This window comes from Bacillus sp. X1(2014), from assembly GCF_007678255.1.
Genome location: NZ_VEED01000026.1, coordinates 1 through 49,322 on the forward strand (window position 1 = coordinate 1; position 49,322 = coordinate 49,322).

Annotated in this window: 42 protein-coding genes, 9 tRNA genes and 1 other annotated feature; of the genes, 43 read left to right on the top strand and 8 right to left on the bottom strand. The window is 39.6% G+C overall.

Features of this window, described 5'->3' with window-relative positions:
- The first annotated feature begins 488 nt into the window (after positions 1-488).
- The 15 genes from sigW (at position 489) to FS608_RS27110 (ending at position 19,420) form a co-directional block, all read left to right on the top strand.
- Positions 489-1,052 carry an RNA polymerase sigma factor SigW gene (gene sigW / locus FS608_RS27040; RefSeq protein ID WP_144555639.1) on the top strand — a complete coding sequence of 188 codons (564 nt, stop codon included), beginning with the start codon at positions 489-491 and terminating at the stop codon, positions 1,050-1,052.
- Between the two features lie 18 nt (positions 1,053-1,070).
- Positions 1,071-1,697, top strand: coding sequence for an anti-sigma factor family protein (locus FS608_RS27045; RefSeq protein WP_144555640.1), 627 nt, complete (start codon positions 1,071-1,073; stop codon positions 1,695-1,697).
- A 129-nt stretch (positions 1,698-1,826) separates the two neighbouring features.
- Entirely contained in the window at positions 1,827-2,654 is an 828-nt protein-coding gene (cdaA, locus tag FS608_RS27050) for a diadenylate cyclase CdaA (RefSeq protein ID WP_144555641.1), read from the top strand.
- On the top strand, positions 2,647-3,876 hold the full coding sequence (locus FS608_RS27055) for a CdaR family protein (protein ID WP_144555642.1): 1,230 nt from the start codon (positions 2,647-2,649) through the stop codon (positions 3,874-3,876). Before cdaA ends, FS608_RS27055 begins: the two co-directional genes overlap by 8 nt.
- A gap of 38 nt (positions 3,877-3,914) precedes the next feature.
- Positions 3,915-5,267, top strand: coding sequence for a phosphoglucosamine mutase (gene glmM / locus FS608_RS27060; RefSeq protein ID WP_144555643.1), 1,353 nt, complete (start codon positions 3,915-3,917; stop codon positions 5,265-5,267).
- Between the two features lie 468 nt (positions 5,268-5,735).
- Positions 5,736-7,538, top strand: coding sequence for a glutamine--fructose-6-phosphate transaminase (isomerizing) (gene glmS, locus FS608_RS27065; protein WP_144555644.1), 1,803 nt, complete (start codon positions 5,736-5,738; stop codon positions 7,536-7,538).
- 280 nt (positions 7,539-7,818) lie between these two features.
- On the top strand, positions 7,819-9,723 hold the full coding sequence (locus tag FS608_RS27070; RefSeq protein ID WP_144555645.1) for a PTS mannitol transporter subunit IICBA: 1,905 nt from the start codon (positions 7,819-7,821) through the stop codon (positions 9,721-9,723).
- Positions 9,724-9,818: 95 nt separating this feature from the next.
- The gene (locus FS608_RS27075) at positions 9,819-11,912 is read left to right on the top strand and encodes a BglG family transcription antiterminator (protein WP_144555646.1); all 2,094 of its coding nucleotides are present in this window, start codon (positions 9,819-9,821) and stop codon (positions 11,910-11,912) included.
- Between the two features lie 5 nt (positions 11,913-11,917).
- The gene (locus FS608_RS27080; protein ID WP_144555647.1) at positions 11,918-13,060 is read left to right on the top strand and encodes a mannitol-1-phosphate 5-dehydrogenase; all 1,143 of its coding nucleotides are present in this window, start codon (positions 11,918-11,920) and stop codon (positions 13,058-13,060) included.
- Between the two features lie 124 nt (positions 13,061-13,184).
- The gene (locus FS608_RS27085; protein WP_144555648.1) at positions 13,185-13,670 is read left to right on the top strand and encodes a CBO0543 family protein; all 486 of its coding nucleotides are present in this window, start codon (positions 13,185-13,187) and stop codon (positions 13,668-13,670) included.
- Positions 13,671-13,874: 204 nt separating this feature from the next.
- Positions 13,875-14,792 (top strand): class I SAM-dependent methyltransferase, encoded by a 918-nt coding sequence (locus tag FS608_RS27090; RefSeq protein ID WP_144555649.1) that lies wholly within the window; start codon positions 13,875-13,877, stop codon positions 14,790-14,792.
- A gap of 112 nt (positions 14,793-14,904) precedes the next feature.
- The gene (locus tag FS608_RS27095; RefSeq protein ID WP_144555650.1) at positions 14,905-15,603 is read left to right on the top strand and encodes a response regulator transcription factor; all 699 of its coding nucleotides are present in this window, start codon (positions 14,905-14,907) and stop codon (positions 15,601-15,603) included.
- Positions 15,603-16,574, top strand: a complete 972-nt coding sequence (locus tag FS608_RS27100) for a sensor histidine kinase (RefSeq protein WP_144555651.1) — start codon at positions 15,603-15,605, stop codon at positions 16,572-16,574. Before FS608_RS27095 ends, FS608_RS27100 begins: the two co-directional genes overlap by 1 nt.
- A gap of 196 nt (positions 16,575-16,770) precedes the next feature.
- On the top strand, positions 16,771-17,541 hold the full coding sequence (locus tag FS608_RS27105) for an ABC transporter ATP-binding protein (RefSeq protein WP_144555652.1): 771 nt from the start codon (positions 16,771-16,773) through the stop codon (positions 17,539-17,541).
- The gene (locus tag FS608_RS27110; RefSeq protein WP_144555653.1) at positions 17,516-19,420 is read left to right on the top strand and encodes an FtsX-like permease family protein; all 1,905 of its coding nucleotides are present in this window, start codon (positions 17,516-17,518) and stop codon (positions 19,418-19,420) included. Before FS608_RS27105 ends, FS608_RS27110 begins: the two co-directional genes overlap by 26 nt.
- Before the next feature lie 81 nt (positions 19,421-19,501).
- Here the strand turns inward: FS608_RS27110 and FS608_RS27115 are convergent, their stop codons facing one another.
- Positions 19,502-20,752: an ATP-binding protein gene (locus FS608_RS27115; RefSeq protein WP_144555654.1), complete on the bottom strand. Its 1,251-nt coding sequence runs from the start codon at positions 20,750-20,752 to the stop codon at positions 19,502-19,504.
- Positions 20,753-21,007: 255 nt separating this feature from the next.
- Here FS608_RS27115 and FS608_RS27120 point away from each other — a divergent pair, with 255 nt between their 5' ends.
- The 4 genes from FS608_RS27120 to FS608_RS27135 all read left to right on the top strand — a co-directional run bounded on the left by FS608_RS27120 (position 21,008) and on the right by FS608_RS27135 (position 24,253).
- Positions 21,008-21,985, top strand: a complete 978-nt coding sequence (locus FS608_RS27120; protein ID WP_186328913.1) for an ABC transporter ATP-binding protein — start codon at positions 21,008-21,010, stop codon at positions 21,983-21,985.
- A complete protein-coding gene (locus tag FS608_RS27125; RefSeq protein WP_144555655.1) occupies positions 21,982-22,785 on the top strand; it encodes an ABC transporter permease in 804 nt (267 codons plus the stop codon). Before FS608_RS27120 ends, FS608_RS27125 begins: the two co-directional genes overlap by 4 nt.
- A gap of 6 nt (positions 22,786-22,791) precedes the next feature.
- On the top strand, positions 22,792-23,574 hold the full coding sequence (locus FS608_RS27130; protein WP_186328914.1) for an ABC transporter permease: 783 nt from the start codon (positions 22,792-22,794) through the stop codon (positions 23,572-23,574).
- Positions 23,575-23,680: 106 nt separating this feature from the next.
- Positions 23,681-24,253, top strand: a complete 573-nt coding sequence (locus FS608_RS27135) for a TetR/AcrR family transcriptional regulator (RefSeq protein ID WP_144555656.1) — start codon at positions 23,681-23,683, stop codon at positions 24,251-24,253.
- A 514-nt stretch (positions 24,254-24,767) separates the two neighbouring features.
- Here FS608_RS27135 and FS608_RS27140 read toward each other — a convergent pair.
- The gene (locus tag FS608_RS27140; RefSeq protein WP_144555657.1) at positions 24,768-25,040 is read right to left on the bottom strand and encodes a hypothetical protein; all 273 of its coding nucleotides are present in this window, start codon (positions 25,038-25,040) and stop codon (positions 24,768-24,770) included.
- Positions 25,041-25,188: 148 nt separating this feature from the next.
- The gene (locus FS608_RS27145) at positions 25,189-25,443 is read right to left on the bottom strand and encodes an alpha/beta-type small acid-soluble spore protein (RefSeq protein ID WP_026563196.1); all 255 of its coding nucleotides are present in this window, start codon (positions 25,441-25,443) and stop codon (positions 25,189-25,191) included.
- 102 nt (positions 25,444-25,545) lie between these two features.
- Positions 25,546-25,762, top strand: a binding site (T-box leader).
- Positions 25,763-25,816: 54 nt separating this feature from the next.
- On the opposite strand from FS608_RS27145, the gene argS reads away from it, so the two are divergent.
- The 3 genes from argS (at position 25,817) to FS608_RS27160 (ending at position 30,082) form a co-directional block, all read left to right on the top strand.
- Positions 25,817-27,511 carry an arginine--tRNA ligase gene (gene argS / locus FS608_RS27150; protein WP_144555658.1) on the top strand — a complete coding sequence of 565 codons (1,695 nt, stop codon included), beginning with the start codon at positions 25,817-25,819 and terminating at the stop codon, positions 27,509-27,511.
- 47 nt (positions 27,512-27,558) lie between these two features.
- A complete protein-coding gene (locus tag FS608_RS27155; RefSeq protein ID WP_144555659.1) occupies positions 27,559-28,023 on the top strand; it encodes a DinB family protein in 465 nt (154 codons plus the stop codon).
- A 232-nt stretch (positions 28,024-28,255) separates the two neighbouring features.
- On the top strand, positions 28,256-30,082 hold the full coding sequence (locus FS608_RS27160) for an APC family permease (RefSeq protein WP_144555676.1): 1,827 nt from the start codon (positions 28,256-28,258) through the stop codon (positions 30,080-30,082).
- Positions 30,083-30,156: 74 nt separating this feature from the next.
- Here FS608_RS27160 and uptA read toward each other — a convergent pair whose 3' ends face one another.
- Entirely contained in the window at positions 30,157-30,750 is a 594-nt protein-coding gene (gene uptA / locus FS608_RS27165; protein ID WP_144555660.1) for an undecaprenyl phosphate transporter UptA, read from the bottom strand.
- A 134-nt stretch (positions 30,751-30,884) separates the two neighbouring features.
- A complete protein-coding gene (gene mgtE, locus FS608_RS27170; protein ID WP_144555677.1) occupies positions 30,885-32,243 on the bottom strand; it encodes a magnesium transporter in 1,359 nt (452 codons plus the stop codon).
- A gap of 231 nt (positions 32,244-32,474) precedes the next feature.
- Here mgtE and FS608_RS27175 point away from each other — a divergent pair, with 231 nt between their 5' ends.
- Positions 32,475-33,251, top strand: coding sequence for a hypothetical protein (locus FS608_RS27175; protein ID WP_144555661.1), 777 nt, complete (start codon positions 32,475-32,477; stop codon positions 33,249-33,251).
- Positions 33,252-33,301: 50 nt separating this feature from the next.
- Here the strand turns inward: FS608_RS27175 and FS608_RS27180 are convergent, their stop codons facing one another.
- Positions 33,302-33,967 carry a sulfite exporter TauE/SafE family protein gene (locus FS608_RS27180; RefSeq protein WP_144555662.1) on the bottom strand — a complete coding sequence of 222 codons (666 nt, stop codon included), beginning with the start codon at positions 33,965-33,967 and terminating at the stop codon, positions 33,302-33,304.
- Between the two features lie 217 nt (positions 33,968-34,184).
- Here FS608_RS27180 and FS608_RS27185 point away from each other — a divergent pair, with 217 nt between their 5' ends.
- The 4 genes from FS608_RS27185 to uvsE all read left to right on the top strand — a co-directional run bounded on the left by FS608_RS27185 (position 34,185) and on the right by uvsE (position 39,933).
- Entirely contained in the window at positions 34,185-35,258 is a 1,074-nt protein-coding gene (locus FS608_RS27185; RefSeq protein WP_144555663.1) for a D-alanine--D-alanine ligase, read from the top strand.
- A 120-nt stretch (positions 35,259-35,378) separates the two neighbouring features.
- A complete protein-coding gene (locus FS608_RS27190) occupies positions 35,379-36,758 on the top strand; it encodes a UDP-N-acetylmuramoyl-tripeptide--D-alanyl-D-alanine ligase (protein ID WP_144555664.1) in 1,380 nt (459 codons plus the stop codon).
- 578 nt (positions 36,759-37,336) lie between these two features.
- Positions 37,337-38,836 (top strand): degradosome RNA helicase CshA, encoded by a 1,500-nt coding sequence (cshA, locus tag FS608_RS27195; RefSeq protein ID WP_144555665.1) that lies wholly within the window; start codon positions 37,337-37,339, stop codon positions 38,834-38,836.
- Between the two features lie 92 nt (positions 38,837-38,928).
- A complete protein-coding gene (gene uvsE / locus FS608_RS27200; RefSeq protein ID WP_144555666.1) occupies positions 38,929-39,933 on the top strand; it encodes a UV DNA damage repair endonuclease UvsE in 1,005 nt (334 codons plus the stop codon).
- 25 nt (positions 39,934-39,958) lie between these two features.
- Here uvsE and FS608_RS27205 read toward each other — a convergent pair whose 3' ends face one another.
- Positions 39,959-40,687 (bottom strand): rhomboid family intramembrane serine protease, encoded by a 729-nt coding sequence (locus FS608_RS27205; RefSeq protein WP_144555667.1) that lies wholly within the window; start codon positions 40,685-40,687, stop codon positions 39,959-39,961.
- 100 nt (positions 40,688-40,787) lie between these two features.
- Here FS608_RS27205 and acpS point away from each other — a divergent pair, with 100 nt between their 5' ends.
- The 6 genes from acpS (at position 40,788) to FS608_RS27235 (ending at position 47,200) form a co-directional block, all read left to right on the top strand.
- Complete coding sequence (gene acpS, locus FS608_RS27210; RefSeq protein ID WP_144555668.1) at positions 40,788-41,138, top strand: holo-ACP synthase; 351 nt, start codon at positions 40,788-40,790, stop codon at positions 41,136-41,138.
- A gap of 264 nt (positions 41,139-41,402) precedes the next feature.
- A complete protein-coding gene (locus tag FS608_RS27215) occupies positions 41,403-42,416 on the top strand; it encodes a LolA family protein (RefSeq protein WP_144555669.1) in 1,014 nt (337 codons plus the stop codon).
- Positions 42,417-42,692: 276 nt separating this feature from the next.
- Entirely contained in the window at positions 42,693-43,856 is a 1,164-nt protein-coding gene (gene alr / locus FS608_RS27220; protein WP_144555670.1) for an alanine racemase, read from the top strand.
- 271 nt (positions 43,857-44,127) lie between these two features.
- The gene (locus FS608_RS27225; protein ID WP_007083557.1) at positions 44,128-44,409 is read left to right on the top strand and encodes a CopG family ribbon-helix-helix protein; all 282 of its coding nucleotides are present in this window, start codon (positions 44,128-44,130) and stop codon (positions 44,407-44,409) included.
- Positions 44,410-44,413: 4 nt separating this feature from the next.
- Positions 44,414-44,764 carry a type II toxin-antitoxin system endoribonuclease NdoA gene (gene ndoA, locus FS608_RS27230; protein WP_007083556.1) on the top strand — a complete coding sequence of 117 codons (351 nt, stop codon included), beginning with the start codon at positions 44,414-44,416 and terminating at the stop codon, positions 44,762-44,764.
- A 261-nt stretch (positions 44,765-45,025) separates the two neighbouring features.
- On the top strand, positions 45,026-47,200 hold the full coding sequence (locus FS608_RS27235) for a Tex family protein (protein ID WP_144555671.1): 2,175 nt from the start codon (positions 45,026-45,028) through the stop codon (positions 47,198-47,200).
- Between the two features lie 297 nt (positions 47,201-47,497).
- Here the strand turns inward: FS608_RS27235 and cmpA are convergent, their stop codons facing one another.
- Positions 47,498-47,611 (bottom strand): cortex morphogenetic protein CmpA, encoded by a 114-nt coding sequence (gene cmpA, locus FS608_RS27240; RefSeq protein ID WP_144555672.1) that lies wholly within the window; start codon positions 47,609-47,611, stop codon positions 47,498-47,500.
- A gap of 87 nt (positions 47,612-47,698) precedes the next feature.
- Here cmpA and FS608_RS27245 point away from each other — a divergent pair, with 87 nt between their 5' ends.
- The 10 genes from FS608_RS27245 (at position 47,699) to FS608_RS27290 (ending at position 49,234) form a co-directional block, all read left to right on the top strand.
- On the top strand, positions 47,699-48,172 hold the full coding sequence (locus FS608_RS27245; RefSeq protein WP_144555673.1) for a SprT family protein: 474 nt from the start codon (positions 47,699-47,701) through the stop codon (positions 48,170-48,172).
- 108 nt (positions 48,173-48,280) lie between these two features.
- Positions 48,281-48,355: transfer RNA gene (locus tag FS608_RS27250), tRNA-Asn, on the top strand.
- A 3-nt stretch (positions 48,356-48,358) separates the two neighbouring features.
- Positions 48,359-48,449 (top strand) — tRNA-Ser (locus FS608_RS27255).
- Positions 48,450-48,460: 11 nt separating this feature from the next.
- Positions 48,461-48,532 (top strand) — tRNA-Glu (locus tag FS608_RS27260).
- 60 nt (positions 48,533-48,592) lie between these two features.
- Positions 48,593-48,667, top strand: a tRNA-Gln gene (locus FS608_RS27265).
- A gap of 24 nt (positions 48,668-48,691) precedes the next feature.
- A tRNA-Leu gene (locus FS608_RS27270) sits at positions 48,692-48,776 on the top strand.
- A gap of 61 nt (positions 48,777-48,837) precedes the next feature.
- A tRNA-Leu gene (locus tag FS608_RS27275) sits at positions 48,838-48,923 on the top strand.
- Positions 48,924-48,986: 63 nt separating this feature from the next.
- Positions 48,987-49,063: transfer RNA gene (locus tag FS608_RS27280), tRNA-Arg, on the top strand.
- A 6-nt stretch (positions 49,064-49,069) separates the two neighbouring features.
- Positions 49,070-49,146, top strand: a tRNA-Pro gene (locus FS608_RS27285).
- Between the two features lie 14 nt (positions 49,147-49,160).
- A tRNA-Gly gene (locus FS608_RS27290) sits at positions 49,161-49,234 on the top strand.
- Positions 49,235-49,322 lie beyond the last annotated feature (88 nt).

A 49,322-nucleotide genomic window follows, 5' to 3' on the forward strand; every position in this document is an offset into this window, starting at 1 on the left:
AAAAAATAAATCAGCTGCTTAACATTGTTTTTCATCAGGAATGAATTTACACATAATAATGGGCTTGACTCGTTTCGGGTTAAATAAGGGAAGGTTTTCCGTTTACGCAAGGAAAAATATACCATTTTGGAATTTTTCGAGTGAATAGGCGGAATCTCTCCGTCTATTTAAGCCTTTTTAAATAATAATTACGAATTAAGGGGAATATCTCCGTCTATTTATCTGCTCGGGTGCTTGACCTGATCCACCAACCGTTAAGTGCGGACCTCTGATCCTAAATGTGGGAATCAGTTGAAATATGAAAGCATCCGAAATTGGGACCTTTACAACATCTGTGCGGCTGTTTTTTTATTTTCAGCTTATTATTAAACCTTTTAGGAGATTTTTGTTAATATAAAAGGTGTTGTAAAGTTTTTTCGTTTTTAAACGAAACTTTTCTGTGATCGATACGTATTATCGGTTAGCAGCAATGGAGCTGAGGTAACTTAATGGATGCAATAGTAAAAAAGAGAATAAAACAAGTCATCAAGGGAGATCAGGATGCCTTTGGTGAAATTGTTGAATTATATAAAAACAGTATTTATCAACTTTGTTTTCGCATGCTTGGTAATCGCCATGAAGCTGAGGATATTGCACAGGAAGCTTTTATCCGTGCCTATGTTAATATCAAATCCTTTAACCAAGATTTGAAATTTTCAACCTGGCTGTTCAGGATTGCCACCAACCTGTGTATTGACCGAATGCGTAAAAAGAAACCAGATCATTACTTAGATGCTGAAGTTGCAGGGACAGAGGGCTTAACAATGTACTCACAGATCCCTTCCAACACCCCGCTGCCTGAGACAGAGCTAGAAAGTTTAGAACTGCAGGAAACCGTTCAGAAAGAGATCTTAAAACTGCCTGACAAATATCGGTCAGCAATTGTTTTAAAATATATGGAAGAGCTCTCTTTAAATGAAATCAGTGAAATACTTGATTTACCCCTGGGAACAGTTAAAACAAGAATTCACAGGGGCCGGGAAGCACTAAGACAACAATTACGATATGTATGATGAGAGGTGAAACTGTCAATGTGTCCAGAGCAAATCATCGAACTAATGCATGAATACTTAGATGAAGAAATTACACCCGAACATGAACGAACCCTAAGAGAACACCTCCAAAGTTGTAAAGATTGTGAATCGTTATTTAATGAATTAAAAAAGACGATTGCTTTTGTGAAAAGCGTCTCGTATATGCAAGCGCCTGATGATTTTACCGCTAATGTATTGGCGCGTTTACCAAAAGAGAAGAAAAAGATTTGGATGCAGCGCTGGGTAAAAAACCATCCCATGCTTGCAGCTGCCTCATTATTTTTCATATTAATGATGGGCAGTCTCTTTTCTACTTGGAATGAAGATCGCGAGTTTTCTGTTACAAAGCAAAAAAACTTAGTCGTTCAAAATAATACGGTTATCGTTCCTAAAGGTGAAACGGTCAAAGGCGATGTAATCGTCCGAAATGGCAAATTGAAAATTGAAGGCGAAGTCCAAGGTGATGTAACCGTCATAAATGGAGAAAAGTATTTGGCTTCTGCAGGACATGTAACGGGGCAGATTGATGAAGTAAATGAAGTGTTTGATTGGATTTGGTATCATATTAAAAAGACTACAAATGATGTTGTTCAAATTTTTGAAGAGCAACCAGAAACTAAATAAAAAACAAATCACTCTAGCTGAGTGATTTGTTTTTTTACAGAGATACATATAATAGGTACAAGTGGTATTTATGATATAATAAATAGATTGTATTTTATGTGTAATTAAGAAAATTACGGAGGAAGAACAATGCCGTTTGCTGATTTCGAAATATGGAAGTATTTAGCTAGTATTGTTGATATTGTCCTCGTATGGTATGTCATTTACAAGTTGATCAATGTGATTAGAGGAACGAAGGCCGTTCAATTACTAAAAGGCATTCTCGTTATTCTTATAGGCAGAGTTGTCAGCGAGTTTCTAGGCTTCCAAACGTTGAGCTGGATGATGGAACAGGCGATAACATACGGGTTTCTTGCGATTATTATCATTTTCCAACCAGAACTCAGAAGAGCCCTTGAACAATTAGGCAGGGGGAAGTTCTTCTCGAGAAGCAGTACGGTGGATGATGAGGATCCGGAAAAAGCAGTTGAAGCGATTGTCAAGGCAACCGATTATATGGCAAAGCGCCGTATTGGAGCGTTAATCTCAATTGAAAGAGAAACAGGAATGGGCGATTACATAGAAACTGGTATCCAGTTAAATTCAAATATCTCCTCAGAATTGCTCATTAATATCTTTATCCCGAATACACCGCTTCATGATGGAGCTGTTATTATTCAGAAAAATAATGTCGCTGCGGCCGCCTGCTATCTTCCTTTATCAGAAAGCCCGTTTATATCGAAGGAGTTAGGAACGAGGCACAGGGCAGCATTAGGGATTAGCGAAGTTACTGATAGTTTAACTGTCGTTGTGTCGGAAGAGACCGGTAATATTTCACTTACCAAGAATGGGGAACTTCACCGCTCAATCAAACTTGATGAATTAAAAGAATTACTTACGAGTGAATTATTAGTTAATATCAAACCGAAACAAGCTTCTTCAGCTCGTTGGAACTGGAGGGGGAAAAATAATGGATAAATGGATGGATAATCCCTGGTTTATTAAAATACTTGCGTTGCTATTAGCTGTTCTTCTCTATTCTTCGGTCCCGCATACAGGGAAAAAGATAACGGATGTGAATGTTCCGGGAGAACAATCCACCGCAACGATTACAAATATCCCTGTTAATGTTTATTATGATACGGAAAATTTAGTCGTGTCTGGGATTCCAAGTAATGTTGAAATCACCTTAAAGGGTCCACTGACGCACATCCAGACTGCAAAGGCATTAAAAAACTTTGAAGTGTATGTAGATTTAACAAAAGCCAAAGTTGGAAAACAGAAGGTGAAAGTAAAGGTTAGAAATCTGTCAGATAAATTAACAGCAACCGTGAAACCAAGCAGTGTGACTGTTTCTGTCCAAGAGAAAATCACCAAGGAATTTAAGGTAGAGGCAGAATTTAATAAGAATCAAATAGATGAGGGGTATTCAGCTGGTACACCCGTTGTTGAACCTAATAAGGTAAAGATTACCGGTGCAAAAAATATCGTCGACCGGATTAGCTATGTTAAGGCAACTCTTGAGACAAGAAATAAACTAAAAGAAACGATTACTGATGAAGCCGACATTCAGGTACTTGACAAAGATTTGAATAAGTTAAATGTTCAAGTGGAACCTGATACAGTGGAAATTACAATTCCAGTTAAAAGCAACACGAAGACTGTACCAATCAATATTGTTAGAAATGGAACTGCCCCAGAGGGAGTGACAATTGAATCGATTGAAATCGATAAAAAAGAAGCAACCGTCTACGGGAGTGAGAGTGTTCTTAATAATACTGAAAAAGTGCGTGTGGAAGTAGATCTTAGTAAAATTACCGATAATACCACACTGACATTGCCTGTCATCATTTCGAATGGTATTACCAAGGTGACTCCGCAAACGGTGAAAGCAACGGTTGTGGTCAAAAAGGAAGAAGAAAAAACCCTTTCGGATGTACCTGTTACCATTAAAGGATTATCCGAGGAATATGAGGCAACCATTAATGATCCTGAAAATCAGTTGATTGATATCCTTGTTAATGGCCCCGCTTCTAAGGTTACTCGGGTTAAACCTGAAGACTTTAATGTCTTTATTGATGTGTCTAACCTTGAAGAAGGCGATCATGAAGTAGACATACATGTTGACGGTCCTTCTGCTGTAGAATGGAAACCAACTAAATCATCAGCGAAAATTACAATCCATAAAATTAATGCATAATATCCAGCAATACACATGTTGAAGGAGAGATTTATATAATGGGAAAATATTTCGGTACCGATGGGGTACGTGGAGTAGCAAATAGTGAATTAACACCGGAAATGGCTTTTAAATTAGGACGCTATGGCGGATATGTTTTAACAAAGGATAAGGATCGTCCCAAAGTCCTCATCGGACGTGATACCCGTATATCTGGACATATGCTAGAAGGAGCCCTGGTGGCAGGGTTACTATCTATTGGTGCGGAAGTTATGCGTTTGGGGGTTATTTCTACTCCAGGTGTTTCATTCTTAACAAAAGCCTTAGGTGCCCAAGCAGGTGTCATGATTTCTGCTTCACATAATCCAGTGGCCGATAATGGAATCAAATTTTTTGGCCCAGATGGCTTTAAACTTTCCGATGAGCAGGAGTTAGAAATTGAGGAACTTATTGATATGCCAGAAGATCAACTGCCTCGACCAGTCGGATCAGAACTTGGGCAAGTCATGGATTATTTCGAAGGCGGTCAAAAATACCTGCAATACTTGAAAAATAGTGTCGATGAAGATTTTTCAGGAATCCATATTGCTTTAGATTGTGCGCATGGGGCGACGTCATCGTTAGCCGCACATTTATTTGCCGATTTGGATGCGGATCTCTCAACCATGGGAGCGTCTCCGAATGGTTTAAATATCAATGCGGGTGTCGGATCCACACACCCTGAAGCATTAGCCGCTCTAGTTAAAGAAAAAGGTGCAGATGTTGGTCTTTCCTTTGACGGCGATGGTGACCGCTTAATTGCTATCGATGAAAATGGTTCAATCGTGGATGGCGACCAAATCATGTATATTTGTGGTAAATATTTAAAGGAACAAGGTCGCTTAAAACATGGAACCATTGTTTCAACCGTTATGAGCAATCTCGGCTTTTATAAAGCACTAGAAGCACATGGGATCCATAGTGTACCTACGGCTGTGGGTGACCGTTATGTTGTTGAAGAAATGAAGAAAAATGGTTTTAATCTTGGCGGAGAACAATCGGGTCATATTATCTTCCTAGACTATAACACCACTGGAGATGGCTTATTATCAGGGCTGCAGTTAGTCAATATTATGAAGGTTACTGGGAAGAAGTTATCTGAACTGGCTGGTGAAATGAAGAAATTCCCGCAAAAGCTTGTCAATGTAAGAGTTACTGACAAGCATCATGTAACCGATAATGAAAGGGTTAAAGAGGTTATCGAGCAGGTTGAAGCTGAAATGGCTGGAGACGGTAGAATTCTCGTACGACCATCTGGTACAGAACCGCTTGTCCGTGTTATGGCAGAAGCACCAACAGAGGAATTATGTGAATCCTACGTCAACCGAATAGTCGCAGTTGTTAAGGAAGAAATGGAATTAAAAGAAGAATAGAACCCATATAATATGCATAAGGGAACGGTCTCCTTCCTTTATGCATATTTTATTATGTAGGAATGATGGCGAATTCCTGTTTTTGGTTGACGGGGACACGTAATCATAGTAGTATTAATTTGCTTTGTTTTCTTCAAAGCCAAATACTGCATAATTTTAACGAAAGGTGGGCAGTGAGAGAATTTTATTTTTAAAAAAAAAGCGCCTGGACTAACCTAATGTGGTGGGTTAGTTGACGAGGAGGAGGAGTATCGAATGTTCGGCGGATACCTCCCGGTTGGAGACGCACAACCGAAAATTTCTTCTTTAAAACACAGAGGCAACTTTGTGCACAAAGAGATGAAAATGCGCATACTAACAGTAATGTTTTCAGGCAGGTATAGACAGATACCTAATAAAACAGAGATAAGGGGGCAAGCATTAGCCTCCAAAGCATTCTTGCCCCCTATATCAGGGAGGAATTAGAAAATGTGTGGAATCGTAGGATATATTGGAATTAATGATACAAAAGAAATTTTATTAAAAGGTTTAGAAAAGCTTGAGTATAGAGGTTATGATTCAGCAGGCATAGCTGTTATGAACGAAAATGGGGTTCATGTTTTTAAGGAAAAAGGTCGTATAGCTGATTTACGTCAAATCGTTGATGAAAATATCGCGGCAAATATGGGAATTGGTCATACACGTTGGGCAACACATGGTGTTCCTAGTAAGGTAAATTCTCATCCTCATCAAAGCGCATCTGGTCGGTTTACTCTTGTTCATAACGGAGTCATTGAGAACTATGACCTCCTAAAGCGCGAATATTTAGCGGATGTCACGTTTACTAGCGAAACAGATACAGAAGTTATTGTTCAAATGATTGAATTATTTGTCCAAGAAGGATTAGAGGTAATAGAGGCATTCCGTAAAACACTCACGCTGTTACACGGTTCCTATGCGCTTGCATTATTAGATGCACAAGATAATAAAACCATTTATGTGGCGAAAAATAAAAGTCCGCTGCTAGTCGGGTTAGGGAATGACTTTAATGTTATTGCCAGCGATGCGATGGCTATGCTTCAAGTAACGAATCAGTACCTTGAATTAATGGACAAAGAAATTGTTCTTGTTTCACAGGATAAAGTGATCGTTCAAAATCTAAACGGTGATATCATCACTCGCAAGCCATATACTGCAGAACTTGATGCAAGTGACATTGAAAAGGGTACGTACCCGCATTATATGTTAAAAGAGATTGATGAACAGCCGCTAGTAATGCGTAAAATTATTCAAACGTATCAAAATACTCAGGGTGAATTAACTATTGCTGAGGATATCATTAAAGCCGTGAATGAAGCAGACCGGATCTACATTGTTGCTGCGGGAACCTCTTATCATGCAGGACTTGTCGGTAAGCAGTTCATTGAAAATATTGCTAAAATTCCTGTTGAAGTTCATATTGCAAGTGAATTTGTTTACAATATGCCGCTTCTAACGAAAAAGCCGTTGTTTATTTTCATTTCACAAAGTGGAGAAACAGCCGACAGCCGCGCCGTGCTTGTTAAAGTGAAAGAAATGGGTTACCCAACTTTAACAATTACCAACGTTCCAGGTTCAACACTTTCTCGTGAAGCGGATTATACACTCTTGCTTCATGCAGGACCTGAAATTGCCGTTGCTTCTTCTAAAGCATATACTGCACAACTAGCAGTACTGGCCATTCTTGCTGAAGTAACAGCAAAGAGCCAAAACATTCCTGTTGATATGGATCTAGTTCACGAACTAGGAATTATTGCAAATGCCATGGAAGTACTTTGTGACTCAAAAGAGTTGATTGAGCATATTTCAAGAGAATTTTTATCAGTAACAAGAAATGCATTCTTCATTGGCCGCGGTGTTGACTATTATGTTGGCTTAGAAGGTGCATTGAAGCTGAAAGAAATTTCTTATATCCAAGCTGAGGGCTTTGCAGGTGGAGAATTAAAGCACGGAACGATTGCCTTAATCGAAGAGGGTACACCAGTAATCGCTCTTGCCACCCAAGAAAGTGTAAACCTAAGTATCCGTGGAAATGTGAAAGAGGTTGCTGCACGTGGAGCAAGCACTTGTATCATTTCAATGAACGGCTTAAATATGGACGAAGATAGCTTTGTAATCCCAGAAGTCCATGAATTATTAACACCACTTATCTCTGTTATACCAATGCAATTAATTGCTTACTACGCAGCTCTGCACCGTGATTGCGACGTTGATAAACCGCGTAACCTTGCGAAATCGGTAACAGTTGAGTAAAAAGACTGTCCTAAGAAACTGTTAAAATGAAAAATCTGATCAAGTAAGACTCAATCCGAAATAGGATTGGGTCTTTTTATTTTGTAATAAGGAATGCATCGAAGAACAAGGACTTACCATGTCGGTTACAAGGGTTTCTGAGCGGCATAACCACTTGTTTTTTGAGAAAAACTAACTTTGTCATAATAAAGGTGACAAAGTTAGTTTTCCTCTTTATTGAAAGCAGTGGGTTCGTCCTTTACCATGAATAAGGTAAGATAATATGAAGGGATGTGGGCACATGGCTCAATCTAATATAAAAGTAGCTGTTCAGAAGTTTGGTAATTTCTTAAGTTCGATGGTTATGCCAAATATATCGGCTTTCATAGCGTGGGGCTTAATTACGGCACTATTTATTCCTACAGGATTTTTTCCAAATGAAAACCTTTCCAAATTAGTGGGCCCAATGGTTACCTACCTGCTTCCGCTATTAATCGGATATACAGGCGGAAAGCTTGTACACGATCAACGCGGGGGTGTCGTTGGGGCGATTGTGACAATGGGTGTTATTGTAGGCGCAGATATCCCAATGTTTCTTGGCGCTATGATCATGGGGCCGCTCGGCGGTTATGTTATTAAGAAATTCGATCAGCTGATTGAAGGTAAAGTCAAAGCTGGTTTTGAAATGCTTGTGAACAATTTTTCGGCAGGGATATTGGGCGGATTCTTTGCTATTTTAGCCTTTTTAGCCATAGGTCCGGCCGTTACCACATTTACTGGCTGGCTTGTTACGGGTGTCGATTGGTTATTGGCAACAGGACTTTTGCCATTGACAAGTATCATAATCGAACCTGCAAAAGTATTGTTTTTAAATAATGCAATCAACCATGGTGTTCTATCACCAATCGGTTTGGAGCAGGCGAAAACAACAGGTAAATCCATACTGTTTCTTCTTGAAGCAAACCCTGGTCCTGGAATTGGTGTTCTCTTGGCCTATTGTATCTTTGGAAAAGGAAATGCAAGAAGATCGGCACCAGGCGCTGCAATCATTCAGTTTTTTGGCGGGATTCATGAAATTTACTTTCCATACATTTTAATGCGTCCGATGTTGTTCTTTGCTGTCATCTTGGGGGGAATGAGCGGAGTATTCACCTTAATGCTGTTAGGCGGAGGATTATCTGCTCCAGCATCGCCAGGTAGTATTCTTGCTATTATGGCTGTTACTCCGCCACATGCAAGTACTTATTTAGCGAATATTGCTGGTGTCCTAGTAGCTGGAATTGTATCCTTTGTTCTTTCATCATTTATTTTAAAAACAGGTAAGCAAAAAGATGAAGATCTTGAAGATGCAGCAAGAAAAATGCAAGAAATGAAAGGTAAGAAAAGCTCTGTTGCTAATGTTTTCGCTGCTAATGATGGAAAACTCCCAGAACAGGTAAGCAGGATTATCTTCGCTTGTGATGCCGGAATGGGGTCAAGTGCAATGGGTGCGTCTCTTCTTCGGAAAAAGGTTAAGGAAGCAGGGATGAATATTTCAGTTACCAATATGGCGATTAGTAACCTGCCTTCTGATGCCCAAATTGTTATAACGCAGGAGGAATTGACACCTAGAGCTCAGAAACAAGTACCACATGCTTTTCATATTTCAGTTGATAATTTCCTATCAAGCCCGGAATATGATAAATTAATCAATCGGTTAAAAAATCCTGAAACAGCTGAGCTGCAGGAAATCGTTGAAGACGCAGAAGCAGTTGTTCCAAGTGGTGATCCGCATACAGATGATGCTTTGCTTCGTGAAGAAAATATTTTTCTCAATCAGGAATTTGCGTCGAAAGAAGAGGCGATTCGTTTTGCGGGTCGAGCACTAGTCAAGGCGGGATATGTGAAGGAAAGCTACATTGATGCCATGATTGACCGAGATGAAATGACCTCTACGTATATGGGCAATGATGTTGCGATTCCACACGGTACTGAAGAAGCGAAAAAGGATGTTTTGAATTCTGGGTTTACTGTTTTACAAGTACCAAATGGTGTAGATTTTGATGGGCAAAAGGTAAGGCTGATTTTCGGTATTGCTGGGAAAGATGGTACACACCTTGAAATTTTATCTGGAATTGCCGTCACTTGTTCTGATATGGCTAACATAGAAAAACTGGTTGAGGCCAAATCTGCAACAGAAATCATGGATATTTTAAATGATAAATAATAAATAGTTCTCATATAACGACTAGAAAAGCAGCAGATGCCGCTTTTCTAGTCACTTTTTCCTCGTGTACTTTTAATCAGAAACGAGTTGATTGCATGTATATAACTTCTAGGGAAAAAGCAATCATTGAATTAATCGTTAAAACATCAGGTAAGCATACCGTTGCGTCGATTGCAACATACTTAAACGTAAGCGGGCGAACGGTCCAACGCGATTTAAAAGCAGTAGAAAAAATTCTTGAGACATTTGATCTCCATTTAATGCGAAATATGGAGAAGGGATTTGCCATTGAGGGGAAGAACGAACAAGTTTTTCGCCTATTCCAATTTTTAATGGGGAATAATTCAGTCGATCAAACACCGCAAGAAAAAAAACTACAGCTTCTAATAACTTTGGTCCAAGAGGAATCCTACAAGATTCAAGTATTATCAAGTACCATTGGTGTCAGTACTACAACTTTGACAGCTTATTTAGATGAATTAGAAGATTGGCTTGGTCGTTTTAATGTGCAAATGACAAGAAAACGAGGTGTGGGGGTCGATATGATCGGCTCAGAGTCATCTAAGCGGAAAGCCCTAGCAAGTTATATTCTGCTTCATTTTAATGAAGAACTGATAGAGAGATTATTTTTGTTGGAAAATGGTAAGTATGATCAGAGAAATATTTTACATTACTTTCTACCCGACTATCTTCTTGCCATAGAGCGGTTAGTAAATACTATTTTTAGTAATTCGCAACTGCGGCTTGCCGATAGTGATTATATTGGGCTTATCGTACATATATGTATTACCATGCAAAGGACAGAGGACTTCTTTTTATTAAAGGAGGATGTAGAATTCTCCGATGATTTAACAAATGAGTATCGGCTAATAATGGAAATTTGTAAGGAACTGGAAGAGATCTTCTCGGTCAAGTTCACTAAAGAGGATTTCATCTATTTAGCCGTAATCCTTAAGGGTTCCAAACTTCAGGCAGCGGATGAGGCTCCCTATGACAGTATTGGTCTTAGCAAATTGGTTAGAGCCCTTATAAAGGATGTCTCATCCCAGCTGCATGTTGATTTAACTAATGACTTTTCATTGTATCAAGGACTACTGGCTCACATGGAACCATCTCTTTATCGAATCAAACAACAAATAGGCTTATTTAACCCTTTAAAAGAGGAAATAATGCGGAAGTATCCGTTATTGTTTCTAGCGGTAAAAAATAGTGTAGAAAAGCAGTTGAAAAGGATTGATTCCTTCCCTGATGATGAAATTGCCTTTATTGTCATGCATTTTGGATCGGCGCTTGTTTTAAGGGAAGAAAAGTTACCAATCCATGCATTGGTGGTTTGTCCGACCGGTATCGGAACCTCTAAAATGCTCGCAAGCAGAGTGAAAAAGGAGATTCCAGGAATTGATCAGATAGAAATCAAATCTATCAAGGAAATTACGCAAAAAGATCAAATAAAAGACTATGATTTGATTATTTCAACTGTGAACCTTCCGTTTATAGACATAGATTATATTTTAGTTTCCCCCCTTTTAACAGAGGAAAATATAGAGGCGATTCGGCAATTCTTGCGCCAAAATATTGATGCCCTAACGGAGAAAAAACGATACCTAGGATCTTCACCAAAAGAATCTTTTTCAGCTGATGAAGGAACAAAAGCAGACATTACCGAAGTCTTGCAACAGTTAAAAGATGTCCACCAAAGCATAGAGGCCGTCCTAACAAATTTCTGTGTCAATCGGATGCCTGAAGTAAATAACCATGAAAAGATTATTGAAAGAATGGTATATACGGCTGAGAAGGAAAAACTGTTAACAAATGGTGAAGATGTACTGACCTCATTAAAAGAGCGAGAAAATAAAGGCGGACTCGGAATACCAGAAACAGGAATGGCCCTTTTCCACTGCAGGAATAAACATGTTCAGACGCTTATTTTTAGGATTGCGCATTTGGAGCAGCCTTTGCTTGTAAGAGGAATGGATGGGAAGGATATGTTTATTAAAAATTTGCTGTTAATGTTGGCACCTGAGGGATTAGCGGTTAAAGAGCAGGAAATAGTAAGTTTGATAAGTACAAGTTTAATTGAAAATAAGGAAGCTATCCAGATTTTTTCATCAGCGAATGAAGAGATGATCCGGGAGAGATTAGAGACGGTCTTTTTGGACTATCTTCATACAAATATTATTAAGGAATGATAAAAATGAAATTAGCAGTCCATTTTGGAGCAGGAAATATTGGAAGAGGATTTATTGGCGCACTTTTTTCACAGTCCGGCTATCATGTTACCTTTGTTGATATCGCCGAGCAAATCATAAACCAGTTAAATGAGGAAAAGCAATATCAAGTAAAATTGGCAACCGATCAACAAGAAAGTACGATGGTTGAAAATGTTTCCGGATTGAATAATTTGATACAGGAAAAAGAGGTAGTGGAAGCGATCAGCAAGGCCACTTATCTCACGACGGCAATAGGGCCCAATATTTTGCCGCATATTGCCCCTTTAATGGCGAAAGGAATAGCCGAACGAGTTAAATCAAACGATGAGAAGTTATATGTGATTGCCTGTGAAAATCAAATTTCAGCAACAGACTTGTTAAAGGGCTATATATTTGACCATCTAGATGAAGAAACAAAGGAAAATTTAGCAGGAAAAGTCTATTTCTTTAATTCTGCCGTTGACCGGATTGTACCGATTCAGAACAATCAGGGCTCACTCGATGTGCTGGTTGAAACCTATTATGAATGGGTTGTGGAAACAAGTGAGAGCATCCCGCCTGTTGAAGGAATGAAGATTGTCGCTGATCTTGCTCCATTTATTGAAAGAAAGCTTTTTACCGTGAATACTGGCCATGCCACCATTGCCTATCTTGGCTATCTAGGAAATAAGGAAACAATTGATCAAGCGTTAGCAGATGAAGACATTCTGAATCAAGTTCGAGCAACTCTTGGAGAGACCGGTGCTTATTTAATTAAACAATATGGTTTAAATTCTGATGAACACCAGCAATATATTGATAAGATTATTCATCGCTTTAAGAATGCGCATTTAAATGATGCAGTGACAAGGGTAGCCCGTGGGCCTCTGCGTAAACTAGGACCAAATGATCGTTTTGTAAAACCGGCTACGGAAGCGGCCAAAGCAGGCCTTTCTTTCACAAATCTTGCAAAGGCGATTGCATCTGCCTTACGTTTCGATTATCAAGAAGATCAAGAAGCGGTGAAACTTCAAGCGATGATTCAGGACAAAGGACTACCGACAGTTCTGAACGAAGTATGCGGGCTGGATGAAAATAGTGAAATTTCTAACGAGGTAATTAGACAGTACAATTTGCTCAAGAATTAATACAAGGGTCAGTCCCCCACTGCGTTAAAGCAGCGGGGGACTGACCCTTTTCCAAAGGATAATATTTAATAAAATGGGGGATTTTAATATAGTCAATCATAATTTCTTTGGAAGGATGTTTAATATGGAGAAAAAACTCTTAAATTTACTTACATCTTTATGTTTTATTTCCGTGCCATTTTTATTTAAAGGATCAAAAATGAGAGAAACTCTCGTCATTTTTTTCTCAAAAGGAGTATTAGCTACTCTTATTGATGCGTATGTAGTTGGAACAAAAAGAGTTGCATATCCAGTTCGTCCTTTTCCGAAGATTTTTAAAACGAACATTATTTATGACATACTATTTTTCCCAATTTTAAGTGTGATCTGGGTCAAGATTTCTTACAACGATAAATTTTGGAAAATACTATTGAAAAGTTTAATATTTAGTGTTCCTATGAGTATTGGTCAATGGTATATGGAAAGGAATACAAAGTTATTTAAATGGGGAAAATGGACAGTCTTCCATACTTTTGGCAGTGTGAATTTTACATTATTTACGATTAGAGGTTTTGTTGGATTACTAAAAATATTGGATAAATTCAAGGGCAATCAAAAGGTAATTGAATAATAGGGTAATCACGGTGGTCGAATGAAAAAGTGTGAACTGGGTATTTTTTATAAAACGGATCAAATTTTTATTGACAAATCAATTAGTTTATGATATAATATTTATCCATTGACAATGGGTATATTTCTATCATAAAATAAACTCCTAGCAGAGCTATGCTAGGAGTTTTTCTGTTTAATAAGGGACTATGAAGGGGGAAACTGTTTGCAAACTAGGAAGGAAAGCTTGACCGCAATAGTTAGCTGCTTTGCCAGGGGTTATCATGCATCTAACAGTAGAGATCCGATCTTTAATGACTTTATTGCTCATTCACTTTTAAAAGAAGAGGAAAAACAGTTAATTTCCACCAACTGGGCTAACGCAATTGCCTTCTTTGATCAAGAAAAAAGCGAAACATTGGAAACCTTTGATGAAAAGTTAAAGTGGGTGATGAACAACCAGACCATTCCCCAATTAGTCAGCCGGGCAAGATATGCAGAAGATGGACTTAGGTCTGCAATCGAACATGGGTTTAAACAGTATGTCATTCTCGGTGCAGGTTTCGATACCTTTGCATTAAGGCAAGAAAAGCTTCCAGAGGATTTTATTATTTATGAAGTTGACCATCCTGCAACCCAAGCTTTTAAGATAAACCGTCTCCAGGAAAGGGGCATTGATATACCCAAAAATGTTAGATTTGTCCCCGTAGATTTTAGAAGTGATTCTCTTCGTGCAGAACTGAAGAAAAGCGGCTTTGATGAACAACAATATACTTATTTTAGCCTGCTGGGCGTGGTAATGTACCTAGCTAAAAAGGATTTCTACCATTTACTATCTTCTATGGCGGAAATGTCCGCAAATGGGAGTTCATTTATCTTTGACTACCTCGATGATACTGCTTTTAATGAAAGACTAGCCTCTAAGAAACTAACCCAAATGAGACAAATTACAGACCAAACGGGTGAACCCATGATTACCGGCTTCGATCCGTTTGAACTAGACTTGGAATTGCAGGACTGCCAGATGTTACTCTATGAAAATCTCTCTCCAGCTAATATTGAGGAGATGTATTTTAAGGGGAGAGAAGATGGATTACATGCCTTTGATCATTTTCATTTTGCCCATCTCGTTGTGAATAAATAGGTCGAATCCCGACGGCACCGCATAGACCTCCTAGCGGTGCTTTTTGCTATTATTTCCATTTTTTTGCGGCGATTTGATACAATCAAGGAGGAGAATAGGGAGGAGTATTATAATGTTTAAAATTTTTATAATTGAGGATGACAAACAGTTAGTGAACTTGCTGAAAGAGCATTTACATAAATTTGGGTATGATACGAGGTCTGTTGAAAAGTTTGATACGGTCCGTGGGGAATTTGAGAAATTTGAACCACACCTTGTTTTATTGGATGTGAATTTGCCGAAATATGATGGTTATTATTGGTGTAGGCAAATTCGCAGTGTTTCAACTTGTCCGATTCTCTTTATTTCCGCTCGAGAAGGGAAGATGGACCAAGTGATGGCACTAGAAAATGGAGCGGATGATTATATCACGAAACCTTTTGATTATGAAATTGTTACGGCGAAAATAAATAGTCACTTGCGAAGAGCTTATGGAGATTATGCTAGTGCGCATAATGAGCGGACGACCTCAGTGGAAGGTCTAATTTTGGATGTTGAACGGCTGCGGCTAACTTTAAATGAACAGGAAGTTGATCTGAGCCATACGGAAGCCAAAATTTTAGATGAGCTAATGAAAAAAGTAGAACGAGTTGTCAGCCGTGATCGGCTTTTAGAGAAAATTTGGGACGATCAAGCCTTCGTGGATGATAATACTTTGAATGTGTACGTAACACGAGTTCGGAAAAAATTAGCTGCCTTGTTTATTGATGATGCCCTTCAAACGGTTCGCGGTCAAGGGTATCGGCTCGTTCCGAACTGGAGGAATATGTGATGAGGCTTTTTTTTCGGGAACAGCTGGCATTGATTCTCTTTTATTTTCTTCAAATGGTCGTGATAACGTGCATTTATTGGCTTGACGGCTATCGTCATTTATCGATAAGTCTTTATGCAGCATTCCTAAGTACATGCCTTCTAATTGGTTATCTCTTTTTTCGATACATCACGAATCGCTCGTTCTACCAGCGCATGGAAAAACAGCTGACCTCCATGGAGGATTTTACAAGCAATGTACAGCAAAGCCCACTGGCCGAGAGCTTACAGCAGCTTTTGAAAAGCCAATTCCGTCACTATAAAACAGACCTTCATAATTATAAATACAAACTGGAGGGTTATATTCAGTTTATCAATCAATGGGTGCATCAAATGAAGACCCCTTTGTCTGTTATTCATTTAATTGTCCAGGATGACGATGATTCCCGGTCCAACGCGATTAGGGATGAGCTGGATCGTCTTAAAAAGGGATTGGACATGGTTTTATACACAGCACGTTTAGATACTTTTGAACGCGATTTTTATGTGGAGACCCTAAATTTGCAAACCATTGCCCGTTCTGTGACCTCCAGCCAGAAACGGTTATTTATTCGGAAGCGAGTGTTCCCAGTGATAGAAATCGATGGGGGTCTTCGTGTGGCGTCAGATGAAAAATGGTTGTCCTTTGCAATTACCCAGTTGATGATCAATGCCCTGCGCTATACCGTCGAGGAGAATCGTAAAATTTACTTTCATGGCTACAAGCGTGGAATAAAAACAGTTTTAGAAATCCGTGATGAAGGAGTCGGGATTCCCCCAAGCGACTTACCCCGTGTCTTTGATCCCTACTTTACAGGTGAAAATGGCCGTAACTTTCAAGAATCCACCGGAATGGGCCTCCATCTCGTCAAGCAAATCTGCGAAAAACTCGGTCATCACATCGAAATCGAATCCATCGTCAATCAAGGAACAACCGTCCGGATCATGTTCTAGGTCATTTAAGGTGTTACTTTAGATGTCAGGCACCGTCCGTGGACACTCCCCTTTTTTGTCTTTCTGGGGTGGACAATCGGATGTTTGTCGTTTTAAACCTTACAGATTTGTAAGCTAACTGTAAGTTAACGACATAGCTCCGGGTGTGGTTTTCTAGCTACAATGAGGATACAAAAGAAACAAGGAGTGAAAACGGATGTCGATTTTAGATGTAAGGCATTTAGAGAAAATTTATGAAGGTAAAGTTGCTCATAAAGCAATTGAAAATATAAACTTTACGATTGAAAAAGGTGAGTTTGTTGGAATTATGGGGCCGTCTGGCAGTGGGAAAACCACACTCTTAAACCTTATTGCCACAATCGACCGGCCAACAGCCGGGGACATCTTTATTAATGGGAAAAACCCCCATGTTCTAAATCGAAAAGAAACTGCTCTATTTAGACGCCATGAGCTAGGATTTGTTTTTCAACATTTTAATTTACTAGATACGTTAACAGTAGAGGAAAATATCGTTCTACCGCTCACACTTGATGGTGAAAGTGTAAAGGAAATGGATCTGAAACTCAATCAGGTAGCTAAAAAATTAGGGATTGACCAAATTCTGAAAAAACGCACCTATGAAATTTCTGGTGGACAAATGCAGCGGACGGCCATCGCTCGTGCAATCATTCATCAGCCAGCCCTTATTTTGGCGGATGAACCAACAGGGAACCTGGATTCAAAATCAGCAAAGGATGTCATGGAGACACTGACTGCAATCAATAAGGAAGATGGCGCTACCGCATTAATGGTCACACATGATGCAGTCGCCGCAAGCTATTGTCACCGTGTCATTTTTATTAAGGATGGACAACTCTATAACGAAATCTACCGCGGTGATAACCGCCAGGCATTCTTCCAAAAGATTATTGATATGCTTGCATTGTTAGGAGGGGACAGCCGTGACCTTTCCACAGTTCGTTTATAGAAATGTGGTCCGCAATAAACGGACCTACGCAGCCTATTTCTTAAGTAGCGCCTTTTCGGTCATGATCTTTTTTATTTATGCCATGTTTATCTTTCATCCTGATATAAAAAAGGCTGTCACTTCGGTGTTAGCTGCTCAATTAATGACGGCTGCTGAAGTGATTATGTACGTGTTTTCCTTCCTATTTGTACTATACTCTGTCAGCACGTTTCTAAAATCACGGAAACGCGAATTTGGAATTTTAATGATGCATGGCATGACGAAAGGTCAATTAAATAGTATGGTTTTTTTAGAGAATATGATAATTGGGGTTGGAGCAATTGTCATAGGGATTGGAGCCGGAATGATCACAGGGAAACTCTTCCTTATGATTGGTTCCAAAATGATCGGAATCCCACCATTGCCATTTTATTTGTCTGACAAAGCGCTCATGCTAACTGTTGGTGCCTTTTTAATCCTTTTTCTTAGCATTTCGTTATTTACAACCATTCTTGTCAGAGTAAATAAATTAATTGATTTATTTCTAGCAGCGGAAAAGCCGAAAAAAGAACCTAAAGTATCGGTCTTCTTTTCAATTTTCTCAGCTATTTTGCTCATTACCAGTTATTACTTAGCAGCAACAGCAACCATGATGACACTAATTTTTCGAATACTGCCAGTCATTGGAATGACGATTATTGGAACCTATTTCTTCTATACACAGCTATCGGTATGGGTTACAAAACTACTTCAAAAAAATCGTTTCTTGTTTTGGAAAAAAACGAATTTAGTGACGATCTCCAGTTTGGCTTATCGTTTGAAGGATAATGCGCGGATGTTTTTCATGGTAACGATTGTTTCAACTGTGGCATTTTGTGCAGTAGGGACACTTGCATCGATGAATGTAATGATTAAGCAACTCGACGTAGAATTTCCCGCTGAAATTAGTTATCTTGCAAAAGATGAACAACCGATCCACCAGCAAAATTTACAGCAAATCGAAGCGGAATTAAAGGATAAGAAAATCAATTATACGACTAATCAGATCCTGATTAAATATGTAGCTGTTGCTTCTTCGACAGATAAATATGCACGCGAAAAAATCCCGATGGTTTCTTTCTCAGATTATAAAAAAATTGCATCAGCAGCTGGATACGAATTTAATGAAAAGCGGCTTGTCGGAAATGAGACGCTAGAAATGCGTACATCGATTTTTAGTAACTTGGAGGAAATTACCTATACCTTAAAACAGGATCAGATAAGACTTACTCATGACCAAGCAACTAAACACATCGTTTTTCCCAACCAGTTGCTTCATAGTCAGGGGATCGTAGTCAGTGATGAGTTATTTGACAGGCTTACACCCGTTAATACCGAAATCTTTACGGGCTTTTACACAAAGGAACTTAAAAAAACAACAGGGATGGCAGAAAATCTAGTCACGAACGGTACCGCGATGTCGTTAGAACATGTTCCTTACTCGATGACGGTCAGTGGAACTTTATACGAAATACAAATGGGTATGTATAAGATGATGTTGTTCGTTGCTTTATTAATTGGGGCTGTATTCTTTATCGCGGCAGGAAGCTTTCTATATTTCAGGCTCTATGCAGATTTGGATTACGACCGGCGCCAATATCTGACCATTACAAAGGTAGGGTTAACCGATCGTGAACTAAATAAAATTGTTACTCAGCAGCTTGCCTTGCTTTTTTTCGTGCCAATTGTAGTAGCCTTTGTTCATAGTGGGTTTGCCTTTATGGCCTTGCAAAGCTTTTATAAATTATCTATCGCAAAAGATATGATCATCGTTCTGGCTGGTTTCTTTCTGGCACAATTCATTTATTTCTTTTTAATTCGTTACCGTTATTTACGAAACCTGAAAAAATCATTAATCTAGAACAAAACCCATCTGACTTTCTATAAATCAGATGGGTTTTGTTCGGTATAATCACTATCGGGTGTCAGGCACCATTACCCGTTATTCCTTTCGTAAAGGGAGGACAATTCTCACGACCGTCCCTTTGTTCACTTCGCTTTCATATTCTATTGCTCCGTTTAACTCACGGATAATTTTGTTGGTTACCATGCTGCCTAATCCTGTGCCCTTCGTTTTTGTCGTATAAAAAGGCAGGCCAATTTGTTTTAACTGATCAGGGGTCATTCCTTTTCCATTATCTTTGATTTTAATCTCCACCGTATTTTTAAAATAGTCAGCATGCAATTCAATCTTAATGGTTCCTCGATTAGAAATAGATTCGATCCCATTTTTGATTACATTCATGATTGCTTGCTTTAAATGGGCTTCATCGCCACTTACATAAAATGGTTCTTTATTTACAAAGTCGATAATGACATTAGAATAAGCAGCCAGAGGACCCATTAATTGTACACAGTCCCTAATCACATCGTTGATTGAAATCCTTGAAATTTGAAATGGTTCAGGCTTTGCGACCTTCAAATAGTTGGTAATAATATTGTTTGTACGATCTAGTTCTTCCATAATTAAGGACGAGAATTCTCTAAATTTCTTATCTGTTGTATCTGTACTTAAAAATTGAATAAACCCTCGGATGGTTGCAAGGGGGTTTCTAATTTCATGGGCAATGGAAGCAGCAAGCTGGCCAACCATCGTCAACTTATCAAGATAAACCATTTCCTCAAATTGCTTATTAATTTTTACTAATTTTTCAATCACGAAAATTAAGGATATACTTGTAAAAAATAAGGCAATAAAATAAATGAAATAAAAGGGCAATTTTAAAAAGTTGATACTTAAATATAGGATGGTGATATAAACAATGAAATAACAAACAACGGCCAGTGCCCCTGCCGCAAGTTTAGAATGTGATTTAAGGAAAGTCCTTCTGAAAACAAGGGCGCTTACGAAAGCGGCAATGGATACCAGGATCCCAGTTATGAAGAATTTTCCTCCAATTATATAGCGCACGATACATACACTTATTAAAACGATGCTTCCGGGAAGCCAACCGCCATACAATGTCAGGATGAGGATGGCACACATCCTTAAATCAAAATGGGTAGCGCCTAAGGTTTCAATAGGATAAACCATGCAGAAAAGTGCACCAAAGGAACCGATTAAACCATATATCACTTTTTGTTTTAATGAAAAAGGAACTTTCGATTGAAAGGGAAAAAATAAATTTGCATTAAAAGTAAAAGATAATAAGATCGTGATGTTAACTAACAGTGGTTTGATTAAAGTGATCAAGAAACATCCTCCAAAATAATAAATGATACGATTCCACATATATCCTTCCCTGGTATAGTGATAAACTTTCAACACATACAATCATACAGCAGATTACATAAGTGGTGAGTTCATTTTATAAAAAATCTGGTGCGGATTCCGCTGAGAAGAATGTATATTTTGTCAACAATCGATATTCAGAAAATTCTTGACACGATTTCATCCCAGATGTTATTATTTCCCTCTGCGACTCAAGATAGATTAGGGGGGAAACGGTTGATTCATTTACAAAACATTAGCAAATCCTTCAAGGTTGCCAAGCGCCAATCTGGCTTTCGGCAAGCGGCCAAAGCGCTTATTTATCGAGAACATACAATCATTGACGCACTCAAGGAAATCTCATTTTCTATTCATCCTGGTGAAATCGTCGGCTACATTGGGCCAAATGGGGCGGGGAAATCGACGACAATCAAAATAATGAGCGGCATACTGGTGCCTGACACCGGGAGTTGCATAATTATGGGCTATAATCCATGGAAGGACCGTGTTCAGTATGTGAAGAATATTGGCGTCGTCTTCGGCCAACGCTCACAGTTATGGTGGGATGTTCCAGTAATTGATTCCTTTGAACTGTTACAAGACATATACAAGGTCCCACAACAAGAATATCAAACTACGCTCAACCTACTCATTGAAACGCTCGAGCTGCAACCCATCATTCATTCACCCGTCCGTCAACTAAGCTTAGGGCAGCGGATGCGTTGTGAAATAGCAGCTTCTCTTCTACATAATCCCAAAATCTTGTTTTTAGACGAACCAACCATCGGGTTGGATGCTGCCTCTAAAATCGCGGTCCGCCAATTTATCAAAACAATTAATAAAGAGAAGGGAGTCACGGTTATCCTTACTACCCACGATATGAATGATATCGAGGCATTGGCCAACAGGGTTATCCTAATTGGAAAAGGCAGTTTATTATACGACGGTCAGTTAGAGGAATTAAGGAAACAATTTGGTTCCCAGAAAACAATCACTGCTGATTTCCGCAAAAGCTCCCAACTTAATGAAATTCAAGGGGCAACTGTGCTCTCGCGGTCACCGGAACGGTTGGTCCTCAGCATTGATACAGAGCAAGTGAACACATCAGAAATCATTACCCAATTGTCCAATAAACTTGAGTTAATTGATGTTTCGATTGAATCGCAGCCAATCGAGGAAATTATCCTCCAACTTTATAAGGAGTACCAAATATGAGGGTATATCTATCTGTTTTGAAACTTCGTATAAACATCGGCATGCAGTACCGGACAGCGGCATTGGCGGGAATAGCTACTCAGTTTTTCTGGGGTTTTATCACAATCATGGTTTTTGAGGCCTTTTATGAACATGCTGCCAATACACCACCGATTTCCTTTAAGGAATTAATCACATACATCTGGCTGCAACAGGCCTTCCTTGTCTTTATTACGATGTGGTTTCGTGATAACGAGTTATTTGATCTGATTACAAGTGGAAATATTGCTTACGAACTTTGCCGGCCTTGTGAACTATATGGGTTCTGGTTTGCGAAGCTGCTTGCCCAGCGATTGTCGAGTGCTTTTTTGCGCTGTTTTCCAATCTTGATAATCTCATTTTTTTTACCAAAACCATATAATATGACCCTGCCCCCAAGTTTCCCTGTCTTTCTATTATTCTTAAGCGCACTCATTCTAGGTTTACTTTTGTTAGTATCTATCTCGATGTTTTTATATATTTCCGTATTTGTAACCTTGTCCCCGATGGGATCACTGTTAGTATTTAGTGTCCTCGGTGAATTTTTTGCTGGATTAATTATTCCTGTACCTCTCATGCCCGATTGGCTGCAAAAAGTGGCGAATGTCCTTCCATTTCGCTGGACGGCAGATTTTCCATTCAGGGTTTATTCCGGGCACATCCCACCGCATGACGATATCAGTGGAATCATCATTCAACTGATTTATCTAGTGGGCCTTGTTTGGTTAGGAAGAGCAGCCCTCAATCGTGTATTAAGGAAAGTTGTTGTCCAAGGAGGTTAACTCAAGGTGAGAATATATATTAAGTATCTGTTGATTCACTTTAAATCACAAATGCAATACCGGACATCTTTTTGGTTATTATCATTAGGGCAATTTTGTATCCCTTTTACGGTCTTTGCAGGTCTGTACTTTTTATTCGAACAGTTTGGGCAAATAAAAGGATGGCAATTCTTTGAGGTGGCGCTTTGTTTTGGGATCATTCATATGGCTTTTGTGTTGAGTGAATGTTTCGCGCGCGGTTTTGATAGCTTTTCTAATCTGGTCCGAAATGGTGAATTTGACCGATTACTTGTCCGCCCACGAAGTACGTTTATCCAAGTTCTCGGGTCCAAATTCGAGTTTACAAGATTTGGCCGCCTTATTCAAAGTGAGGTTGTATTGATCTGGGCCTTGGCCAATCTCAACATTGAATGGAATGTCGTAAGAGCGGTCACCTTACTGCTAATGATTGTTAGTGGAGTGCTTATTTTTACTGGAATCTATATTCTAGCTGCCACCTTATGTTTCTGGACGATTGAAGGTCTTGAGGTAGTCAACATTTTTACCGATGGCGGAAGGGAAATGGCGCAATATCCATTAAATATTTACCAAAAATGGGTGGCTCGTTTTTTTACGTTTGTGATTCCATTTGGAACAGTAAATTATCTGCCGCTATTGTATATTTTAGGTAAGAATAGTGGGAATGAAATCTATTACCTACTCACCCCGATAGCCGGCAGCTTGTTTATTCTTCCGTGTCTTCTTGTTTGGCAATATGGCGTAAAACATTATCGCTCCACGGGTTCCTGATTTAGGAGCCCGTCTGCTTGTTATTGGAGAAATTGCAGTGGAATGTCACTTATGGTATATTGGAATAAAAATGACCAAAAAACTAAAATGGTCAGTGGAGGTTGACATGGCAACCGATCGAAGAAAGCTGATTGTAGAAGCAGCAACTAAGTCTTTTTCCTTGTTTGGCTATAAAGCAACAACGATGGATCAAGTCGCAAAGTTGGCTAATGTAGGGAAAGGGACGATTTACACCTTTTTTAAAAATAAGGAAGAATTATTTGAAGAAATTATTTCCACTTTGGTCAAGGAAATGATTGCGGAAGCAGAATCAGTTATCCAACCAGATTTGCCCTTTACAGAAAACGTGCATCGGGCTCTTTATCGTTTATTAGAATTTCGCTCCCAGCACCAGTTGATGATTAAACTAGTTCAAGAGGAAACGGAAATGGGGACATTAGCGGTTTCGGAAATGCTGCAGCATGTGGAGGATGAAATTATTGCTTATTTGAAGCAGAAAATGGATGCGGCCATTGCGAAAGGGGCCATCCCGGCAGCCAATACTGAAATTACCAGCTATCTTCTGTTAAAAATGTATATTGCCTTGGTTTCAGATTGGGAGAAGCATCATCAACCGTTAAGCTCTGATCAAATTGCGGAAATTATGAAGGTATTTTTAGTAAAAGGTTTGTCAACGTAAAAAGCGCATTTAGGATTAGAGGGTTCTCACTTATCGGTTGGGGGATCAGGTTAAGTAACCGAGCTGGTAAATAGACGGAAGAATTCCGCTTAATTCGTAATTATTATTAAAAAAGGCTTATATAGACGGAGAGATTCCGTCTATTTACTCGAAAAACGTGAAAAGGGGAGATTTAGCTTTGCATAAGCGGAAAATCTCCCCTTATTTACCCCGAAATGAGCTCCATTCTACATTTAACCGGAAAATCTCCGTTTATTTTACTTTTGCTGGTTATTCGATTAAGGACAAGACATCTTGTTTAAAGAAGAGTGAATTCCAAGAGAACCTCATTACGGTGAGGTTTTAAATAAATAAGGTTTTTGTATTCCTAATAAAGAAACTCGCACAATGGCGAGTTTTACTTTTCTAAATACCAATACGACTGTCATTTGGCATATCCTTTAAGAAAAGCACTTTGCGTCTGAGCCCATTAGTGTGTACAAGTCTTTTTTCAAATGGACGCGCAAATCTGTTTTTATTTTATAAGATAAATATTCTTAGAAGCTGTGGCCATTTTTGGCGTTATCTTACGACTGCCAGTAAGTTCTTCCATTAAGCTTAAAAATGTTCCAAAAAGATAATTGACCACGGATCCGGCCAGTATTCCAAATCCTAGTGCTGTTAAGAAATAGGCAGAATTGTAACCGCTTGCAAATTGGCCTAACAAAATAAGAATGATTCCTAAACTGCTTCCAAAGATAGCTGTTCTTTTAAATGTGAATATACTCTTTAAGTGTTTTTCCTGCATCATCATCAACCCCTTGTAAGAATATTCTATCAATTGTCACAAATTTGTCAAACTCTTTTTGAAAAAATTATTTTTATAAATTTATGTGTTGACTTCTGCTTCAAGTGGTCAAATTGATAACGGGGCCTAATAGATTAGGCCCCAGGCACTATTTCTTTGCTAGGTTTTCTTGGGCCATTTTTACCAATTCGCGGACCATGCTGCCGCCCAGCCTGCCGCCTACTTTCCCAGCTTGCTCTGAGGTGAGTTGGCCATTATAACCTTTTTTCAATGGAACCCCTACCTCTTCGGCTGCTTCAAATTTTGCATCCTCTGGGTTTCCGGTATTTGCGACTTTTGCCTTCAACGCATCTAAGCCAGTTCGCGCTTCGGGAACAAGGATTTTATTTCTTCTTCTCGCCATTAAAATCCCTCCTTTACGTTAGGATTACCTGAATGTAAAAAATAATCAACAATCACTGGAAAAACCCATATTAATCCAGTATAATAATTGATAATAAATTCGGAAAAATCAATGATAAAGAGAGTAGTTATCTAAGATGATCCAGCGATTCAGGGGTGGTGAGAGCCTGAAGCAGAATAGATAATGAAGCGCACTTTTGAGATGCATGCCTGAAACTTTGCAGTAGGGTATGCCGGAGGATCCTCCGTTACAAAGGAAAGCTGGTTCTTAATTGAACAATTAGAGTGGTACCGCGGGATTTTAAACTCTCGTCTCTTTTAGTAGAGACGGGAGTTTTTTGCATTTATATAAAGAAAATAGGAGGTCAAATCTAATGAATTTTAAACAAGAGTTGGCATCAATCTTATCTGACTTGCTTGGGGAAGAGATGTCACTGAAAGACTTGGAACTGATGATCGAAAAACCAAAGAACTCAGAGCACGGGGATTTAGCCTTTCCTTGCTTTACGTTAGCGAAACTAAAAAGAAAATCGCCCAATCTGATTGCTGAAGAATTATGTGGAAAAATTCAATCGCCCATTTTTGAAAAAGTGACTGTGGTGGGGGCGTATCTTAATTTCTTTTTAAACAAAAAGACAGCTTCCGAAAAGGTAATTGGAGATATCTTTACACAAAAGGGGAAGTACGGTGCACATGCATTCGGGAACGGTGGGGCTGTTACAATTGATATGTCCTCCCCTAATATTGCTAAACCCTTCTCGATGGGGCACTTGCGTTCAACGGTAATCGGTAATTCCCTCGCACTAATTGTTGAGAAATGCGGTTATAAGCCAATTAAGATAAATCATCTTGGTGACTGGGGTACGCAGTTTGGCAAGTTAATCACGGCTTATCAATTATGGGGAGATGCTGATAAGGTAAAAGCAAATCCGATTAAGGAATTATTGTCCCTTTATATTAAATTTCACCAAGAAGCGGAGAACAATCCTTCTCTTGAAGATCAAGGGCGCAGTTGGTTTAAGAAGCTGGAAGATGGAGACGAACAAGCTTTAGCGCTTTGGAAATGGTTCCGGGATGAGTCATTAAAAGAGTTTTCAAGAATATATGAGTTAATGAACGTACAATTTGACTCGTATGCAGGTGAAGCATTTTATAACGACAAAATGGGCCGCGTGGTTCAACTCCTGGAAAAACAACACTTACTGGTTGAATCGGAACAGGCACAAGTGGTTGAACTGACCGAAGAACAGCTGCCGCCATGCCTGATTAAAAAGTCCGATGGGGCAACCCTGTATGCAACCCGTGATTTAGCCGCGGCTCTTTATCGACAGGAGGAATATCAATTCGTCCAATCCTTATATGTGGTAGGCCATGAACAAAGTCTTCATTTTAAGCAGTTAATCGCTGTGTTGGCCAAGATGGGCTATGATTGGTCGAAACAAATGCACCATATTCCATTTGGCATGATGCTAAAAGACGGAAAGAAAATGTCGACGAGAAAAGGGAAGGTTGTTTTATTAGAAGAAGTTTTAAATGAATCGATTGCAATGGCTCGACATAATATTGAAGAGAAAAATCCTAATCTCTCAAATAAAGATGAAGTAGCCAAACAAGTGGGTGTTGGCGCGGTTATTTTCCATGACTTAAAGAATAACCGAATGAACGATATTGAATTTTCGTTAGAAGAGATGCTCCGCTTTGAAGGAGAAACAGGTCCTTATGTCCAATATACCTATGCACGGGCTTGTTCTATTTTACGAAAAGCCGCTGGTATGCCCCAGTTTAGCGCTGCAACCTACATCAACTCATGGGAGAAGGAATGGAAGGTAACCAGCCTCTTAATGGAATTTGCACCTGCAGTTCAAAGAGCCTGTGTCAACTTTGACCCGTCCCAAGTGGCAAAATATATTATTGACCTGGCACAAGCGTTCAATAAATATTATGCTGAAATAAAAATCCTGGAGGATAGCGTTGAACAGCAGGCGCGGTTAGCACTGGTCTATGCAGTAACGGAAGTTTTAAAAGAGGGGTTACGATTATTAGGATTGGAAGCCCCAGATGAAATGTAGGATAATCAATTTGAATTTCAGCAAGCAAACAAAAGGGAGGCAAAAAAATGAGTGAATTAATATTTAAGCATTTTGAGCTTACAAGAGGAAAATTTGTTAACTTTGTAAGGGATTTAGAAGAAGGGACCGCGGGTATTCAGCCAAATGGATTTAATAATACGATCCATTGGCATGTGGGTCACGTTCTTACAGTTGCTGAGCAATTTATGTTTGGTTTTCCGAAAAAATCAACCCAGCTCCCAGCCAACTATATGCAGTTATTTGCCACAGGAACAAGCCCAGCTGCCTGGGAAGGGGATGTTCCTTCCGTTCAGGAATTAATCATTCAGTTGCAGGACCAATTAGCACGGATTAAAGAAATTCCAGTGGAGAGCTTTAACCAAAGGCTAAAAACTCCATTCCTTGGTCAAGAAACCTTTGGTGAATTAGCCAATTTTGCGCTTTTCCATGAGGGGATTCATTTAGGACAAATGCAGGCAATGAAGCGAATCATTATAGCGAAAACAAATTAGTTTAAAAAATATTAGTGTGAAAGCGTGGGGTCCTATAAGGGCTACATGCTTTTTTTACCTTCACAGGATATTTTTCTTCATTAATCGGACTAATTAGGAAAAGACTATGTAATGATACTTTGGTATTCTTGCGGAAATTCGAATATCCGTCAAAAATAAAACACTTCATATAAAAAGGGTGTTGTGTTAAAATCAATCGGTAATTCTACTTCAAATGTGGTGGGTGAATCAATTGCTCTCTTCTTTTAAGAGATTCTTAATCGGCCGGCCGTTAAAATCAACGGAACTAGGCGAACAAAAATTAAATATCCTGAAGGCTTTAGCCATTCTTTCCTCCGATGCCTTGTCATCTGTGGCCTACGGGACTGAACAAATTCTGATAGTTTTAGCAACGGTAAGCGTGATTGCCTATTGGTATTCGGTTCCGATTGCAGTTGGAGTGTTATTTCTATTAGCTGCGCTAATTCTATCCTACCGGCAAATTATTTATTCCTATCCCCATGGCGGCGGGGCATATATTGTTTCGAAAGAGAATATCGGTGAGAAAGCGGGATTAATCGCGGGGGGATCCCTTTTAGTTGATTACATATTGACAGTAGCGGTAAGTGTTTCTGCGGGCACAGATGCGATAACATCTGCCTTCCCAACTTTACACCAGCATACCGTTGGAATTGCTTGTGTTCTGGTAGTCTTTATTACCATTCTCAATCTGCGTGGTATAACAGAGTCAGCATCCATCTTAGCTTACCCTGTCTATTTATTTGTTGTAGCGTTATTTATTTTAATTGGTGTCGGTCTTTTTAAGATTATGACAGGCGATGTCTCACCAACCGTTCAGCATGCAGCGATTGGGACGCCAGTTCAAGGAATAACACTGTTCTTGCTGCTTCGTGCTTTTGCATCGGGATGCTCGGCGTTAACAGGGGTAGAAGCCATTTCGAATGCGATTCCAAGTTTTAAGGACCCTGCACCAAAGAATGCAGCCAAAACATTAATATTAATGGGGACATTGCTCGCCTTGTTATTTACGGGTATTACTTTCCTAGCTTATTATTACGGAATTTCACCAAAGCATGACGAAACGGTTGTCTCACAAATTGCCAAAGAGACTTTTGGCCGTAATTACCTTTATTTCTTTGTCCAAGGTACGACCGCACTTATCTTAGTTCTGGCGGCTAATACTGGTTACTCCGCGTTTCCATTACTAGCTTATGCGCTTGCCAAGGATAAATATATGCCAAGGATGTTTACCATTAGGGGAGACAGACTGGGGTATTCTAACGGGATTGTTTCCTTAGGAGTAGCCTCTATCTTGTTGATTATTTTTTCCAGAGGTCAAACAGAGCACTTAATCCCTCTTTATGCAGTGGGCGTATTTATCCCATTCACCTTGTCGCAAACGGGGATGATTATAAAGTGGTTACGAGAAAAACCGGCTGGATGGGTGGCAAAACTCGCTGCCAATCTAATCGGTGCACTGATCACCTTAGCCGTATTAATCATTTTCTTTTTAACTAAATTTAGCCAAGTATGGTTTGTGGTTATCTTTTTACCAATCATCGTGTTTGCCTTCAAACGAATTAATCATCATTATGAAGCAGTTGGCGAACAATTAAGAATCCATCCAGATGATCCTGCGCCGCCGATTGAGGGAAATGTTATTATTGTCCCCGTCGCTGGGATTACTAAGGTTGTTGAAAACTCAATCAATTATGCCAAATCGTTAACGGATCAAATCTTTGCGGTTTATGTATCGTTTGATCGTGAAGATGAAAAGCGTTTCGAAGAAAAATGGCAGCAATGGCAGCCGGATGTTAGGCTCGTAACTCTACAGTCACATTATCGAAGTGTACTGATTCCTTTATCGAAATTTATCGATACGGTAGAAAATAAGGCAAGTGAAAACCAATATCGGGTAACCGTATTGATTCCGCAATTTATCACAAAGAAAAACTGGCATAATATTTTGCACAACCAATCAAGTTTATTGATTCGAACCTATCTTATTTTTAAAAAGAGGGTTATTGTTTCAACACTGCCATTTCATTTTAAAAAATAACACATATATTTTGCATATAAATTTCCGCTCCAGGGCTTTACTTGGGTGCAATGAGCAAAGCAAAACCACCGGGATTAATCGGTGGTTTTCTTTGTCTTTTTGACTAAAAAATAAATGGCTCCTAGAACTATCGCGCCGATAATGGCTGGCATTACATAGGGTTGTGCGTATTCTTTGATATGTGCCCAATTACTTCCTAAGACTTTACCTAAGTAGAGGAACAAAATCGTCCACGGAATAATGGCGGCTACGGTGTATAGAGTAAATTTTGTTGCTGACATTTTTGCAATTCCTGCTGGGATAGAAATCGCATGCCTTACTACTGGAATGAAACGTGCTGAAAAAATAACCCCGGCTCCATATTTTTCAAACCATTGTTCAGCTATATCGATATGATGCTTTTTAATAAGCACATATTTTCCGTACTTTTCTAAAAATGGTCTGCCTCCGTAATAACCGGCCCAATATAAAAATAATTGTGCAAGTGTTCCGCCTACAGTCCCGGCAATGACCGATCCGATAAAATTGAGATGCCCCTGTGAAATCATATAGCCGCCATAACCTAATACAATTTCACTCGGGATAATCTCAATCATTAATCCTAAGGCGATTCCAAAATAGCCTAATTGTGATAAAGACTCCAATATTGAATTAATAAATTCTGTCATAGTTCACCTTCACTTAACTATATGTTTATATCTCCTTTCTTAGTGTAAACCAGATTGTCTATTTAAGAAATAAATATGGTCCTTTTCATTGGGACATTCCTAAAAAATCAAAAAACAATTCACTGATTTTTTTCCTACATGAGATATTTTAAAAACATCGTGGCAATTCCGAAGTAGGTAAGCAGTGAAAATATATCATTCAAGGTAGTAATTAAAGGTCCTGAGGCAACAGCAGGATCAATTTTTAAGCGAAATAGAATCAGCGGAATAACTGTCCCTGCAAGTGTTCCGATGATTAGGGTGAAAAATAGAGAGCTGCCGACAACAGCACCTAAAATGAGACTTCCCTGCCAGATATATGCAATCACTGCAATTAAAATAGAGCAAGTAATACCGATGGTAATCCCTACGCCCAATTCCCTAGCAATTAATCGTGCAATCACACCTTTATCAATATCGTACGAAATCAGCCCTCTTACTACAACTGCGAGCGATTGTGTCCCTGTGTTCCCAGTCATGCCGGCAATCATCGGCATAAAAAAGGCCAACGCTACTACTTGCTTTAGCGTATCTTCAAAACTGCTGATAATCCTTCCTGAAACCACCCCGATAAATAAAAGTAAGATGAGCCATGGGAGCCTTCTTGCGGCTGCAACTAAAGTTTTTGTTTCAAAGTCAATTGATTTTCCTGTTGCGGATAATTTTTCAATATCCTCATTGGCTTCCTTAATTACGATGTCAATAATGTCATCAACGGTGACAATCCCGACGAGGACATTATTCTCATCGACGACGGGGATGGCTAGGAAATCATAGCGCTCCACGATTTGCGCTACAACCTCTTGGTCTGTCACGACTGTAACGGAAATGATCCGTTCATACATAATAGTTCTTATTTTTTCATCTAGCTCTGCTAAGAGTAAATCACGATAAGAAACGACGCCAACCAATTTCCGGTCTTCATCAATAACGTATAGATAGTTAATAGATTCGGCAAATTCAGCAAATACCTTAAACTTGTCAACAGCTTCTCTAACCGTAAAAGAGCTGCGGATCCAAACAAAACGATTCGTCATGATTCTGCCGGCAGTTTCTGGGGGATATTTCATAATATCTTGGACAGCATTAGACTCCTCCGTCTTCATTCCTGAAAGAAGGGAATCCTTTTTCTCTGGCGATAATTCATGCAGTAATGACGCCAGGTCATCATTATCCATTAAATCAAGGACCTTACTAGACTTTTCAATTCCTAAAATATTTAATAAGCCAAGCTGATCTTCCTTTTCAAGTTCTTCCATTAAATCAGCAAGAACATCAAATTTTAAAAAGAGGAGAAATCGCCCTTTATGCTTTTCAGGTAAATCCTCATAAATCTTGGCGACATCATAGGGCTGGAGTTCATCAAGTATATTTTCAAATTCCGTTTTTCTATTTTCCTTTAATGTTTTTATGATATAAAGACTTAATTCATCTTGAGTCATATTCTTAATAATCATGGATGAAACCAGCTCCTTATCTTGCTAATGCATAGAATCTAATTGGCTAAAGAAATATAGATGAAAAAGGAAAGTTAACAAATAATAATCCAATAAGCATAAATCTAGTATGTGTCAATCAAACTTATTATTTGTAAAAGAATTGAAATAAGCTATTTGAACTATTTTTTGATAAAATAAGGAAGTATTGACTAAATCATTTCATGTGTTGAACGGAGGAGTTTTGCTTTGAAAAAGCATCATCAAGACATACAGGATCTCATCTATGTCCATTTAAACCAAACAGACCAGTATGTAATGTCTTCCGGTATCGAATTTGCTGAATTCGCTGCTGCTTTTTCAGGTTCATTAAATCCCTTGCTATTACTTGCGCACCGCTTTGATGATGCTGATTTTAATATGCATACCCAACTTGAATATTGTCCTGATGATAGAATTAACAAATTGGCAGGGGAAGATGTCTATAGTTACGGAAATTTCTGTTGGATTGACTTTATTGAGGAAGATGTGTTGAATGAACTGACTGGTCAGGAAATCGCTGAACTATTATACTTAGGTCATCTAAAGCACCACCTTAAATTGCCCTTTTATAATAAATTAGGTAACCGTTTTGTTTATTTGGCTCAAGATGATGGCTGGTTTAACAAGACCTATTACAGAAGTTTCAAGGATTTCTTCCATGTTCTAAGTGAAGTGGTAGCAGGAAAACTAGGGGATCTTAAAATTGAAAAGTCAATTCTTGGCTTTCGAAAGAAAAAGACCTATCCTCAAGTAAATAAAGAAATCCTTCTGTCCCTAACGCCGTTCATTAAGGAAGGGATTTGTATTTCGTTACGAGATACCGACCATCAACGGACCCGAATTGAAATTCCAATCTGGGTGATTGGCGATTTCGCCAATATGGATGATATGGTGGAGGAGTATGAGCAAGTTTCTTCGAAACCGTGTCATGCAAAAATCATTTTTGATAAAAAAACAAAAGAATGGAAGTTAAATGTCATCTAAATCTTTAATCTTGATAAAATAGTCCCACTCCATTTGGGTGGGACTGTTTGCTATGAGAACCACAAGTTGAATAATCCTTCGTTCACGCCTAAGTTATACATATAATAAATTCCGAATAATATGCTGACAATGCCTGCGAGGTTATTCAAGTATCTATTCACTTGCTTTCCGGATGTTAATACAAATGGGATTCCGATAACCGTTGAAAAGCTAAGCATTCCAACAATTGTGCCACAACCAAAGATAAGGATATATAATGCACCTTGCCATGCAGTTGAAACGGTACTCATTGTTAATAAAACCATTGCTGCACTGCCTGCAAGCCCGTGGATGAGACCGATGAAAAAGGATTTAAGGTGGGTGCGGCCTTTTGTTTTTTTGTCTGGGGTATGATGGGAATGAGGATGTCGACGATGTTTCAAAAAAGATAAAAGACTATTTAGGCCGAGACTAACGAGCATAATCCCTACGATAAATTCAAGGCTCAATGCGACCGTATCTGTGATAGTATTTTTGGCGACAATCAATATCATTCCGAAAAGGAAAAGTGTGGAAGTGTGTCCGATTCCCCAATAGACACCTGCAAAGATGGAGCGCTTTATATTTTTTGATTCGCTCACGATAGTGGATACTGCAATAACATGGTCTGGCTCGATCGCATGCTTAATTCCTAGCAAGAAGCCTAATAATAAAATCGATAAAAGTGTTCCCGTCATTAACTCGCCTCCAAGTAAAGGTTCAACCCAATTATACAGGATAAATAAAATAAGTATAGAAAATTGCCAAATTAGCCAGCATGAGTTTTTAAGCAAGCTGTAGCAATCATAAAATATTCTGGTAGGAAAAAACTTAAAAAACTTAGAGGACTACATTTCCTTTCTTTTTAAAATAAGTGTTAAAATATAACCGTGAATGAGAAAATGGAGGTTTCGTATGAAAACAAAATTAGGTTTATTATATGGAGGAAAATCAGCTGAACATCAAGTATCCCTGCAAACAGCCTTGGCTGTCATTCGGGCGTTAGATCTTGAAAAATTCGATATTCATCCTATTTACATAAATACTGAAGGAAACTGGATTAAAGGACAGCAATTAAGTGAGCCAGTAGAAAACGTAAAGGCGCTAGAATTTTCTGAGGGGAATCAATTATCGCCTTTATCATTAGCTCCTGCGCTTTTCCAAGCTGAAAAGCATGAATCACTGGATGTGATTTTCCCATTGTTACACGGTCCAAACGGAGAGGACGGAACAGTCCAAGGCTTACTGGAATTGCTAAATCTTCCGTATGTTGGCAATGGAGTTCTTGCTTCAGCTGCTGGTATGGATAAAGTTATGATGAAAAATGTGTTTGCACAGGCAGGTCTTGCCCAAGTAAACTATGTAGCCTTTATTAAAAGCGAATGGGAGAGAGCTAAAGCAGAGGCTTACAGCAAGGTCGAAGCAGACCTTGGCTATCCTTGCTTTGTGAAGCCGGCGAACCTTGGCTCGAGTGTCGGTATCAGCAAATGTACCAATCGTGCCGAATTAGAAGCAGCGTTTGCTGAAGCCTTTCAATTTGACCGCAAAGTCATCATTGAAGAAGGTGTTGTTGCCCGTGAAATCGAGGTTGCGGTTCTTGGAAATGATGAACCTGAATGTTCAGTTGCTGGTGAAATTGTTCCGAAGAAGGACTTCTATGATTATAAAGCAAAATATGAAAGCGGAGATACAGCGCTAATCATTCCGGCTGACATTACTGAAGAGGAATATGCGCAGCTAAAAGAAATGGCGGTTAAAGCCTTTAAATCTTTAGATTGTTCTGGTTTAGTTCGTGCAGATTTCTTTTTGACTAAAGATGGGAAAGTATTGATTAATGAAGTGAATACGATGCCTGGCTTCACGCCGTTTAGTATGTTCCCGCTCTTATGGAAACACACGGGGGTAGAATACCCGCAATTGATTGAGCGGCTTGTAAGTCTCGCTAAAGAAAGACATGCGGAGAAGCAACAGATTAAGTTTACTTTCTAAATTAGAGACACGGCTGAAACTGCCGTGTCCATTTGTATTTAGAAAAGCGGAAGCGCCTAGGCGCTGGAGCTAGACAGTTAGAAAAACGGATGGCGTAAAAAAATAAGAAGGAGGATATTCATGATAAAACGATCGTTAAAACAGATTGCTGAGATGATTCCTGCTCAGAATGTTATGGTTACGTTTGCTGAAACGATAATCACGGGTGTATGTATAGATTCCCGTAAAATTGAAAAAGGAAACTTATTTATTCCTTTTAAAGGAGAACATTCGGACGGACATAAATATGTAGAAGAGTCGATCCGAAAGGGAGCAGCGGCTGCCCTTTGGCAAAAAGATGTGCCAAACCCTCCGTTACACTTACCGATATTGATTGTAGAAAATTGCCTTGTTGCCCTACAGGAATTAGCAAGAAGCTACCGGAAACAATTAGCGGTAAAAGTAGTCGGCATTACAGGAAGCAACGGGAAAACAACGACTAAGGACATGACAGCGGGTATTCTATCTACACAATACAAGGTTCAAAAGACAGAAGGCAATTATAATAATCATATCGGTCTTCCGTTAACAGTTTTAGGATTGGACGAGGACACTAAAATTGCCGTCCTTGAAATGGGCATGAGCGGCAGGGGAGAAATTGAGTTCCTGACAAATCTTGCCTGTCCAGATGCGGTGGTAATTACCAATATTGGTGAATCTCATCTTCTTGATCTAGGTTCAAGAGAAGGAATTGCAGAAGCAAAGCTTGAAATCCTCCAAGGTTTAAAAGATGGTGGACTAGCCGTTCTTCATGGTGATGAACCGCTCCTTATGGAAAGAATACAACAGCATAAAGGAAATGTGCAGGTTGAGACTTTTGGGAGAAACGAAACAAATGATATATACCCCACTGAAATTACTCAGTTAGAGAATGGGAATATGTTTAGAATCAACACATCAGAGACTGTGTTTGAACTTCCAGTCCTCGGAACACATAATATTTTAAATGCACTTGCCTCGATGCTAATCGCTAATTATTTTTCGATTCCTTTTGAAAAAATGAATGAGGGGCTAGCGAGTATTCAGCTGACCAATATGCGTATGGAGCTAGTTGAAGGGAAGCAGGGCGAAAAAATAATAAACGATGCGTATAATGCCAGCCCAACGTCAATGATGGCAGCCATTGAATTAGTGTCGAATCTTCAAGGTTATGAACGAAAAATCCTTGTCCTAGGGGATATGTTAGAGCTTGGTCCACAGGAAGAACAATATCACCAGCAAATAGGAGAGGCCTTAAGCGATGAAAAAGTCGATCTCCTATTCACCTATGGAACTTTAGGGAAGCATATTGCAAACAAAGCTAGAACGGTTTTAGGACCAGAAAGAGTCTTTGCCTTCACGGAAAAAGAAGCACTTATTCAAGAATTAAAGCAACACGTAGATCATCAAACATTAATCCTTGTAAAAGCGTCAAGAGGAATGAGATTAGAAGAAATCGTGACTGCATTACAAGTAAATTAAGGAAATTAAAACTGATGATATCATGAATGATTTCAAGATGAGAAAAGAAAAATAACAGAGACCCCTCTTGTGTGAGAAGGTGCCCTTTCATTTTTGCATTAGACTTTTTGATGAGACAATAAGATAGGTTTGGCAATGTAACAAACTTGTCTTGATTGCAAAATACTAGCAACAATGGTATGATGTTCATCAACGTGTCTAAAGAACGATGATTAAAGGGCATACTCCTTGAGGGAGGATGTTTTTTTTTGGTAAAATAAAGATGTTACCTATTTACGGCATTTTGATGCGTGTCAGCTCAAGCGCCATGGGGACCTGAGTCGTTTCGGTCCTGCCTAAGATGAAGAATACTATCCACTTCCATCCTTGTGGATGAAATAAAAACCTATTTCATCCTAGATGATATATATCCTATTTCATCAAGAATTCATTCTTGATGAATCCAAAACGGACTTCACCTTAAGGCCCTCCAGCGCTTTTCGCCTCAATCCGAGCAGGCGCTACCGCTTTTCTGAGTATCAGGCGAAAATATTCAGCTCTTAAAAATATTTTCACATAGATGAAGGAGAATGAAAACATTGACAAAGTTTGAAGAATTAGGCCTAAGTCAGGCTACTTTACAAGCTGTCCTTAAAATGGGTTTTGAGGAAGCAACACCAATTCAGTCGGAAACTATTCCGTTGGGGCTAAAAGGAATTGATTTGATCGGGCAAGCTCAAACAGGAACAGGGAAAACAGCTGCATTTGGGATTCCATTGGTTGAAAAAATTGATACTAGAGCAGATGCGATTCAAGGGATTATTATTGCGCCGACTCGTGAACTTGCGATTCAAGTATCTGAAGAACTTTATAAACTTGGTTCGGGCAAACGGGTGCGTGTGCTGCCAATTTATGGCGGGCAAGATATCAGCCGCCAAATCCGCTCATTAAAGAAAGCACCACATATCATTGTTGGTACTCCAGGTCGTGTATTGGATCATATCAACAGAAAAACAATGCGTCTTGATACTGTTAACACAGTCATCCTTGATGAAGCGGATGAAATGTTAAACATGGGATTCATTGAAGACATTGAATCCATCCTTGCTTCAACACCAGAAGAACGCCAAACTTTACTTTTCTCAGCAACCATGCCTGGGCCAATTCAAAGAATGGCTGAAAAGTTCATGAAAGAACCGCAAATTGTTCGTGTGAAAACAAAAGAAATGACTGTACCTTCCATTGAACAATATTACCTTGAGGTTCAAGAAAGAAATAAATTTGATGTGTTAACAAGACTTTTAGATATCCAATCACCAGAACTTGCGATTGTGTTTGGCCGTACAAAGCGCCGTGTCGATGAATTATCAGAAGCTTTAACTTTAAGAGGTTATACAGCGGAAGGTATTCATGGGGATTTAAGTCAGGCAAAACGGATTTCTGTCCTTCGTAAATTTAAAGAAGGTACGATTGATGTTCTTGTTGCCACAGACGTTGCTGCAAGGGGTCTAGATATTTCTGGAGTTACCCATGTATACAACTTTGACATTCCACAGGATCCAGAAAGCTATGTTCACCGTATCGGTCGTACTGGCCGTGCCGGTAAAACAGGTGTGGCGATGACGTTCATTACACCGCGTGAAAAATCATATCTTGCGGTTGTGGAAAAAACTACAAAACGCAAAATGGATAAAATGAAGGCTCCTACACTTGATGAGGCGTTGGAAGGCCAACAAAAAGCGGTTGTAGAAAAAATCGTCCAAACAATTGAATCAAACAATTTACATTATTATAAAGCAGCAGCGCAAGAATTGCTGGAAGAAAATGAGGCATCAACCGTCATCGCAGCTGTATTAAAAATGTTAACGAAAGAACCAGATACAACACCAATTAAGTTAACAGAAGAACAGCTTCCACAAAGAAGAGAAAGAAAGCCATATAATGACCGTGACCGTAGAAGAAGAGATGACTCTAGAGGTTCAGGTTCATACCGTGGGGATAATAATCGCAAAAAAGCACCTGCAAGACCACGCAGTGGTGAAAAAAGAACAGGCGGCGGCGGGAAGCCATCATCAAAGCCAAGAACATTTAATCACTAAAAAACGTTAAAGCATGAACGATTTCGTTCATGCTTTTTTCTATGGCCAAAAGGGAATAGTAAAGTTAAACACAATCTTCTGGAGTGATGATGATGACGTTGGTACGACTCGGTTATGTGGCTATGAGTGTTAAGCTGCAGAATGCCTCCCCCTCGCAAACGATGACATTTGCTCAATTTGAAAAAATAAAAGATCGAGATGCAGCGATTCGTAAATTAGAGAGAATTGCGATTTCAAACTTAGAAAATTGTCTGCGTCTTTTAAAACATAATGCAGGCAATCAAATTCATTTTTTTAGGTTCAGTTCGCGACTCATTCCGCTTGCCAATCATGAGGAATTACTGGATTGGGACTACATCAGCCCTTTAAAGGATACACTCAAGAAGTTGGCGATTTATATAAAGGAACATCCAGCTCGGATTGATTTTCATCCGGACCATTTCGTCGTTCTTAATACGCCGGATAAGGAAATTTTAAAAAATTCCCTAAAAACACTCGCCATGCATAAAGCTTTGTTAAAAGGGATGGAGATTGATCCTGAACATCGATGTGTACTTCATGTTGGTGGAGGATATAACGATAAGGAGAAAGCCCTCGAGCAGTTTATTCATAATTGGGCCTATATTTCCCCGTCTATCCAACAACTGATTATGCTCGAAAACGATGATACGACGTTTACGGTCAAAGACACCCTTTATCTATGTGAAAAGTTAGGTATACCGATGGTGTTTGATTACCATCATCACCTCGCAAACCATGAAGAAGAAGAGTGGGGAGCGGATTGGGAGCGGATTGTTGCAACCTGGACTCAGTCTCCGCTGCCAATTAAGATGCATATTTCCAGTCCGCGCTCCGAAAAGGATTTTCGAGCACATGCGGACACCATTGACCCCCAAATGTTTCTGCGGTTCTTACAGCAAATCAAAGGGACCGTTCCTGAGATTCACTGTATGATTGAAGCGAAGCAAAAAGATGCGGCGCTTTTCCAACTTGCAGATGATTTGCAAGGGAGGGAAGGAATTACGTGGATTGACCAATCGAGTTTTATAATAAAGAATCGGCAGGGAAGATGGGCAAAGAAAAAGGGATCGCAGTGAAAGATCTTTCGACTGCAAATCCCTGCTATTTTTGCGCTAGTAAACCGATTATGGCAATGATAATAATGGCGGCCCAGATGAGCACTTTCCAAGGAGATTGATAAGAAATACTTTTTTTTCTGTTGCTGGCCCAGTTCGCGGTTCCCTGAATCGAATCTGAAAGCTCCTTTTTATTAAAATAGGGAATAGCTCCTAGTAAGAAGCCGCCAAGTAAGCCGAATAGATGGGCGGTAATATTAATGTTCGGCTGCAGGAAGGTCATAATCAAACTAACGACACAAAGGGTAAGGATAATTTGTGAATTCTGTTTGGAAAGCATATGTTTCCGGAACATAATAATCGCAAGATAATAGCCGAACAGTCCAAAAATTGCTCCACTTGAGCCAACATGTGTGTAAGTGAGCGGTTCAAGCAGTAATGTGGCAACATTTGCAATGATTCCTGAGAGAAGATAAATAAATAAAAATCGCCCGCTGCCAAGCATGCGCTCAAGTGCTGGTCCAAACAGTACAAGTGAAAAGCTATTAAAAAGCGTGTGAGAGAAGCCGCTATGGATAAAGGTCGGGGTAATCAGCCGCCAATATTCCCCTTCCATTATGTAAAGATTTACTCCAGAAAGATTTTCAAAGAACCAATTGTTTGGAAAGATTGGTAAACTAGTTAACAGATATAATCCTAAATGAATGGTAACAATAATAGAAACAATTGGATAAAGGCGGATAAAATCTCGAAAGCTCTCCGTTCTCGTAAACATCACTTACACCTCCTGAGTCTCATCTTATTTATTGACGATTTTCCATTCTTGTACACTATTACTTATGCTAATCATATAACAAATAGAAGGAAGATGAAGAATGATTAAAGGGATTGGAATCGATATAATTGAACTTTCTAGGATTCAGAATATCCTTATGCGCCAAAAGAGGTTTGTCGACCGCGTGTTAACCCCTAAAGAACGGCGGAAATTTGAAGAGTTATCGGCTGTAAGGAAAGTAGAATTTTTAGCAGGGCGATTTGCAGCAAAAGAAGCCTTTTCAAAAGCAAATGGAACGGGTATTGGTGAGGAATTATCATTTCAAGATATTGAAATTGACAATGACAGCTCAGGAAAACCATTTATTGCAAAGCCTGAAGCCCGGGTCCATTTATCCATTTCGCATAGTAGGGATTATGCCGTAGCGCAAGTAACGATTGAAGAAGATTAGGGACATAAATTTTTAAAAAAACGGCACGCCCGCGGAAAGCGAAGTGCCTGGAACGGAGATCAACAGGCTAGTTTAACGAAGCCTAAAAAATAAAATAGCTTGGCAACTTCCTTATCATAAACCCAAAGGTTGTCTCATATATTCATAGGGAAACAGGAGAGACAAGGTCAGCCATGGTCATTTTGGATAGCAAACTCCATTGCCTGACCCCTGCCTTTCTCTTCTCCATAATCATATGAAATGAGACAAGAAGGGGTTGAAGGAATGAGGAAAAAGTTGTTGCTGCTAATTACAGGGCTAATGGTCATTTTTGTACTAGCTGCCTGTGGCTCTAAATCACAAGGTGATGTGGTCAAAGAGCTAACCGGGAAACTAGATGACTTAAGTGGCTATAAGGTGAATGCAAAAATGACGTTGAAAATGGGCTCTGATTCACAAATTTATAATGTGGAAATTTGGCACAAGGACCCTACTTTTTATCGTGTGAATTTGAAAAACGCCCAAAAGGACCAAAGTCAGATGATTTTAAGGAATAACCAAGGGGTATTTGTTCTGACACCTGCACTAAATAAGAGCTTCCGTTTCCAAAGCGATTGGCCGCAAAACAGCAGCCAGGCCTACTTGTATGAATCATTGATTAAGGACATTGTTGCTGATAAAAGTGCAAAGTTCTCTACCACAAAACAATATTATGTATTTGAAACGAAAACTCGTTATCAAAACAATACAATGCTGCCATTCCAAGAGATTAAACTAAATAAAAGTGATTTATCCCCTGCGGTAGTGAAAGTAATGGATCCGGATCGAAATGCCCTTGTTACGGTAGAGTTTTCTAAAGTGAAATTTAATGCCAGCTTCGACAAGGACGATTTCGATATGAAGAAAAACATGACACGTGCGCAGCTTAATTTACCGGCCATGGCGGACGGCGGGGATGATGCCTTTACAGTTATGTATCCAACCATGGAATTAAAAGGAACCAAATTAATTGAAGAAAAAGAAGTGACACTTGAAGATGGTAAAAGGGTTGTTCTCACCTACGATGGTAAAAAATCTTTTACCCTTGTTCAAGAAAAAGTTACAGCAAAAACAGCATCCGCCAACCCAACCTATGTTGAAGGAGATATTGTTGACTTAGGTATGACGATTGGAGCTGTTTCAGACCACTCAATCTCATGGTCACATAATGGTGTAGATTACATGATTGCTTCGAAGAACTTAACCAAAGAAGAATTAATTGAGGTGGCAGCATCTGTCCAGGGTGAAGCCGTAAAATAAATCATTTAGCTGACAGGCTCATCTTGGGCCTGTTTTTTTGATGTCTAGCTCCAGCGCCCTAGCGGCTAGTGTCCTTCGCTCTCCGCCCTACGATAAGTCAACATCGAATCGCTGTCGCTCTTCGTGTTTCCTTTATCTCGGTTGGAGCGCTCCAGGCCATATGCCGCTGACCAGGGCGCTTGCGCTTTTCTTATTTGTTTATAGAACGGAACAGTAGTATGATAATTTTGTGATAATAAGGAAAATATTTAATTAAAGCTATTAGGAAGTGGAAACATGGAAAAGCAAGGTTTTTTCTATCGTGATACATGGGCCGAAGTCGATTTAGATTGTATAGCTGCCAATATTGCCTCCATTAAGAAGCAATTACCCCAAGAGGTGAGGGTAATTGCAGTTGTGAAAGCCAATGCATACGGGCATGGGGATGTTCAAGTTGCAAAATCAGCACTAGAGGCAGGGGCAGCCTATCTTGCTGTTGCATTTATGGATGAGGCGATCGCGCTAAGGAATAAAGGGATTACAGCGCCTATCCTCGTTTTAGGAGCTTCTCGTCCTGAAGATATCCAAGTGGCAGCAAAATTTGCTATTACCCTTACTGTTTTTCAAAAGGAATGGCTAGAACAGGCATTGAAATATGTAAAAGCAGATGATCGAATTTCCTTTCATATCAAAGTCGACACGGGTATGGGAAGAATTGGCGTGCGGAGTGTACCGGAATTAATTGCCGTCGAACAAATGTTTGCTGAACATAACCAATTTCATCTTGAAGGTATTTTTACTCATTTTGCGACGGCGGATGAACTAGATGAAACCTATATGTACCAGCAACTAACTTTATTCGAAAGTATGATTACTGCGCTCAAACAAAAACCAGAATATGTTCACTCTAGCAATAGTGCAGCAGCTTTGCGTTTTCCAAAGACATATTTTAATGCAGTCCGGATTGGGATTGCGATGTATGGATTAACTCCTTCATTGGAGATGGAAGATAAAATCCCCTTCAAGCTAAAGGAGGCTTTTTCGCTTCGAACGCGACTTGTCCATGTCAAGAAAATGCCAAAGGGTGAAAAATTGAGCTACGGGGCAACCTATGAAACTGACGATGAAGAGTGGATTGGGACCATTCCGATTGGGTATGCGGACGGTTGGATCCGCAAGTTACAAGGGCAAGAAGTGCTTGTAGAAGGGACCAGGGCGCCGATTGTTGGTAGAATATGCATGGATCAATGTATGGTTCGCCTGCCATATCATGTTCCAATTGGGACACCAGTCACATTAATGGGCGTTCAGGAGAACCAGTTCATTTCAATCAATGAAATTGCCAAAAAACTAGAAACCATTAACTATGAAGTACCTTGTATCATTGCCAGTCGGGTTCCGCGTCTTTATAAACAAGGAGGAAAAGTTGTCGATTTAAAAAATTATCTTCTCGAAAATTAAAGGCCTAAATGAAGTTTTTTCCTCATATTTATGATATTGCGGTGATTTGTGCATAAAAGGGTCTTTTATTGGCTTATAATACAGTAGTATTATAATTAGTCTATGCAATAGGTTCGATTAATGTTATTATTAAATATGGTACAGATAATAAATGAAACTCACTGTGTGAAACAGGCCGAAAGGCGATTCATCATGTGTAGTGGCGTTTATGCATCAGAAGGAATTCTGGTTAGATAAAAATGGTGTGTAGTGATGGTGGAGGTGTATGTTTGTGTCTGAATCCGGCGCAACTACGGAAATCTTAGTGAAGTTACCGCAACATCTTTTAACTGAATTAGATGGTTTTGTGAAACAAGAGAATGTAAACCGCAGCGAGTTTATCTACCAGGCAACAAAAATGTATTTACGCGAACGTAAAAAGAGACAAATTCGCGAGTCGATGAGACGTGGATACATGGAAATGGCAAAGATAAATCTAGGGATTGCATCAGAAGCATTTTTAGCAGAATATGAGGCAGAACACACAGTTGAACGTCTTGTAAGCGGAGGATAATCCTTTGATAGTCAAACGTGGTGACGTTTATTTCGCGGACCTATCCCCAGTTGTTGGTTCTGAACAAGGCGGCGTCCGACCTGTACTTGTCATCCAAAACGACATCGGGAATCGGTTTAGTCCCACAGTGATTGTTGCAGCGATTACAGCTCAAATTCAAAAAGCCAAGCTTCCTACTCATGTAGAAATTGATGCGAAGCGCTACGGATTTGAACGAGATTCGGTCATTCTGTTAGAGCAAATTCGTACAATTGATAAGCAGCGGTTAACCGATAAAATCACCCATCTCGATGACGAAATGATGGAGAAAGTGGATGAAGCCTTGCAGGTAAGCCTGGGTCTCATCGAATTTTAATTTAAAGCACGCTCTTTCTAGAAAGAGCGTTTTTTCATACATATCCTGACCTCATTCTCTAATTTGCTAAGGCAAGCCACTGCGCTTGCCTATTTTTTTTATAAAGGCTGTGTTAGTGATCCCGCGGAAAGCGAAGTACCTGGGGTGAAAATCAACAGCCAAATCTAACACAGCCTTGATATAATTGTGTGGAATGGCCGTTTAATGAAACGGTCAGTTTATTCTGCTACAATAGAATAAAAGGAATGGAGGGCAAGTTTTGTGAATGATACAATCGTAAAAGATGATCAGTTGTTAAAGAAAATTGCTGCTGAATTAGCAATATCTTTTAAACAAGTAAAAAGTGTTATTTCATTATTAGATGAAGGCAATACAGTTCCTTTTATTGCTCGATATCGTAAAGAAATGACAGGAGCACTTGATGAAGTCCAAATCAGAAATATTTTAGAACGCTGGCAGTATGTCCAAAACCTCGAGCAAAGAAAAGAAGAGGTCATCCGCATTATTGCTGAGCAAGGGAAATTAACTGACGAATTGAGCGCTTCAATCACTAAGGCTGAGAAGCTTCAAGAGGTTGAAGATTTATACAGACCCTATAAACAAAAAAGACGGACTAAAGCAACTGTTGCTAAGGAAAAAGGGCTTGAACCATTAGCTGAATGGCTGCTAACATTCTCGAAAGAATCGATTGAGGAAAAGGCAAAACAATTTGTATCAGAGGAAAAAGCAGTTCTCTCGGCTGAGGATGCCATTTCAGGTGCGAAAGATATTATTGCTGAACGGGTCTCGGATGATGCTGAAAGCCGAAAATGGATTCGGAAGGAAACGTTTAAATCCGGTGCAGTTGTATCGGTAGTGAAAGATGCGGAAAAAGACGAGAAAAACGTCTATGAAATGTACTATGAATATGAGGAACCAGTAAATAAAATTGTCCCACATCGTATTCTCGCGTTAAACCGGGGGGAAAAAGAAGACATTTTGCGAGTATCCTTAAAGATGAATGCCGATTTAATCCTGTCCTATTTGTCGAGAAAATGGATTCGTGCCCAGCACTCACCGGCAGCGCCTGTTGTGCTAGAGGCACTGGAGGATAGTTATAAACGATTGATTCAACCTTCGATCGAGCGCGAAATCCGCAGTGAATTAACGGAAAAGGGTGAAGAGCAAGCCATACATATATTCTCTGAAAATCTTCGGAACTTACTTTTACAGCCGCCGTTAAAAGGTAAAGTGGTTATCGGGGTTGACCCTGCTTACCGGACAGGCTGTAAACTAGCAGTAGTGGATGAAACAGGCAAGGTACTGAAAATTGATGTGATTTATCCGCATCCACCTGTTTCAAAAACGAAAGAGGCCCGTGAAAAGTTTATTAACATCCTTCGTGACTATAAAGTAGAGATGGCTGCGATCGGAAATGGGACGGCTTCAAGGGAAACAGAACAGTTTGTTGCGGATATCTTAAAGGAAATGGATGAGGAAATTTTCTACTTGATCGTCAATGAAGCCGGTGCGAGTGTATACTCAGCATCTGAACTTGCCAGAGAAGAGTTTCCGAATCTCCAGGTAGAAGAAAGAAGTGCGGCATCCATTGCCCGTCGTTTGCAGGACCCATTAGCAGAATTGGTGAAAATTGATCCAAAATCTGTTGGGGTCGGTCAATACCAGCATGATGTTTCTCAAAAACGATTATCAGAATCGTTACACTTTGTTGTCGAAACGGCAGTTAACCAGGTGGGTGTGAATGTAAATACCGCCTCCCCATCACTTTTACAATATGTAGCTGGACTGAACAAGACAGCTGCAAATAATATTGTTAAAAAGCGTGAAGAGGAAGGGAAATTTACGAGCAGGGTTCAATTAAAGAAGGTTCCACGTCTAGGGGCGAAAACCTATGAGCAGGCAATTGGGTTCTTACGAGTGTTGGATGGCAAACAGCCGCTTGATCGCACAGGGATTCATCCGGAAAATTACGATGAAGTGAAGAAATTATTAGCAAGTCTCGGATTTACAACCGATGACCTTGGTTCGGAAGAGTTGAAAACAGCCCTGAATGGTCTCGATTTAACATCCGTTTCTGAAGAACTTGCCATTGGGGAGCTTACGCTTAAGGACATTATAGATGCGTTGGTAAGACCAGAGCGAGACCCACGTGATGAATTACCTCGCCCTTTATTGAAAAAAGATGTTTTAAAGCTTGAGGATCTTAGTGCTGGACTGGAACTGCAAGGTACAGTCCGAAATGTAGTCGACTTCGGTGCGTTTGTCGATATCGGCGTGAAGCAGGACGGTCTTGTTCATATTTCCAAACTCAGCAACCGATTTGTAAAGCATCCTTTAGACATTGTATCGGTAGGGGATGTTGTCACCGTATGGGTAGATTCGGTTGATATGAAAAAAGGCCGGGTAGCGTTAACGATGCTTGCACCGTCGAAATAGTAGAGAGTATCAGTTTCATTAAACAGGATTACCATGATTAATAGAGAGGACCATTTCGCTTAGCGATATGGTCTTTATTTTTTGTTATTAAAAAGGTCTTTAAATGGAGTTTGGCGGAATCAAACAGGAATACGGCGGAAAAAGTTGCGGAGTTGGCTGAATCCGTCCTCGGTTTGGCGGAATAAATCCGAAAGTTCGCGGAATCCAGGACCGAATTGGCGGAATCAACAAGAAAAGTGCAAAATCCGATGTGGATTTGCACTTTAATAATTTCTACCAGACACAGAAAAATGTATCTTAGGAGCAGTGTTTCTTTCTGTAAAAGAACCAGCACTGGTTCAACATCTTGATCTGATAGCGATCTTTCTCATAAAAAGCTCTTTTCATTTGGTTTTGCAACCAAGTTGGCATAATAAAACCTCCCGAAAAGTACTAAAGGTATATTCAATATATGCTATAATAGGTTGTCATGTTCGCATAGAAAGAGAGGGACCCAAAATGGAACAACAACAACTTCAATTATTAGTTGAAAAGATATCTGTTGAGTCATTTGGGAAGCCGTTTTTGCATCAAGCATCCTTCAATCCAAGACTAAGATCAACTGGCGGCAGATACCTTCTTGGCACACATAATATTGAGATCAATAGAAAATATTACGACCAGCTTGGCGAACAAGAATTAATAGGGATCATTAAACATGAACTATGCCATTATCACCTTCACCTGGAAGGGAAGGGGTATCAGCATAAGGACCAAGATTTTAAGTATCTATTAAAAAAAGTTGGCGCACCACGATTTTGTGCACAACTGCCAGATATAAAAGTAAAACGAACCTCGAAAAGGATCCTTCTGTATCAGTGTACGAAGTGTCAGCAATCATACAGAAGAAAAAGAAGCATAGATACTAGTAGATATGTGTGTGGAAAATGCAGAGGGAAATTGACGAAAGTAAAAGAAATAACATTAGGATAAGGGAAGAAATTGAAAAAAACTTTCTTCAAAAACTATGTTGACTTTCTATTGTATCGTCATTATAATGTAAAGAGTCGATAAGGTAATCGCCTTATTGAAAGAGATTATTCCGCAGTAGCTCAGTGGTAGAGCTATCGGCTGTTAACCGATCGGTCGTAGGTTCGAGTCCTACCTGCGGAGCCATATGGGGAAGTACTCAAGAGGCTGAAGAGGCGCCCCTGCTAAGGGTGTAGGTCGGGTGACCGGCGCGAGGGTTCAAATCCCTCCTTCTCCGCCATAAAATTTTCAGGCCCCTTGGTCAAGCGGTTAAGACACCTCCCTTTCACGGAGGTAACACGGGTTCGAGTCCCGTAGGGGTCATTTGGGATGGGAAGTGACTTTGATTCATTTCCTGTTTCTTATTCTCAATTTAAATATTATTGGGCTATAGCCAAGCGGTAAGGCATCGCACTTTGACTGCGACATGCGTTGGTTCAAATCCAGCTAGCCCAGCCATTTTTGAATTCAATAAATAACTATGCGGGTGTGGCGGAATTGGCAGACGCACCAGACTTAGGATCTGGCGCCGCAAGGCGTGGGGGTTCGACTCCCTTCACCCGCACCAAACATTTCACTTGAATTTAATTAATTAGTGTGATAAGATTAGTTTTGTCGCTAATTATCATGCGGTCGTGGCGGAATGGCAGACGCGCTAGGTTGAGGGCCTAGTGGGGGCAACCCCGTGGAGGTTCAAGTCCTCTCGGCCGCACCAAATTAATTGTTGACAGACAATACCGAGTGTGTTATACTTTAAAAGTTGACTTTTTAAACTAATGCGCCCGTAGCTCAATTGGATAGAGCGTCTGACTACGGATCAGAAGGTTGTGGATTCGACTTCTTCCGGGCGCGCCATATAGACGGGAAGTAGCTCAGCTTGGTAGAGCACTTGGTTTGGGACCAAGGGGTCGCAGGTTCGAATCCTGTCTTCCCGACCATTTTAAATTAATATGCGGGTGTAGTTTACTGGTAAAACCTCAGCCTTCCAAGCTGATGTAGTGGGTTCGATTCCCATCACCCGCTCCAAATCTTCTAATAATTGTTCTTTGAAAACTAAACAAACAAAATCGTGCAAACAAACAATAAATTTTAGTTTCTTTTAAGAAACTAAGCC

What these genes read in the sequence shown, in the direction of transcription:
- FS608_RS27125 (WP_144555655.1), top strand. Translation starts at nt 21,982, where the DNA reads ATGAGGGTATATCTATCTGTTTTGAAACTTCGTATAAACATCGGCATG.
- cdaA (WP_144555641.1), top strand. Translation starts at nt 1,827, where the DNA reads ATGCCGTTTGCTGATTTCGAAATATGGAAGTATTTAGCTAGTATTGTT.
- FS608_RS27180 (WP_144555662.1), bottom strand. Translation starts at nt 33,967, where the DNA reads ATGACGGGAACACTTTTATCGATTTTATTATTAGGCTTCTTGCTAGGA.
- FS608_RS27135 (WP_144555656.1), top strand. Translation starts at nt 23,681, where the DNA reads ATGGCAACCGATCGAAGAAAGCTGATTGTAGAAGCAGCAACTAAGTCT.
- acpS (WP_144555668.1), top strand. Translation starts at nt 40,788, where the DNA reads ATGATTAAAGGGATTGGAATCGATATAATTGAACTTTCTAGGATTCAG.
- uptA (WP_144555660.1), bottom strand. Translation starts at nt 30,750, where the DNA reads ATGACAGAATTTATTAATTCAATATTGGAGTCTTTATCACAATTAGGC.
- argS (WP_144555658.1), top strand. Translation starts at nt 25,817, where the DNA reads ATGAATTTTAAACAAGAGTTGGCATCAATCTTATCTGACTTGCTTGGG.
- FS608_RS27190 (WP_144555664.1), top strand. Translation starts at nt 35,379, where the DNA reads ATGATAAAACGATCGTTAAAACAGATTGCTGAGATGATTCCTGCTCAG.
- FS608_RS27045 (WP_144555640.1), top strand. Translation starts at nt 1,071, where the DNA reads ATGTGTCCAGAGCAAATCATCGAACTAATGCATGAATACTTAGATGAA.
- FS608_RS27205 (WP_144555667.1), bottom strand. Translation starts at nt 40,687, where the DNA reads ATGTTTACGAGAACGGAGAGCTTTCGAGATTTTATCCGCCTTTATCCA.
- FS608_RS27105 (WP_144555652.1), top strand. Translation starts at nt 16,771, where the DNA reads ATGTCGATTTTAGATGTAAGGCATTTAGAGAAAATTTATGAAGGTAAA.
- glmS (WP_144555644.1), top strand. Translation starts at nt 5,736, where the DNA reads ATGTGTGGAATCGTAGGATATATTGGAATTAATGATACAAAAGAAATT.
- sigW (WP_144555639.1), top strand. Translation starts at nt 489, where the DNA reads ATGGATGCAATAGTAAAAAAGAGAATAAAACAAGTCATCAAGGGAGAT.
- FS608_RS27070 (WP_144555645.1), top strand. Translation starts at nt 7,819, where the DNA reads ATGGCTCAATCTAATATAAAAGTAGCTGTTCAGAAGTTTGGTAATTTC.
- alr (WP_144555670.1), top strand. Translation starts at nt 42,693, where the DNA reads ATGGAAAAGCAAGGTTTTTTCTATCGTGATACATGGGCCGAAGTCGAT.
- FS608_RS27085 (WP_144555648.1), top strand. Translation starts at nt 13,185, where the DNA reads ATGGAGAAAAAACTCTTAAATTTACTTACATCTTTATGTTTTATTTCC.
- FS608_RS27155 (WP_144555659.1), top strand. Translation starts at nt 27,559, where the DNA reads ATGAGTGAATTAATATTTAAGCATTTTGAGCTTACAAGAGGAAAATTT.
- glmM (WP_144555643.1), top strand. Translation starts at nt 3,915, where the DNA reads ATGGGAAAATATTTCGGTACCGATGGGGTACGTGGAGTAGCAAATAGT.
- cmpA (WP_144555672.1), bottom strand. Translation starts at nt 47,611, where the DNA reads ATGCCAACTTGGTTGCAAAACCAAATGAAAAGAGCTTTTTATGAGAAA.
- FS608_RS27075 (WP_144555646.1), top strand. Translation starts at nt 9,819, where the DNA reads ATGTATATAACTTCTAGGGAAAAAGCAATCATTGAATTAATCGTTAAA.
- FS608_RS27245 (WP_144555673.1), top strand. Translation starts at nt 47,699, where the DNA reads ATGGAACAACAACAACTTCAATTATTAGTTGAAAAGATATCTGTTGAG.
- FS608_RS27095 (WP_144555650.1), top strand. Translation starts at nt 14,905, where the DNA reads ATGTTTAAAATTTTTATAATTGAGGATGACAAACAGTTAGTGAACTTG.
- FS608_RS27215 (WP_144555669.1), top strand. Translation starts at nt 41,403, where the DNA reads ATGAGGAAAAAGTTGTTGCTGCTAATTACAGGGCTAATGGTCATTTTT.
- FS608_RS27080 (WP_144555647.1), top strand. Translation starts at nt 11,918, where the DNA reads ATGAAATTAGCAGTCCATTTTGGAGCAGGAAATATTGGAAGAGGATTT.
- FS608_RS27055 (WP_144555642.1), top strand. Translation starts at nt 2,647, where the DNA reads ATGGATAAATGGATGGATAATCCCTGGTTTATTAAAATACTTGCGTTG.
- uvsE (WP_144555666.1), top strand. Translation starts at nt 38,929, where the DNA reads ATGACGTTGGTACGACTCGGTTATGTGGCTATGAGTGTTAAGCTGCAG.
- FS608_RS27100 (WP_144555651.1), top strand. Translation starts at nt 15,603, where the DNA reads ATGAGGCTTTTTTTTCGGGAACAGCTGGCATTGATTCTCTTTTATTTT.
- FS608_RS27140 (WP_144555657.1), bottom strand. Translation starts at nt 25,040, where the DNA reads ATGCAGGAAAAACACTTAAAGAGTATATTCACATTTAAAAGAACAGCT.
- FS608_RS27185 (WP_144555663.1), top strand. Translation starts at nt 34,185, where the DNA reads ATGAAAACAAAATTAGGTTTATTATATGGAGGAAAATCAGCTGAACAT.
- FS608_RS27145 (WP_026563196.1), bottom strand. Translation starts at nt 25,443, where the DNA reads ATGGCGAGAAGAAGAAATAAAATCCTTGTTCCCGAAGCGCGAACTGGC.